Origin of the sequence: Caballeronia sp. GAWG1-1, from assembly GCF_023631465.1 — a bacterium.
Lineage (GTDB): Bacteria > Pseudomonadota > Gammaproteobacteria > Burkholderiales > Burkholderiaceae > Caballeronia.
In genome coordinates this window covers 1-57671 of sequence record NZ_JALQDB010000016.1, presented here as the reverse complement: position 1 = coordinate 57671, position 57671 = coordinate 1, and the positions used below count along the sequence as shown (strand labels likewise).

Sequence of the window (57671 nt, the reverse complement as noted above, 5' to 3'; positions counted from 1 at the left end):
TGCGCTCGCCCGCGATCAACGCGCGCTTTTGCCGCGCGGTGAGCTGCTTCACCCAATATTCGGCGCGCAACGCCTCCGATCTTCCCTGCAGTTCGAACGACGCCACGACGCGCAGCGGCTTGCGCGCGCGGGTATAGCGCGCGCCCTTGCCAGCGGCATGCGCGACGAAGCGCGCTTCTACATCCGTGGCGATGCCCGTGTACAGGCTGCCATCGGCGCATTCGATGAGATAGAGGAACCAGGGCATGGCCGGGATTATCGCCGAATCGGCGCAACCTTCGAGAGCGGCCACGCCCGACTAAACGACGAATTAAAACTTGCGCGAGAATAGCCCTTCATGCCCGCAAGGGCAAAACTCATCATTCGAGGTCTTCCGTTGAATCGCGAAGTCGAAATCCAGGTAGTCGACACGCTAGAGGACATTTCGCCCGAGGAGTGGAACCGCCTCGCGGGCGCGAATCCCTTCGTCAGTCACGGCTTCCTGTCGGCGTTGCAGGACACGCATTGCGCGGTCAAGCGCACCGGCTGGCGGGCGCATCACCTCATTCTGAAACGCAACGGCGTCTTCGCCGGCGCCATGCCGCTTTATCTCAAGTCGCACTCGCGCGGCGAATATGTCTTCGACCACGCCTGGGCCGATGCCTTCGAACGCCACGGCGTGCGCTATTACCCCAAGGCGCTCTCGGCCGTGCCGTTCTCGCCGGTGACGGGTCCGCGTCTCATCGCGGCCGAACACGCAGATCGCGTGCTGCTCGCGCGCGGTGCGATCGAGCTCACGCGGCAACTCGACATCTCGTCGCTGCACGTGCTGTTTCCGCATGCACAGGACATCGAGGCGCTGAAGGACGCGGGCTACATGTTGAGAGAAGGCGTGCAGTTTCATTGGGAGAATCTGCCGGGCGCGGGCTACGAGCACTTCGACGCGTTTCTCGCCACCATGAGCCACGACAAGCGCAAGAAGGTGAAGCAGGATCGCCGCCGCGTGACCGAAGCGGGCGTGACTTACAAGTGGCTACGCGGCCGTCAGATCGACAAAAGCGCGCTCGACTTCTTCTATGGCTGCTACGAGAACACGTACAAGGAGCACTGGAACGCGCCGTATCTGACGCGCGAGTTCTTCGGTCAAATTCACGCCGATGCGCCCGACAACATGCTGCTCGTCATCGCCGAAGCGGACGGCGAGCGGCTCGCCTGCGCGCTCAACATGATCGGCGGCGACACCATGTATGGCCGCTACTGGGGCACGCGCGAGTTCGTTTCGGGGCTGCATTTCGAAACCTGCTACATGCAGGGCATCGCGTATTGCATCGAGCACGGGCTGGCGCGCTTCGAAGGCGGCGCGCAGGGCGTGCACAAGATGTCGCGCGGCATGTTACCCACGCCGACATGGTCCGCGCACTGGATCGCCGACCAGCGCTTTGCTCATGCGATCAGCGAGTTTCTCGATGAAGAAATCGCCGCGATGACGCAGCATATCGAGGAACTCGAAGCGCATACGCCATTCAGGAAGATGGCGACGGATTGAAGCGTGCGGCATGATGACGAGTATCCAAAGGATACGCAAACAATGAAAACCGAATTCCTGAACCTCTACAGCCATGGTTTCGCGCGGGTTGCCGTCGCGGTGCCGGAATGCAAGGTGGCCGATCCATCGTTCAATGTCGGAGAGACCATCGCGCTCGCCCGGCAGGCCGCGCAAAACGGCGCCGTGCTGGTCGCGTTTCCCGAGCTGGGGTTGTCCGCTTATTCGTGCGAGGACCTGTTCCATCAGGACGCGTTGCTCGTCGCGTGCGAGCGCGCGCTGGCCGCGCTGGTGGAAGAATCCCGCTCGCTCGATATCGTCATGGTGGTTGGCTTGCCGTTGCGCGTCGATCACGCGTTGTACAACTGCGCGGCCGTGGTGTCGTCCGGGCGCGTGCAGGGCGTGGTTCCCAAGAGCTTCCTGCCGAATTACGCGGAGTTTTACGAGGCGCGCCAGTTCAGTGCCGCCGACTGCGCGTTGGTCGACGAGATCCATCTGCTCGGCGCGGAGGTTCCCTTCGGTTCATCGCTGCTGTTCGATATTCCGTCGATTCCGTATTTCCGCTTCCACGTGGAAATCTGCGAGGACGTCTGGGTGCCCATTCCGCCATCGTCGTTCGCCGCGCTCGCGGGTGCGACGGTGCTCATCAATCTGTCGGCATCGAATATCGTCGTCGGGAAATCGTCGTACCGGCATCAACTGGTCGGGCAGCAATCGGCGCGATGCATCGCGGCGTATCTCTATTCGTCGGCGGGCAAGGGCGAATCCACCACGGATCTCGCGTGGGACGGGCAGGCGCTCATCTACGAGAACGGCGAGCAGCTCGCCGAGTCGGAGCGCTTCAGCGACGCATCGCACGTCATTTTCGGCGATGTCGATGTCGAGCGGTTGTCGCGCGAACGCATGCATCAGACGACCTTCGCTCAGTCGGCGCGCAGACATCAGGAAGAGGCGCGCAAGTTCCGTATCGTGCGATGTGAAGTGGCCGTGCCCGCGGCGTCCGTGTTGCCTCTGCAACGTGCGGTGCCGCGCTTCCCTTACGTGCCGATCGACGCGAGCAGACGCGACGAGCGCTGCATGGAGGTCTACAACATTCAGGTTCAGGCGCTGGTGCAACGGCTCGCTTCGAGCAATATTTCGAAGGTCGTGATCGGCGTCTCCGGCGGGCTCGATTCGACTCATGCCTTGCTCGTCTGCGCCAAGGCCTTGGACCGGCTCGGCCTGCCGCGCACCAACATTCTCGGCGTGACCATGCCCGGTTTCGCGACCAGCGAGCGCACGCTTACCCAGGCGCGCCGGCTGATGGACGTGGTTGGTTGTTCGGCATCCGAAGTGGATATCCGGCCGAGCTGCATCCAGATGCTGAAGGACCTCGGTCATCCGTATTCGACGGGCGAGGAACAGTACGACATCACCTTCGAGAACGTGCAGGCGGGCGAGCGCACGAACCATCTGTTCAGGCTCGCGAACTACAGCAATGGCATTGTGATCGGCACGGGCGACCTGAGCGAACTGGCGCTCGGCTGGTGCACCTACGGCGTCGGCGATCACATGTCGCACTACAGCGTGAACGCCAGCGTGCCGAAGACGCTCATCACGCATCTCGTGCGATGGGTGGCCGAGACGGCGCAGATCGGCAACGACGGCGCCGATGTGCTCAACGATATTCTCGCTACCGAGATCAGCCCCGAACTCATTCCGGGCAAGGTGAAAGGCGCGCTCGAACAGAAAACCGAGAGCGTGATCGGGCCGTACGAGCTTCAGGACTTCAACCTTTACTACATCCTGCGCTTCGGTTTCCGGCCGTCGAAGGTGGCATTTCTTTCATCGACGGCGTGGGGCGACAAGGACGCGGGCGCGTGGCCTGCCGATGTCGACCTCGTTCATCACGAATACGACCTCACGCAGATCAAGAAGAACCTGCGCATCTTCCTGTATCGCTTCTTCAAGCTGAGTCAGTTCAAACGGTCGTGTATTCCGAATGCGCCGAAGGTGGGAACGGGCGGTTCGCTCTCGCCGCGTGGAGACTGGCGCGCGCCGAGCGATTCGGAAGCTACGGTCTGGCTCGATGACCTGGAAAATATTCCGGACGCGTCGTGACGTTCGTTGCACGCAGAAAGGGCGTCGTATGCGCGATGAATGCACACGACGCCTTCGAAACCTTCAATCCCGTGGCAACTCGATCACCGCGCCCGACTTCGCCGCGGCCACGATAGCTTCCGTCACGCGCAGGTTCCTGAGCCCGTCGCGGGCCGATACCAGCGGCGCCGCCTCGCCGCGCGTAACCGCGCCGAAGTGCTCCATCTGATGCTTGATGGGGTCGTCCCGCACCATGCCGACGACACCCGCTTCGAACGGCTTCCACCACGAACGGTCTTCATCGCGCGGATAGGTTTTCAGACGCATGGTCGGAATGGCGAGGCTGCCGTTGGTTCCCGCGACGAGATAGCAATCCTCGTCGGCGTAACTCGCGTAAGCCTTGTTCTCTTCGGAGGTCTGCTCCCAACTGCGCGCGCTCGCCGCCGAATCCGAAAGCAGGAACGTGCCGAGCGCGCCGCTTTCGAAGCGCAGATTGATCGCGACCGTATCCTCGACGGCAAAGCCGCGCGCCGCATGCGATAGAAACGCCTGCACCGCGACGATCTCGCCGCAAAGCATGCGCAGGTTGTGAACCTCGTGGATCATGTTGAGCAGGATCGGGCCGCCGCCAGGCTCGCGACGCCAGGGCGCATCCGTGAAGTAATGATCGGGCTTCAGAAACATCGCGCTGCCGGTCACGGCGACAAGGCGCCCCAGCACGCCGGATACGATCACCTCACGGGCCTTCGCCATGATCGGACTATGCGCGCGATGATGGCCGATGAGAATAGGCACGCCCGCTTCATCCGCTGAGCGCACGAGCGCTTCGGCTTCGGCGACGGTCGGCGCAATCGGCTTTTCGAGCAGCGTCGGTACGCGCGCGTCGAGGCATTGCAGTGCTTGCGGCACATGCAGCTGATTCGGCGTTGCGAGCACCACGCCGTCCGGTTTGTCCTGTGCGAAGAGCTCGTCGAGCGTCGCGTAGATCGGCACGTCCGCCCGTTCCGCGATGGCGCGCGCAGCCGGCGACGGATCGACAATGGCCGACAGCATGCACGTCGCGCTGTTTTCCAGGACGCCGATATGCGCCTGTCCGATATATCCGGCTCCGGCCACGGCGATTCGAGTTCGGGTCATGCTGTGCCTCCTCCTTGGTTTTAGTTCGACGTTGCTCGCGTTCCGAAGCGCCGTCGGGTCGATCCACATCATAAAATCAACCGGCGCGCCTGCAATGCGGACTTGCGATATCGCCGACGTATCGGCCACGACGCAGCCCTTCGCGTCGAATGCACCAAAAACGCCTGAAAAACAGCCGCATAAGCGCTGAATCGATAACCGGCAGCCTGCTAGAATCAAAAGCATCTGTCCTTCGCGGACACGACCCATTCCGAAGATTCTTGAACTCAAGCGAGGCACGCCATGAAACGTATCACCGCCATCATCAAACCGTTCAAGCTCGATGAAGTCCGTGAGGCGCTCGCCGAAGTAGGCCTGACCGGGCTGACGGTTACTGAAGTCAAAGGCTTCGGCCGTCAGAAAGGACATACCGAGCTCTATCGTGGTGCAGAGTATGTCGTCGATTTTCTGCCGAAGGTGAAGATCGAAGTAGTCGTCGCCAACGATCAAACCGATCAGGTCATCGACGCGATCATCGGTGCGGCGCGCACCGGCAAGATCGGCGACGGAAAAATCTTCGTGGCCGAAGTTGAGCGCGTCATTCGCATTCGTACCGGCGAGGAAAACGAAGCGGCGGTCTGAGCGCTTCGAGGTTTTCCCTGTCCCATCGAGCCCGCGTTTCTCACGCGGGCTCGTCTTTTTCCGCATCGCATGCACCAGCACGATGCGCGTCGCTCGTCCGCTTAACTCCTGCTTGATCTCCAATCCGCTTGACTCAGTGCCGAACTCGGCGCGATTTCGCTGCCGTGCGGTAACATCGAATCCCGTTTACCAATTTGTAAGGATTTTTTGGATGCATCACGCGATCGGCTTCATTCAGGATCTCGCGGTAATCATGGCCATCGCGGGCGTCGTGACGGTGTTGTTTCATCGCATGCGTCAGCCGGTCGTGCTCGGTTATATCGTTGCGGGCGTCATCATCGGGCCATACACGCCGCCGTTTCAGCTGATTCACGACGAAGCCACCATCCAGACGCTCGGCGAACTAGGCGTGGTCTTCCTGATGTTCTCGCTCGGCCTCGAATTCAGTCTGCGCAAACTCTTCAAGGTGGGCGCGACGGCGTTCGTCGCGGCGCTGTCCGAGATCGTGCTGATGATCTGGATCGGATACGAGATAGGCCGCTGGTTCGGCTGGAATTCGATGGATTCGCTCTTTCTCGGCGCGGTGCTGGCGATTTCGTCGACGACGATCATCGTAAAGGCGCTGTCCGAACTCAAGATGAAAGGCGAGCCGTTCGCGCAACTTGTGTTCGGCATCTTGATTGTCGAGGACATTCTCGCCATCGCAATGCTCGTGCTGCTTTCCGGCATCGCGCAGACAGGTTCCGTCACGGCGGGCGTCGCGGCCATCACGCTCGGCAAGTTGCTGCTTTTCATGACCGTGTCGCTCGTGGTCGGCATTCTCATCGTGCCGCGCGCGCTGGATTACGTGGCGCGCGCGAAAAGCGACGAGATGCTGCTCGTCACCGTGCTCGGCTTCTGCTTCGGCTTTTGTCTGCTGGTCGTGAAGCTCGATTACAGCATCGCGCTCGGCGCCTTTCTGATCGGCGCGATCATGGCGGAGTCGAAGAATCTCGCGCGCATCGAGCATCTCATCGCGCCGGTACGCGACATGTTTTCGGCCATCTTCTTCGTGACCATCGGCTTGCTGCTGAATCCGTCCGTGCTCGTCGATTACGCGTGGCCGATCGCGGTCATCACCGTGGCGGTCGTGTTCGGCAAGATCGTATCGTGCGGGCTGGGCACTTTTCTCGCCGGTAAGGACGGGCGCACGGCGATGCGCGTCGGCATGAGCGTCGCGCAGATCGGCGAGTTCTCGTTCATCATCGCGTCGCTCGGGTTGTCGCTCAAGGTGACGAGCGCGTTTCTCTATCCGATCGCGGTCGCCGTCTCCGCGCTCACCACGCTCTTCACGCCGTATCTGATTCGCGCCGCCGATCCCATCACCATGCGTCTTGCCCGCGCGATGCCCGCGCCGCTCGCCAACACCTTCGGCCTCTACTCGCAGTGGCTCGCGAGTCTCACGCCCGCGACCGGCGGCCCGACGCTCTTTTCGATGACCCGGCGCATCGTTCTGCAGATCGCGGTGAACCTGGCGCTCGTGGCTGCGATTTTTCTGGGCGCGTCGTATTCGGCGCCGTTCGCTTCCGGCTACCTCGCGCGCTGGCTCGAATCGGACAATGCGCAGCGCGTCGTGTTGTGGAGCGCGGCGTTGTTGATCGCGCTGCCGTTTCTGGTGGCGGTGTATCGCAAGCTGGATTCGCTTGCGCTCCTGCTCGCCGAAGTCAGCGTGCAACCCGCGAAGGCCGGACGCTTCACGAGCGCGATTCGTTCGGCCATCTCGGGGCTGATTCCCATCGTCGCCATGTTCGGCGTCTTTCTGCTCGTGGCCGCGCTTTCGGGCGGCATCTTGCCGCCTTTCGGATTGATGGTGGCCGTGCTCGTCTGCGCGGCGTTGCTCTTGACGGTACTCTGGCGCTGGTGCGTAAAGATTCACGCGACCATGCAGATCGCGTTGCGCGAAACCTTCGAGGAGCCGCGCGATCACTGAAGGAATCATCCATTCATTACGATTGCCGCGATAATGTGAGCAAATGTGTGCTGGTTTGCCCCGTCTGTTCGAGAGGCGGATAATCGAAACGTGTTGATTCTTTCCCTGGCGTTCGCGCGCCGGACAACGGAATGAGCGAAAACAAAACCTCGAACGACTCAGGCTCCATCGCAAACGGCGCGGCGCCCGACGCCCGCCGAAGTGGGGCGGATGCATCGGCGGCGGGCGTGGCGCGAGATGGCGCACCTCACGCACCGCAAGCACCTCAGGCACCTCAAACTTCAACCACGCCGGGTTTGGACCCGAGCGCGACCGAGCGGGCATCGACGGATGCGCCTTCGAGCGCTTCGACCGTTGAGCCCGTCGATAAGGCAGCGGCGCGACGGGCCGAGGCACTCGAAGCAAACGCCAAGGTCGCGCCGGAACCGGTCGTGCGCGCGAAGCCTCTCGATGCAAAAGCGAACTTGGCCGAGAGTCTCGAAGCCGCGACCGAGGCGCAAGCGGGCAGCGATATCGAAAGCATCATCGCGGGCACGGAAGCCGAACCCGAACCCGAACCGGTGAAGGCCAGCGTTCTGCCGCCCGAGTTCACCGCCGCGCCGGATTTCGGCACGCTCAATCCGCCGCCCTTGCCGCCGCCCGCTCAGCAGACAGCGAGCGCGACGCAAGCGCCGCCTGCGTATCTCAAGCAATCGGATTCGGCGTGGTCCGTGTTCGGGCGCGTGATCGCCGCGCGTGCGCGACAAATTTTCGACCGGGCAGGGCAGCGCATCACGCAACGCACGTTGAGGATCGGCGTGTCGGCGCGCATTTTTCATCCGGAGCCGGGCGCAAAGGGTTTGCGTGGCAAGACGCTGCAATATCTGGAGGAATCCATCGCGCATTGGGTCATGTCGCGCGATGTGCTCGTGTTCATGATTCCGACGGTCGGCACGCAAGGCATGCTGCATCCAAGCAATATCCGCCTGCGCGACTATGCGAAGAATCTCGACGGGCTGCTGCTTCAGGGTGGCGCGGACGTGTCGCCGCAATCTTACGAGGAGGTCGTGACGCGCCCCGAGTGGCCGGGCGATCGCGTGCGCGACATGTATGAGCTGGAACTGCTGCACGAATTCATCGAGTCAGGCAAGCCGGTGCTCGGCGTGTGTCGCGGCTGTCAGCTCATCAACGTGGCATTCGGCGGCACGCTCTACGGCGATATCGCCACCGAAGTGCCGACTGCGGGCATCCACGTGAACGAGCACTACGATCAGCATCGGCACTCGCTGCGCTTTCCCGATGGCTCGACGCTCGCCAACATGTTTCCGAATCAGCGCGATGCAATCGTCAACTCGATTCACCATCAAGCGGTGAAGTCGCTTGGGCGGGATCTCAACGTCGAGGCGGTCTCGGCGCAGGATGGAATCATCGAAGCGGTGCGGTATCGCAAGGCGCCGTTCGTGGTGGGCGTGCAGTGGCACCCGGAGTTTCATCGCGCGGGCGGATCGGAATTGCTCGATTGCACGCCGCTGCTCGATACGTTTTTGCGCGTGGCGCGGGAGACGCGGTTCTAGAGTGTTGGTTTTGACGTGCGTTGGTATCGGGGCCCGCTTCGTAATGAGCGGGCCTTTTTGTTTTGCATGATTGGGGTTGAAGCGCGGATTTGGGTGATAGTCGTCGACGACCGACCTTGGTTCTAAGCGAAACCGAGAATGCATGTCGGAATGATGTACCGCGGCCGTGAAATACGCTCACGCGCGCAAATTCACCGAATCAGAAAGTCACCGCGCCGAACCCACCGGAGCCAGCCCGGCTTCGCTCGCACGCTGCAACTGATCGACCTGCATCTGCAACGCGCGCAGCTTGCGTTCCGATTCGAGCTTGTCGCTCTGCAGCGCCGCCGATTCCGCCTGCAATTGCTGCTGACGTTCCGACACCTGCGTGTCCTGCTGCTGCGCGAGCGCGAGATCGGCGGATAACCGGTTCGCGCGATTCGCCGACACGGCGATCACGCGGTCGAGCAGCGCTTTTTGCGCCTGCAACTGCACACGGCGAATCTCGCCATCGGCAAGATCATGTGTCTTGCGCGCGAACTGCGCGTAGACCGATTCGGCGCGATTTTCCTCCTGCGTCTTCACGACGCGCCACGAATGCGAGTCCTGCGACAACGCCACGTAATAAAGCATCTCTTGCGGCAGAAAATAGAGCCTCGCGCCGTAGCTGCCATTGCGCGTGACGCGCAGCTCGGTCAGTCGGCCCGCCTGCACCATGTCCTGCAGTTCGGCGAGGTTGCTCGCGGAGGGCGACGCGCCATCGCTCTGAAGATCGGAGAGGTCTTCAGGCGATAGCGCCGGTGCGCTGTTTGTTCGATCGGCTTTTGGAGCCGGAGCCGGGCTCGTGGCAGCCGATGCATCGGCGAAAGAAGCTAGCAATCCGGAGAGGAACAAAGCGAGGACAAGTACTGCGTGACGAATGAAACGTAAGTGCATCATGTTGGCTTCATGCCGATAAAGTTAAGCGATTCATCACCGGGCCTGATTGGCCGATGCATTGTCGGGACGTGAAGCGACATTGCTGTCGAGCGTGGGCGAATGCTGGAGCATGGAGTAGAGGGCGGCGACGTTCAGCGGCTCAGTGGTGCGCGGCGCCGCAGTGAGTTGCGTGGGCTTCGTGCTCGCGCCGCGATGTGTCGATGCCGCGTATCGAATAACCGGTTTCGTGGCTGCCCGCTTCGCGCGATGTGCGCCCGCGTTCACGTATCGAGGAGTTCGTGTGTGGGACGCTTCGGCATGTACGGAAACTGGCGCTGGTTTTGTCTTACGCGCATGCGCGGGCCGACTTGCCATGAGAACGCGCGGCGCGACAGGCTGCGTTGGGTCGACCGGGCGCGGGTCCGCCGGTTGACTTACCGTGGGCACGCGCGTCGCATCCGCCGGTCTGTCGCGCGACACCGCTTGTCCAATCTGCATCTGTTCTGCGTCATCAACCGCGGGCTTCGACCCGCTTCGTTCCAGCCACTGTTCATGCGCGAACAGCACCCAGACGAACAACGCCGAAACCGCGATGGCAATAGCGGATCTTTCAAAGCTGCCGATGCGGTAAGGCCGCTTGCGTAACGGCGACGGAGTGCGCAGATCGATTCGCATGGGCTTTCTTTCCGCAGCCGCATCGACCGGTGCGGCAGGCTCTTTCATACGCGACGTAGAAGAACGCGTGGCGTTCTTGGCGAGCTTTCCCCAGATACTCGTCGCTTGATACGGAGAACGCGCATGCAACGAGTCCGACGAGTCGGACATGCGCGAGTACTTGGTATTGAACCGTGCGCCGTAGAGCGGAATCTCGGAGCGCGACGTACTCGGCCGAGCGCGCGCGGGCGACCACTCGCGGCCGAATTTCAGCGATGGATCAGCGAGCGGGCGCACCGTTGGCAGGCGTAGATTGCCTTCCACGACGATCAGAGGCTCGTTCATGAGTGTTCCAGGTGGATGCGCCGATGCGCGCACGATTGGGACGTGCGGGCATCGGCCCGAGGTCAGCTAGATTGACTCGCGATCATACGAAACAGCACTGAACTAAACGACCAGACTTATCCTAATGATTCGATCTTAAAAGGAATGCTTATTGACAGAAGGCCGCTTTTATGTCGGAAGCATTGCTTGTGAGCCGCATTTAATTCAGAGAGAGCGTGTAGCGCAACGAGAACAAATCGAGGCCCGCCATGTTGTCGGCTTGACGCGAAGTGAGCCTCCATCCGCGCGACTCGTAAAAGCCGATAGCCGCCGCGTTGTCTTCCAGCACGTAAAGATGCAATTCGCGCGCGCCACGTGTGCGCGCCCAGCGTGCGGCTTCGGCGAGCATCGCGGTCCCGGCGCCAAGGCCTTTGTGCCCCGGCAGCGCATGCAGATTGTCGACGAGCACGCTGCCCGTGTCGTCCGGTTCGACGAGACATACGAAACCCACCGGCTCACCCGCATGTTCGGCGATCAGCACGCGACCCGCGCCGGCCTCGATTTCCCGCATACGGGTTTGCCAGTGCGCGGCGCGCTCGGCGTGAATATCCCGATCGAGATAGACATCCGGCACGATGCCGCGATAGGTGGCCACCCAACTGCGCGTGTGCATCGACACGATCAGAGCGGTGTCGGCCGGCGTTGCGGTCCTGAAAACGATCGCTAAATTTGTAGGCTTGGAGATAGGCATATGTAAGCTATTGTTAATCTTCTTTTGAGTGATGTTGACCGAAGTTGCGTGCAGAGAAACGTCCGCAGGCGTTAAGATTGAGGCACTCGTGAATTTACAAAAGAATTACGGGTAAACCCTAATCAAGCGAAAACCCTTCGCCACCGGCCAGAAGCGGTTCGCGAACCGCGATGCGTCGTTCAGCCTGATTCGAGAAAGTCCATGTCCACGACTCACGTTGCACCCGCCAATGAATCGAAGTTCAAGACGGTTTTCCGCGTCGTCAGCGGCAACTTCCTTGAAATGTACGACTTCATGGTTTATGGCTATTACGCCTCCGCCATCGCCAAAACCTACTTCCCGAGCGGCAACGAGTTCGCCTCGTTGATGCTCGCGCTGTCCGTATTCGGCGCAGGCTTCCTCATGCGTCCGGTCGGGGCGATCGTACTCGGCGCGTACATCGACCATCACGGGCGGCGCAAGGGCCTCATCCTCACGCTGATGCTGATGGCTATCGGCACCGCCTGCGTCGCGCTAGTGCCGGGCTACGCCACCATCGGCGCGATTGCACCGATCATCGTGCTTCTCGGGCGGCTTCTGCAGGGCTTCTCGGCGGGCGTCGAGCTCGGCGGCGTGTCGGTGTATCTGTCCGAGATCGCGACCAAGGGCAACAAGGGCTTCTATTGTTCATGGCAGTCGGGCAGCCAGCAAGTGGCTGTCGTGTTCGCCGCGCTCATCGGCGTGGTCATGAACCAGTTGCTGCCCGCCGACCAAATGACCGCGTGGGGCTGGCGCGTGCCGTTTTTGATCGGCTGCCTGATCGTGCCGTTCCTCTTCATCATCCGCCGTTCGCTGCGTGAGACGGACGAGTTCCTGGCGCGCAAGCATCGTCCCGGCATGGCCGAGATCGCGCGCTCGATCGCAACAAGCTGGCCGATCGTGCTCGCGGGCATGGGCATGGTCATCATGACGACCGTGTCGTTTTACATGATCACCGCCTACACGCCGACCTTCGGCAAGGAAGTGCTGAAGCTGTCTTCCATCGATGCACTCGTCGTCACCGTATGCGTCGGGCTCTCCAACCTCGTCTGGCTGCCTGTCATGGGCGCGTTGTCGGACCGCATCGGGCGTCGTCCGGTGTTGCTGTTCTTCACCATTCTGACCATTCTCACGTCGTATCCGGCCGTGCAATGGCTCGTCGCCGATCCATCGTTCGGGCGGCTCCTGATCGTCGAACTGTGGTTGTCGTTCCTCTACGGTAGCTACAACGGCGCGATGGTCGTGGCGCTCACGGAAGTCATGCCGGTCGACGTGCGCACCACCGGCTTCTCGATGGCCTACAGTCTCGCGACGACCATCGGCGGCTTTACGCCTGCCATCTCGACCTATCTGATTCACTCGACCGGCAACAAGGCCGCGCCGGGCTTGTGGATGGGTCTCGCGGCCATCTGCGGTCTGATCGCCACGCTCGTGCTGTATCGCTCGCCGGAAGCACGCAATCAGTACAAGACAGCCTGACGTCCGTAGCTGGCTGAAATAAAAATCCCTCGTCGCGGCGAGGGATTTTTTTTGCATCGACGAAACCTGCGGGCATCACTCGCGCAGTGCCGCCACGACCTTTTCGACCACGCCGTGCCAGTCGCCGGGCACGTGCTGCCGCACGAGCCGCGCGCGCGGATACCACACGCATGTCGCGCCGCTGATACCCCAGCGCCAGTCGGCCGCGAACGGCAGCATGACGATGACCGGTTTGCCGAGTGCGCCGGCCAGATGCGCGATCGAGGTATCGATCGACACCACGGCGTCGAGTCGGTCGACGATGGCGGCGGTATCCGCGAAATTCTCCAGCTTGCCCTCGAAGCGATGCGCCGACTTTGCGTTCGGATGCTTTTGCAATGTGTCGCGCTCGTGCTCGGTGAGAAACGGCTGCAGCACGACCCAGTCGATGCCTTCGAGCGCCAACAGCGGCGCGAGCGCTTCGACCGGCATGGAGCGCGTTTCGCCCGGCTGCAGCCTTCCCGACCACGCGATGCCGATCTTGCGCTTCGCCTGTCCGCCGATCGACCCGCGCCACTTCCGGCGATAGTCGGCCGGAATCACGAGATAGGGCGTGCGCGCCGGGATCGCCTCGGGCGTCGTCATGCCGAGCGCGAGCGGCAGGCTGAGGAGCGGACAGAACGCATCGGCGACGATGCGCACGCCTTCCGTCCTGCCGACGAGCTCTATGCGCGCCGCGTGTGCCGCCGGCGCGATCAGCGGCACCAGCGACGCTTGTACTTCGAGCACGAGCTTGCCGACGCGCTTGGCCGCAAACGCCACGAGGCGCACGAATTGCAGGGTGTCGCCGAAGCCTTGTTCGGAGCGCACGAGCAGGGTCTGCTGCGGCAGCGGCTCGCCGTTCCAGCGCGGCAGCGGCGGGGCGTCGTCGGCGCCCGGCGTCTTGAGCCGCCATTCGTAAGCGGGCAGGCCGCGCTCGTAATCGCCGAGCGCGAGTAGCGCGAGACCACGGTTCAGATGCGCGGCGGGCATGTGCGGGTCGAGCCGCAACGCCTGATCGAATGCGCGGATCGCCGCGGCGGGCGATGCGAGCGCGAGCTGCGAATTACCGAGACACAGCCACGCCACGCCGTACTTCGGGTCCAGCCCGACCGCGCGCTCGTAACTCACGACCGCTTCGTGGTGGCGATTGAGCTTGGCAAGCACGTGGCCAAGTCCGAAGTGCGCCGGGGCAAAGCGCGGCTGCAAGCTGAGCGTCTTGTGCAGCGCGGGCAGCGCTTCTTCGGGGTGCCCGGTCTTGTCGAGCAGATTGCCCAGGTTGAAATGCGCGGCGACGTAATTCGGCTCCGCGTCGATGGCCGCGCGAAAATGCGCGACCGCGCCGACCGAGTCGCCGAGTGCGTTGAGCGCCATGCCGAGATTGTTGTGCGCGCCCGCGTGGCGCGGCCGTAAATCGAGCGCGCGGCGAAACGCGCGCGCGGCATCCGCATGACGATCAAGCGACGCCAGCGCGTTGCCGAAGTTGTTCCACGCGGCGGCGTCTCGTGGCTGCAGACGCAGCGCTTTCTCGAAGGCATCGGCGGCGTCTTCATGGCGGCCGACCGCCGTGTACGCGTTGCCGAGGTTGTACTGCGCGAGTGGAAAGCCCGGTTCGAGCGTGAGCGCGTTACGAAAACGCTCGATGGCGTCGTCGATACGGCCGAGCGCCTTGAGCGCGTTGCCCAAGTTGAGTTGCAGACCGGCATCGGTCGGACGCAGGTCTACCGCGCGGCGCACGAGAGAAGCCGCTTCCTCGTGCTGGCCTTGTTGATGGCGCAGCACGCCGAGGTAGTGGAGCGCGTCGACGTGAAGGGGTTCGGCGGCGAGCGCGGCCTGATAGTCGCGCTCCGCCTCGGTCAGGCGGCCGTCACGATGGGCCGCGAAGCCGCGGGCAAATACGGTGTCCATGACGGGAAGTTTGTACAAAACACGCGTATTTTCCCACACTGGCCCGAGCGATTTCCGCCTGTACGGTTGACATGTCGCGTCGATGGTCCTTAACATGTGAACACCTATTCATATGTTGACGATCAAGTCGTGGCTTCGACTCCACTGAATCCTGCTGGCGGCATCACTTCGGATGACCGCGTCGTACCGCTTGCCGACCTGTTTCGCTTGCTTGGCGACCCGACGCGCTTGCGCATCGTGCTCGCGTGTGTCGCTGAAAGGCGCGCGGTGGGCGCGATCGCGGAGGGGCTCGGGTTGTCGGGTTCGCTCGTGAGCCATCACTTGCGGCTCCTGCGCGCGGCGCGGATCGTGCGGGCCGAGCGGCAGGGCAAGCAGGTTTTTTACGTGGCGGCGGATCGCCATATCAGCGGGATGCTCGGCGAATTGCTGGAACACATTGCCGAGCCGCAGCCGCAGGACGCGACCGATATCGACTGATCGAACGAATCACGGGCACCACGATGAACAAGCAAACGCAGCACGACCACGAAGACCACGATCACGCGGGACATGACCACGCCGGTCATGAGCATGCCGGCGACGACCACGCCGGTCACGACCACAAAGGTCACGACCACAAAGGTCACGACCACAAAGGTCACGACCACAAAGGTCACGACCACAAAGGTCACGACCACGGCGCGGGCGGACATCATCACCATCACGCGCCGCAGGCCGGACAAGGGCGCACGTTCGCGCTGGCAGTCGGCCTGAACGTGCTGATCGTGATCGTGCAGGCCGTCTACGGCTTTCTCGCGCATTCCACCGCGCTGCTCGCCGACGCCGGTCACAATCTCTCCGACGTGCTCGGTCTCTTGCTTGCGTGGGGCGCGGTATGGCTCGGCACGCGCCGGCCGAGCGCGCGCTATACCTTCGGCCTCGGAAGTTCGTCGATTCTCGCCTCGCTTGCCAATGCCGCGCTTTTGCTTTTCGCGTGCGGCGCGATCGTGCTCGAGGCCGTCCAGCGTCTGTTGAATCCGGCGCCCGTCGCGGGACTCGACGTGTTCATCGTCGCGACGCTCGGCATGGTCGTCAACGGCTTCTCGGCGTGGCTCTTCATGCGCGGCAGCAAGGAGGACCTCAACGTGCGCGGCGCCTTCCTGCACATGGCCGCCGATGCCGCGATCTCCGCCGCCGTCGCCGTGAGCGGCCTCGTCATCCTCTTCACGGGCATGAGCTGGCTCGATCCGGTGATGAGCATCGTCGTGGTCGCGGTGATCGTCTACGGCACGTGGGGCCTCGGGCGCGACGCGATGCGCCTTGCCATGGCCGCCGTGCCGCCGAGCGTGGATCTGGCGCGTATCGAAGGCTATCTGACGCGCTTGCCCGGCGTGCGTAACGTGCACGACCTGCACGTGTGGGCGCTGTCCACCACGGAGAACGCGCTCACCGTGCATCTCGTGATGCCGCAAGGCCATCCCGGCGATGCCTTCGTGCAGGGCGTCGTGACCACCTTGCGAAGCGACTACTCGATGCATCATTCGACCTTGCAAGTGGAACTCGGCATGAGCTGCCACGAGTGCGTACTGCAGCAGGAACGCGCGCACGCGCATTGAAGGCACGACCGCGCGTGTGCGCCGAGGTCGGCGCCCAGATCCGCCGAGGCGCGGCCCCGGCGTACACTCGACAACGTGACGTTTCAGGGAGGACCGCATGTTTGCGCCAAAGCTGAATCCGAACGACAAGCTGGATGTCGCGCCCGTTCTGATCGTCGGTGCCGGTCCCACGGGACTCGCCGCCGCCATGAGCCTTTCGCGTGCGCATATTCCCGTGCGGCTCATCGACCGCGCGCACGAGCGCTCGCCGTATTCACGCGCCATCGGCATTCAGGCGCGCACGCTCGAACTGCTGGAACAGCATCGCGTCGTCGAGCCGTTTCTCGAACTCGGGCACCGCTCGCGGGTGGCGAACCTCTATTCGAACGGTCAGCGCCTCGCGAGGCTCGACTTCGATCCGCTGCAGACGCGCTATCCCTATCTGCTGTTTCTCGATCAATCCGAAACCGAACGCCTGCTTGCCGGGCATCTCGAAAGCCAGGGCGTGACGATCGAGCGCGGCGTCGAACTCGTCGATTTCAATCAGGGCGCGGCGGGCGTGCAAGCCACCTTGCGACACGCCAATGGCCGCGATGAGATTCTGCGCCCGTCCTACATGATCGCCGCCGATGGCGCGCATAGCTTCGTGCGGCATCGGCTGGAAATCGGTTTCGACGGCAAGACGTTCGACCAGACCTTCCTGCTCGCCGACCTGCAAGCCGATTCCGACTGGCCCGACGACGAACTCCATATCTTCGCGTCGGGCGAAGGCCTCGCCGCGCTCTTTCCGATGAGCGATGGCCGCGCGCGTCTCATCGCCGACTTGCCCGCGCCCGTCGACGACAAGGAGAAGGCAGGGCCCACTATCGAGGAATGTCGCGCGATCGTCGAGCGGCGCGTGCATCATCGCGTCACGCTGTCGAATCTCACGTGGTCGGCGTACTTTCATGTCAATAGCCGCATGGTGGATCGTCTGCGCGTGGAGCGCATCTTCCTTGCGGGCGACGCCGCTCACGTTCATAGCCCCGCAGGCGCGCAAGGCATGAACACGGGCATTCAGGAAGCGTTCAATCTCGGCTGGAAACTCGCGCGCATGCTCGCGGGCGGTGCACCCGAACGCCTGCTCGACAGCTATCACGCGGAACGGCATCCGATCGAGCGCGACGTGCTGCGTCAGTCGAACATGCTGTTGCAGATGGCGGGCGCGGAACACGGCCCGATGAAGCTCATGCGCGATCACGTCATGCCGATGCTCGCCGCCATCGGCCCGTTGCGCGATGCCATGCGGCGCACGGTGAGCGAGCTTTCGATCAACTATCGCAAGAGCCCGCTCACGCTGGAGCGTCTGCTCGATGGCGGTCCGCGCGCCGGCGAACGCGCGCCCGATGCACGCGTGCATGTCGTCGATGGCCCGCTCGGCCGCTTGCCCGGCGTCGGCTGTCTCTACGACCTGCACGATCCGGGCTGCTTCTCGCTGTTCCTGCTGCTGAACCCGTCGGGCGAGGACGACATCGCGCTGGCGCCCGCGACCATCACCGTGGCGCACGCGATGCGCGATCCCGACCTCGACGGCCTCGTGCGCTCCATCGAAGCGCTCATGCCGAATGCCGTGCGCGTATGGCGTATCACCGATACGCAAGGCGAAGGTGCGACTTCGCTCACCGACAATTACGGGCGCACGCGTCCCGCGTTCTATCTCGTGCGGCCGGATGGTTATATCGCGGCGCGCGGGCGGGCGCCTTCGGACGTCCACTCGTTGCTGCGCCACTGCGAGACGTGGTTCAGCGCACAGGGCGCGGATAACAACGAGCCGCCCGCGCACGAGTATCGCGAGTAAAACGAAAAACGCCCTGCCGCTCGTGAAAGCGGGCAGGGCGTCGGCACGGCACCATCGCTTAGGTTAAGCCGCCACTTTCGGCTGAAGATCGTCCTTATGCGCCGTCAATGCCTCGCGCAAAATTGGCAGCATCGACGCGCTCGCCTCCGGATTGTCGAGTGCGGCAAGAATCGCGAGCCGCATGCGCGGTTCCCAGAAGCGGCGTATGTGATCCGCCACGCCATCGACGGCCTCGGGGCGATCCGGCATCGAATCGAAAAACTCGCCGATGCGGTTCGCCATGTCGATCAGGTTATCCACGTCCATGCGTCATTTCCCCGTAGTCGCCGCGACATCGCGCATGTTGAGCAGTTCGAGCTGCTGCGTGTTGAAGCGCGAATATTCCTTTTGCCATTGCGACGGTTGTTCCACCGGCATGACCTGCACCGCCGTGACCTTGTATTCAGGACAGTTGGTGGCCCAGTCCGACGAGTCCGTGGTGATCACGTTCGCGCCGGATTCCGGGAAGTGGAAGGTCGTGTAGACGACGCCCGGCTGCATGCGCTCGGTGATCTTCGCGCGCAGCACGGTTTGTCCCGCACGCGATTCGATACCAACCCAGTCGCCCGTGTTGATGCCGCGATCTTCCGCATCGACCGGATGAATTTCCAGACGGTCCTCGTCATGCCACTGCGAGTTCTCGGTGCGACGCGTCTGCGCGCCGACGTTGTACTGCGACAGAATGCGCCCGGTCGTCAGCAGCAACGGATATTTGCGCGTGACCTTCTCCGGCGTCGCCACGAACTTGGTGATGACGAAGCGTCCCTTGCCGCGCACGAATTCGTCGATATGCATGGTCGGCGTACCTCCCGGCGCACGCTCGTTGCACGGCCACTGAATGCTGCCGAGCTCGTCGAGTTTCTCGTAGGACACGCCGTGAAACGTGGGCGTGAGTCGCGCGATCTCGTCCATGATCTCGGACGGATGCGTGTAGTTCATCTCGTAGCCAAGTGCGCGCGCGAGCTTGATGGTCACTTCCCAATCGCCAAGGCCGGGCAACGGCGGCATGACCTTGCGCACGCGCGAGATGCGGCGTTCGGCGTTGGTGAACGTGCCGTCCTTTTCGAGGAAGGTCGAGCCTGGCAGCAGAACGTGCGCGTACTTCGCCGTTTCGTTCAGGAAGATGTCCTGCACGACGATGCATTCCATCGCCGAGAGCGCGTCGGCGACGTGCTGCGTGTTCGGGTCCGACTGGACGATATCCTCGCCCTGACAATAGAGGCCCATGAAGGTGCCGTGCGCGGCGGCATCGAACATGTTCGGAATGCGCAGACCCGGTTCCGGCTGCAGCTTCACGTCCCAGGCTTCCTCGAAGAGGGCGCGCGTCGCGGCATCGCTGATATGCCGATAGCCCGGCAACTCGTGCGGGAACGAGCCCATGTCGCACGAACCCTGCACGTTGTTCTGTCCGCGCAACGGATTCACGCCGACGCCTTCGCGGCCCACGTTGCCCGTGACCATCGCCAAGTTGGCGATGCCCATGACCGTGGTCGAGCCTTGCGCGTGTTCGGTCACGCCGAGACCGTAATAGATCGCGCCGTTGCCGCAGTTCGCATAGGCGCGCGCGGCTTCGCGCACGAGCTTCGCGGGCACGCCCGTGACGGCTTCCATCGCTTCGGGCGAGTTCTCTTCGAGCGAGACGAAATCGCGCCATTGCTGGAACGCGCGCGTTTCGCAGCGTGCGGCGACGAAGGGTTCATCGACCAGTCCTTCGGTCACGATGGTATGCGCGAGCGAGTTGACCATCGCGACGTTGGTGCCCGGCCGCAATTGCAGATGATGCGACGCCTTCACATGCGGCGTATCGACGATATCGATGCAGCGCGGGTCGATCACGATCAGTTGCGCGCCTTCACGCACGCGCCGCTTCAGCCGTGAGCCGAAGACCGGATGGCCGTCCGTGGGATTTGCGCCGATCACGACGATGACATCGGATTTCTCGACCGACGCGAACGTCTGCGTACCCGCCGATTCGCCGAGCGTGGACTTGAGGCCGTAGCCGGTCGGCGAATGGCAGACGCGCGCGCAGGTATCGACGTTGTTGTTGCCGAACGCCGCGCGCACGAGCTTCTGCACGAGATAGGTTTCCTCGTTGGTACAGCGCGACGAGGTGATGCCGCCGATGGAATCGCGCCCGTACTTGTCCTGAATGCGGCGGAATTCGCTTGCCGCGTAGTTGATCGCTTCGTCCCACGACACTTCGCGCCACGGGTCGGTGATCTTCGCGCGGATCATCGGCTTCTTGATGCGATCCTTGTGCGTGGCATAGCCCCACGCGAAGCGGCCCTTCACGCACGCGTGGCCTTCGTTGGCCTGGCCGTTCTTGTTCGGCGTCATGCGCACGACGGTGTTGCCTTTCATCTCGGCCTTGAGCGAGCAGCCGACGCCGCAATACGCACACGTCGTGATGGCCGAATGCTCCGCCTGACCGAGCATGATGACGGTCTTTTCCTGCAAGGTCGCGGTCGGGCACGCGGCGACGCATGCGCCGCACGACACGCACTCCGACTCCATGAACGGCACGTTTTCGCTTGCCGCCACGCGCGATTCGAAACCGCGCCCGGCGATGGTCAGCGCGAACGTCCCTTGCGTTTCCTCGCACGCGCGCACGCAGCGATTGCAGACGATGCACTTCGACGGATCGTAAGTGAAGTACGGATTCGATTCGTCCTTCTTGTCCTTCAGATGGTTCGCGCCTTCGTAGCCGTAACGCACTTCGCGCAAGCCGACCACGCCCGCCATGTCCTGCAGTTCGCAATCGCCGTTGGCGGGACAGGTGAGGCAATCGAGCGGGTGATCGGAAATGTAGAGTTCCATCACGTTGCGGCGCAGCGACTGCAGCCGGTCGGTCTGCGTGCGGACCTTCATGCCCGCTTCCACGGGCGTCGTGCACGAAGCCGGATAGCCTCGCTTGCCCTCGATCTCGACGAGACACAGGCGGCACGAACCCCACGGTTCGAGCGAATCCGTGGCGCAGAGCTTGGGCACGTTGATGCCCGCTTCGATGGACGCGCGCATCACCGACGTTCCCGCCGGCACCGTGACCGCCTGGCCATCGATTTCCAGCGTCACGTCGATATCCGCGTGACGCAGCGGCGTGCCGTAATCGGTTTCGTCGAACGGGTCGCGGCGCTGTACCGAGGCCGCGCTCTTGCATGCGCAATTGCCCGAACCGCAGCCGTTGATGGTGTTGGACATGTTCTTGTCTCCCTTGCTTTAGGCCGCTTTTCGGGCGGGCGTGCGGGGCAGCCCGAAATCTTCGGGAAAGTGATCGAGCGCGGACAGCACCGGGAACGGCGTCATGCCGCCCATTGCGCAGAGCGAGCCGGCGACCATGGTGTCGCACAGTTCGCGCAGCAGCGTGATCTGTTTCACCGACGTATCGCCGTCGCGAATCTTGCCGATGACTTCCTCGCCGCGCGTCGAGCCGATCCGGCACGGCGTGCACTTGCCGCACGATTCGAGCGCGCAGAAGTGCATCGCGTATTGCGCCAGTTCGGCGAGGTTCGAGGTGTCGTCGTGGATCACGAGACCGCCGTGGCCGACCACTGCGCCGACCTTTGCGTATTCCTCGTAGTCGAGCGGAATATCCCACTGGCTTTCCGGCAGATAAGTGCCGAGCGGACCGCCCACCTGCACCGCGCGCGCCGGACGGCCGCTCGCCGTGCCGCCGCCGTATTCATCGATCAGTTCGCGCAGGCTCACACCGAACGCGAGTTCGACGAGTCCGCCTTGCTTGACGTTGCCCGCAAGCTGGAAGGGCAGCGTGCCGCGCGAGCGTCCCATGCCGAAGTCGCGATAAAACGCCGCGCCTTTCGCAAAGATGATTGGTACGGTGGCGAGCGTGATGACGTTGTTGATGACAGTCGGCCTGCCGTACAAACCGACGAGCGCGGGCACCGGCGGCTTCGCGCGCACGATGCCGCGCTTGCCTTCGAGCGATTCGAGCAACGCCGTTTCCTCGCCGCAGACATACGCGCCCGCGCCTTTCGCCACGTACAGGTCGAACGCATGCGAGGCGCCGAGCACGCTCGCGCCTAGCCAGCCGGCATCGCGCGCGCGCTCGATCGCCCGATTCAGGGTGGCGATGGCATGCGGATACTCGCTGCGCACGTAGATGTAGCCCTTGGTCGCGCCCGTCGCCACGCCCGCGATGATCATGCCTTCGATCAGCATGAACGGATCGCTCTCCATGACGAGGCGGTCGGAGAAGGTGCCGGAGTCGCCTTCATCCGCATTGCAGACGATGTACTTCTGGTCCGCATACGCGCCGCGCACGGTCTTCCATTTGATGCCGGCGGGGAATGCCGCGCCGCCGCGTCCGCGCAGGCCGGAATCGACGAGCGCTTCGCACACCGCGTCGCCGTTCATTTCGAGCACTTGGCGAAGGCCCGCGAGTCCGCCGAGCGCGGTGTAATCGTCGACGGAAAGCGGGTCCGTGATACCGATGCGCGCGAACGTCAGCCGCTGCTGCTTCTTGAGGTACGGAATGTCGTCGACCAGGCCGACGTTCTTCGCGTGGACGCCGCCTTCGTGGAAAGAGGCATCGAAGAGGGCGGCGATATCGTCTTCATCGACATTCGAATAACCGATACGCCCTTGCGGCGTTTCCACTTCGACGAGCGGTTCGAGATAGAAGAGGCCGCGCGAACCGTTGCGCACGATCTGCACGTCGATGCCGCGCTTGTCCGCTTCGCTTTCGATGGCCTTCGCGATGCCGTCCGCGCCCAATGCGAGCGCGGCGGAATCGCAGGGAACGTAGATGCGCGTCATGCCGTCACCTCTGTCTTCTGGCTTTGTTCGCTCGCTGCCTTGTATAGACGGTCGAACTTCTGCGGCGTGACGCGCGCGTGAATCTCGCCGTTGATCATCATCGACGGCGACAGCGCGCATTGGCCGAGGCAATACACCGATTCGAGCTCGGTGCCTTCGGCATGACCGCTGTCGAAACGGCATCCGGTATGCCCTTCGATGTGATCCTTCAGCGCTTCGGTGCCCATGCTGCGGCACGCTTCCGCGCGGCACAACTGCACGGTCACGCGCGCGGGCGGCGCGCTTCGAAAGTGATGGTAGTACGTGATCGTGCCGTGAACCTCCGCACGCGACAGCGACAGGACGCGCGCCAGCGGCGCGACGATTTCCTCCGGCACGAAGCCGGTTTCGTCCTGGATGGCATGCAGGATGGTCATCAAGGTGGCGTCGTGCACGGCATGGCGGCGCACGAGGTCTTCAGCGGCAGCGGCGGACAACGGCTGCGTGTGTGTCATGGGGCTCCTCCAACGCTCGGTATATGTTTTATTAGTGCATATTTCGATCATATAATCGTAAGCACCGAGCAGGTAAAAGAACAATAGGCGTCGTGATATATCTTGGCAATAGGAAGGGGCAATGCATATGGTCGATGTCGAATGCCGCGCCGAACTCATCCTTCGCGACGCCGATGGCCGGGAGACCAGCCTGAATGCGGTTGTGCCGCTTTTGAAGCTCGTCTCTCAGACTGGCAGCATCGCGAATGCCGCGAGCGCTAAGGGTTTGTCCTATCGGCATGCGTGGGGTTTGTTGCGCGAAATCGAGGCGCGGCTGGGTGGCGCGCTGATCCGAAAATCGCGCGGACGCGGGTCGGTCTTGTCGGAACTTGGCGAGTCCGTGTTGCGTGCGCAGCGCGTTTGCGGCGACCGGCTCGAAACGCCGTTGCAGTCCGTCGCAAGCGATGTCGCCAATGAACTCAATCGCAAACTCGCCAGTGGTCTCGCGCAAGTGCGCATTCATGCATCGCACGGCTACGCGGTCGCGACGCTCGTGCACGCGCTCGGCGAACAGCGCGTGCCGGTGGACATCAAATACCGCGAAAGTTACGAAGCCGTGAGTGCGCTGGCTCGCGGCGAGTGCGAACTGGCGGGCTTTCATCTGCCGATCGGCCCGTTTCGCGCGACGTGTGCGGAGAGCTATCGTCCTTATCTCGATGCGGGCAAGCATCAACTCATTCGGCTCACGCGGCGCACGCAGGGCCTCTTCGTGCCGAAGGGCAACCCAAAGCGCGTGACGGGACTGCGCGATCTCGCGCGCAGCGACGTGCGCTTCGTGAATCGTCAGCCGGGCTCGGGCACGCGCATGCTGCTCGATTTGTCCTTGCGCGGCGTCGGTGTCGATCCCGATCAGATCAACGGTTACGCGACCACCGAACTCACGCATTCGGCCATCGCCGCGTTCGTCGCGAGCGGCATGGCCGACTTGGGCTTTGGCGTGCAGCCCGCCGCGCAGCACTTCGCGCTCGACTTCATTCCGATCATCGACGAGGACTACTTCTTCGCATGCGAACGCGCGCGGCTCAACGAGGCGCGGCTTGCCACCGTATTGCGCGTGTTACGCAGCGACGCGTTCAACGACAGCGTGGCGCATCTGGAAGGTTACGACCCGGCGCGTTGCGGCTCGCTCGTCGATATCGAAGAAGGTTTGCGCGGTTGAGACACGCGCCGACGCGCGCGGGAGAAACGAACGGTAAGAAGATGGCGGCCCGGAAGAAACTGCTGGCGGCGGTGAATTGGGTTAACCTAACGCTTTGCTGTCGACTCAACCCTGTTCCAGACGCGGCTGTCCCGCGCGAAATTCCGCCATGAAACTTTCGTTGCTCGCTTCCACCACCGCTGCGCTCGTCGCCGGTGCGTTCTATCTGATTCCCGTTGCGTTTGCCCAGAATTCGCCTGGCGTGCCGGGCGGCGTGCTGCAAGACCAGTTCCGCCTCAACGAGCATCCGCAAATGCAGTTTGCGGCTTCCGCGCCAACCGATAAGTATCAAAAGGGCAGCTCGCCCATGCGCCGTCGCGGCGACCTCGGCGACCCGGACGGCTGCAATCTGAAGTGCCCGAAGGACGGCACCAACTGATCGCCGTTTCACTTTTGCGACCGCATTGCCGAATGCCGAACAGCGTGTGCGGTTGCAGCAAAATCTTCCTCTTACTTCGTGCCAAAACCGCTTTGCACTGACGCGACGCGGCAGGACGTGTGCGCGCAGTCACACATGCACTTTCAACGTCTTACGCATCGACTGAAAAACGCTATGTGATGGCGGGCGTTTGGTATGACCTCCGGAGTACCTTATGACGGCGTGCTCCCGTGTGCTGTTTTGCGTGGGCATGGCTCATTAGTCATAAAACACAAAAAACAGGAAGTGCGCTGGCCGCCGGATGATGCGAACCGGCGGGCGGCGACGGGGACCACGATACTTTGGGCAAAGCGTGTGGCCACTGAGCGCACTTCGGATCAGCCGAGGGACTGCAAAATGCGTATTCTCCAGGTCATACTGGCGCCCCGACTATCCGGGGCCGAAGTGCTTGCCAAAGGCGTCGCGATCGGGCATCAGCGATCGGGCCACGACGTCTGCATCGCATCGCTGATGCCGGAACACGACGACTTCAAACACATCAGCGCGGAACTCGGTTCGCACGGCGTGATCTGCCTTTTCCCGACGAAAAACCCTGGCAAGCTCGGACGCTTGCTGTTCTTGCATCGCGCGATCCGTCAGTTCAAGCCCGACATCATCTTCGCGCACGCCACCATTCCCGCGCTCTACGTTCGCGCCTTGCCGACGCGGGTGCCGATCGTCTGGGTCATGCACTCCGGCGCGAACGACTTCGCGAACCGGGCGCTTTTGCGCGCCGAGCGATTGCTGTCGAGCCGGGCGAAGGCGGTGATTGGCGTGTCGCAGAAGAATATCGACAACTACGTGCAGGAAATCGGGCTGCATCCTTCGATGATCGTCGTGCCCAACGGCGTCGATGTCTCCCGTTTCGCCGACGACGCGCAACCGTCCATTCCCGTGGCCGCCAAGCAGATCGTGCAGGTGGGCCGCTACATTCCCGAGAAGAATCAGTTGCAGACGGTCGAAGCGTTCGCGCGCGTCGCGCGCGCCGAGCCGGATGCGCGACTGCTGCTGTGCGGCGTCATCGAAAATCTCGACTATCACAAGGCGGTCGTCGATCTGGTCGCGAAGCTCGGACTTGGCGATCGCGTGAAGATCGAAGGGCCGCAGATGAACGTCGCGCAGATTCTGAAGGCGTCGAGCGTGTTCGCCATGCCTTCGAGCTTCGAGGCGCATAGCATCGGCTTTCTGGAGGCGCTGGCGTCGGGCATTCCGGTGGTCGCGAGCGCGATTGCATCGTTCGCCTTCGCGGGTGGTTTTCCCGGCGTGCAATTACTCGATACCGCCGACAGCGACGCCTACGGCCACGCCTTGCTCGATGCGCTCAATCAGCCGCGCGCGACGCGCCCGCTCAACGGCCTGACCTTGCAGAGCACGGCGGACAAGTATCTGGCGATCGCGCGGGACGTTCTGAACTTGCGCGTGGGCCTAAGTTGAGCGTCGGCTTGTTTGAACAAGTACGCGCCGCATCGGTTGCCCGGTCGGCGCGTTTGATTTGGTGACGGCGAACGCGCTTTCACTGCCCCCAGTAAGCCAGCGTCTTGAGCCACAGCGACTCGGAAAACAGCCCTGGCAATTCGCCCCAAATTTTCACCGGCCCGAGCTTGAACGCCGTATCGAATTCGTAGCCGTAGAGACTCGGCGCGCCGCCCGTGTAATAGAACTCGCCGAGCAACGCGTTCGCGCGCTTGAACAGCACCAGCGTGGCGTGATCGTCGTGTTCGGTGACGCGCGCGATTGCGGGCATTGAATCCGCGTAGGACGTATCGGCGAGCGTCGTCGTCTCGATGGCCGGGCCGAACGCCTTGCCGCCTTTCATCGTGAAGACGCGCGTGCTCGCGCTGTCCCCACGCGGTTCGAGCACGGCCAGATCGTCGATGCCGTCGCCATCGATATCGCCCGCCACGACCTTGGCGAACGGCGCGCGCAACTGCGCATAGACGTTCGTGCGATAGCTCGGCGCGAAGGCGCTTCCGTCACTCGCGAATTGCGAGAGCGCGAGCGCGCCGTCGATATTCTCGATCGCGAGAAGCCCCACGTGCTTCGATTGCGCCACGCGAGCCGGCATGAAACGCGCGCTCTGACTCAACTGGCTCGCCTTTAACCACAGCGCAGGCCCGTTCGCCGTCGCGCCGTCCGACGTCAGCACCCAGAGGTCGAGCCCCGCGTCCTTGCTTTTCTGCGCGATCATCACGTCGGCTCGGCCGTCGCCGTTGAAATCGCCTGCCACGTATTGCTGCGCGATTTCGGGCGTCCATGCCGCGCTCGTCTGAAACCACAGACGCGGCGCCTCGAAATGCGTGCCGGCGCTTTTGAGGAGCCAGAATGCGGTGCCGCCGTTGCGCGGCGTAATCGCCATCAGATCGGCGCGGCCGTCGCCATCGAAATCGCCCAACAGAAAGCGCGCGCTGTCGAAGCAAAGCGAATCGGCATTGCAGGTCGGCGCGGTGGCTTGCGGGTCGAACGGCACGGCGTTCAGAAACCACGGCGACGCCCGGTCGAAGCGCGACATCTCCGCCACCCAGACGTTGAAGCCGGGCCCGTCCTTGCGCCGCTGCACATACACGGTGCTGTCGCGGCCTTCGCCACGAACGTCGCCGAAGAGGGCGCCTTCCTGCCGCGTGTCCGTCCACACCGTTTGCGATGACGGCGACCATCGATACTGCGCCGTCAGCATCGAACAGCGGCTTGCCGTCAGTAAGTCGTTTTTCTCGCCGAGACAGTGATCGAGCGGCGTGTACACGAAGCCGAAGTCCCACGGCGTCCAGTGCTGTACCGCGCTTTCCGGCTTGCAGCTTTCCTCGACAAGCCCGTTTTCCCGTTCCGCGATACACCCGCGCGTCGCCGCGCTCACGAAGAGCGCATCGTTTTTAGCGCCCGGCGCGGCGGGCAACTGTTGCCAGAACCAGTTTTGCGTCGCGGCGCCTGTGCATGCGGCGAGCGTCGGTGCCTTATCCGCACCGGCCGATGTCAGGCAGCGGTTCGAGTATTCGTTGACGAGCTGGAACGGGCGCAACTGGAACTCCGGACCGGCGTCGTTCGCATGGGCCATGCTCCAGTAGCGGCGCGCGACCCAGTTGCCGTCCCACATGTACTCGCCGAAGACGTGACCGGCGTCGTTGCCATCGATCGCGAAATAGCTGCCGACGACATCGCGCTTTCGCAGCGTTTGCGCGGCGTCGAGATTCTTCGGCAAGCCGCCCGTCGGATAGGTGACGTGATAGCCGATCGGCACATCGCGCTTCAGGCTCTGCGCAACCACACGCGTGATGCGCGCCGCGAGAATGTGATCTGGATGCTCCATGAAGGCGACCGTATCCGGATTGAGCGTGTAGATTTCCGTAGCTTGCAATAGGATCGCGCGCAGCGTCGCGGAAAGGGCGGCGCGGTCGTAAGTGGTCGAACCGGTGCCGTCCGCTTGCAGCGGATAGGTATTGAGCGTCTGCCCGCGATCCCACAGCAAACCGAGCGGCACCTTGCCGCCGCGCACCCCGCCGCCAGGCAACCGCAATTCGAGCAGCTTCACGCGCGGCTGTTGCGTCAGCACGAGCTGATGCACGGGCTTCCCCGCGAGCATCACTGTGGATTCTTGCCATTTGTCCGGCACGCCTGCCATGCGCGCATAGGCGAGCTTCGTGCCGGTCTCGCGAAGCACGACGTAATCGAACTTCGCACCGTTTGCGCCGCCGATCAGGTGAACCGTCGTCACGCACCAGCCGGCGTCGAGCTTGTCGCTGATGCCGGGATTCACGAAGAGGAGATCGTCGTCCAGGTGGGCGACTACCGTGATGAGTGTGCCCGCGTGGCAATCGGCGACGGGCGGGGCCGCGCGGGCGCCAGCCGGCAGGAGCGCGCCGCATAGCGCCCACATCAAAGAAAGAATCAGATTGCCGATCCACCGTCTCGCTATGCTTCTGCGCATGCTTTCCCCGTAAGCGCTTATCGACGCGCCGATCGTCGACAGAATAAAGCAGAAGATTGCCGTGCGAACGAGAAATCGGTCAGTGGCCGAGCGAACATGAATGGGGCTGACGCGTCCAATCTTGCGGCACAGAAAGGCATCGCCTTGCGCCGGGCTTACGTGCATCAAGATAACTGCTGTAAAGCAGCGTTTTAGGACCGCTCTGATACGAACAGTACTGGCCGCCGACTATTCTCTCGTCCGTAGCCGAGGTTGTCTCTGCCAGAGCTACGTCTCTCAAGGATGTTTGCCCCGCCCCGCGCGGGGCTTTTTTTTGCCTACGGGTTTCGCGGATTCGCTTATTCGCGCGGGTTGGCGAGCCGTGGCAAGAAAAAACCCGCGGTGCTTTCGCATGCGCGGGTTTCAAATGGGGTGGTGGAGGCGGCGGGAATCGAACCCGCGTCCAGAAGCACTCTACGAACAGTTCTACATACTTAGTTCTATCTTTTGATTTAACCGTAGCAACGCGGACGAACACGCTTCGCTACAGCGATCCACTAAATTTTCGACTTTGGCGTCGTGACGCCGACAAAGCTTAACTGACGTATATGACCTCTCGTGGTATTGCTACCCTAACCCGTCAGTAAGTTAGTGAGAGGACGGCGGCCCTTAGGCTGCCAGTGCGAACGTTTCGTCGTTTGCAGTTACGTTTTTCCCATTGATTAACGAGGTGACGGGTCCTCGGTATGCCCTGACCGCTTCGCAACCCCTGTCGAAACCAGGTCGCCCCCAAGCAGAACGGGGATTATCCCATGAAAAGCCATGTGAGGCGAACCGCGGCCACTTTCAAGCGATGTCGCGCAGCAATTGCTGCAGTTCTTCTGGCGTGTCCACTACGTGAGTCGCGTGCCAGCGGTGCGGCGGAATGTCGTCGCCGCAATAGCCATAGGCCGCCGCCACAGTGATCATGCCGGCTGCAAAGCCTGCCTGAACGTCGCGCAAGTCGTCGCCGACATAGACGATTCGCTCCGGCGCCACATCCAGTAATTCGGCCGCGTGCAGCAGCGGCGCGGGATGCGGCTTCGAATGCGCCGTCGTATCGCCACAGACGAGACAACCGGCCCGCTTATCCAGTCCGAGCAGGGCGACGAGCGGTTCGGCGAAGCGCGTCACCTTATTCGTCACGATGCCCCAGCGCACGCCGCGTGCATCGAGCTGATCGAGCAACTCGGTGATACCGGGAAACAGCGTCGTTTCGATACACAAATCCGCTTCGTAGTTGGCGAGAAACTCATCGCGCATCGCCGCGAAATCGGGATGCTCGGGGCTGATCTCGAACGCGCCGCCCAACAACCCGCGCGCACCCGCCGATGCGTAAGGCCGCAGAGTTTCGAGGGGGCGCATTTCGAGTCCGCGATCGTGCCGCATCTTGTTGACGGCCGCGACGAGATCGGGCGCAGTATCGGCGATGGTGCCGTCGAGATCGAACAGTACGGCCTGGCAAAGCCCGAGCGAATCGCCGTCGGCGGCGCGCTGGGGCAGCGGGGTGGGATCGTCGGGCAGGGGCGTCGTCTGGACAACACCGTTCTGGTCTTCTTGGGTCATGGCGTCAGGCTTCCCGGCGGCAGGCCATCATGTAGTTGATGCTCGTGTCAGTAGACAGCCCGAAGTGGCGCGAGAACGGACGGTAGGTGATGCCCTTGATGTCGACCGGCAAGAGCGACGCCGTGCGCGCGAAGGTGGCGAGTTCGGACGGCTTGATGAAGCGCGCATAGTCATGCGTGCCGCGCGGCAACATGCGCGCGATGTACTCCGCGCCGATCACGGCGAACATATACGCCTTTGCGTTGCGATTCAGCGTAGAGAAGAAGACCCAGCCGCCTGGTTTGACCAGCGCGGCGCACGCGGCAACGGTGCCCGCCGGATTCGGCACGTGCTCGAGCATTTCCATGCAGGTCACGACGTCGTAGGAAGCGGGTTCGCGCGCGGCCAGCGCTTCGGCTGCGATCTCCTCGTACGCCACCTCCACGCCGCTTTCCAGACTATGCAGATCCGCGACGCCAAGCGCACTCGACGACAAGTCGATGCCCTTGACTTTCGCGCCACGCGCCGCCATCGATTCCGACAGAATGCCGCCGCCGCAGCCGATGTCGAGCACTTGCTTGCTCATCAGATGCGCGTGCGCATCGATCCAGTCGAGCCGCACCGGGTTCAATTCGTGAAGCGGTTTGAACTCGGCGTTCGGGTCCCACCAGCGATGCGCAAGCTCGCTAAATTTCTGCAGTTCGTGGGGATCGACGTTGGTCATATTCTCAATTGCCCTTCTAAGTCGTGAATCGTTAAGGATCGAGTATATAGGCGCGGGAAAAGGGCGGCAAAAAGCTGAAGTGACGCGTCGCCGACAACTTCGCTCGTTCCGTGCCATAGCCGTCGAAGCCGCCTGCGCCGGGGCCACGGTTATTGCGTTTATTCGATGCGCGCATCTCGCCGAGATTCACGAAAGCCGCAGGCATAAAAAAACCCCCGCCGAAGCGGGGGTTCGATCCTGCGGCAATCAGCGCAATTACTGCGGCTGACGCGTCGTGCCGACAACTTCGACTTCCACGCGACGATCCGGTGCGAGGCAGGCGATGAGTTGCTTGCGGTTCTTCTGGTTGCAGCCCGTGGTGACCGGGTTGCGCTTGCCCTTGCCTTCCGTATAGATACGGTTGGCTTCGATGCCCTTGCTGACCAGGTAAGCCTTGACAGCTTGCGCACGGCGCAGCGACAGACGGTCGTTGTACTTGTCCGAACCAATGCGGTCGGTGTAGCCGGTAGCGACCACGACTTCCAGGTTCAGCGCGCCGATCTTCGATGCGAGATCGTCAAGCGCGGTCTTGCCAGCCGGCTTCAGAACTGCCTTGTCGAAGTCGAACAGAGCGTCAGCTTGATAGGTGACCTTCTGGCTTTGGATAACCGGGGGCGGCGGAGCGACCGGTGCGGGCGGCGTCGGCGCGACTGCGACCAGAGCGCCATCGCACTTTGCGTTGGCCGTGGCCGGGGTCCAGAATGCGTCGCGCCAGCAGAGTTCGTTCGTGCCGTTCATCCACACATACTCGCCCGTGCCGTTCACCCAGTTGTCGTTCACGGCTTGTCGCGAGGCCGGCACCGATTGCGCCGAGGCCGATGCAGCCATAACTGCGGTAGCTGCAATGAACGCGAGCTTTGAAAGTTTATTCATATTTCTCCTCTCGAAATTGAGATTACCGCAGGTTTACTGCGAGCCTGTAGACAAAGACAAGTCATACATTGCTCGGAGTATAACATTCCCTACGGAACAAAACGCGGCTGTGTAGACTTCGAGCAGTGTCTAACTTTGTGCGTTGGCATTTTGCCATATCGTTCCCTTGCAACGATAAAAATATCCCCGCACCCTCTGCGCCCGCAACCTTATGTGGTGCATGCGCAACAAGAAAGGGACAGGAGCCGGTCTTGGCCGCGGAAGGCGCGAAACGTGCGCACTTTATGTGCCCGCGAGCCAATATCTGCGTATCTTTATCGTCGGGTTTGTACTGCTTTAGCAAAACGACGAGGCGGCATCATAGCCCGCCTAAGTGACGAAATCAGTGAAACGTTCCCTGGTTTTTGTAAGTAATTGGAACAAGTGCATCTATCCCTCATTCCTCAAGATCGGGAACGGCGGTTGAGCGTCCCATACACTATGTATACGCCGAGCCTCCGGACGCGGATGTCGCGCATGTTAGAATCTTTGGATGCGCTGCGTTCGCAGCGCCGCAGCGTATGGCTTACGCGCCTGGCCGGCGCGGGTCGCGCGGCCGGCGGGCGAGGGCGAAACTCGAGGTAATGTTTTCGAATCGTCGGATCGCGCTGCTGTGTCGCTGCTGCACAGTTCAAGACACGGATAATGGATCAATTCGCCAAAGAGACTCTGCCAATCTCCCTAGAGGAGGAAATGCGCCGCTCATATCTCGATTACGCGATGAGCGTGATCGTCGGGCGAGCGCTTCCCGATGTCCGCGATGGACTGAAGCCCGTACACCGTCGCGCGCTTTATTCCATGCACGAGCTGAACAACGACTGGAATCGCGCGTATAAAAAGTCGGCGCGTATCGTCGGCGACGTGATCGGTAAGTACCATCCGCACGGCGACGCATCGGTGTACGAGACGATCGTTCGCATGGCTCAGCCGTTTTCGCTGCGCTACATGCTGGTGGACGGCCAGGGCAACTTCGGTTCGGTCGACGGCGACAACGCCGCCGCCATGCGTTACACCGAAATCCGCATGGCGAAGATCGGTCACGAACTGCTGGCCGACATCGACAAGGAAACCGTCGACTTCGGCCCGAACTACGACGGCAGCGAAAGCGAACCGCTCGTACTTCCGGCGCGCATCCCGAATCTGCTGATCAACGGCTCAGCCGGTATCGCGGTCGGCATGGCAACGAACATTCCGCCGCACAATTTGCGCGAAATCGTCGACGCCTGTCTGCATCTGCTCAACACGCCTGAGGCGACGGTCGACGAACTCATCGAGATCGTGCCGGCGCCGGACTTCCCGACGGCCGGCATCATCTACGGCGTCGCGGGCGTGCGCGACGGTTATCGCACGGGGCGCGGTCGCGTCGTCATGCGTGCGACCACGCACTTCGAAGAGATCGACCGCGGCCAGCGCATGGCCATCATCGTCGACGAGATTCCGTATCAGGTGAACAAGCGCACGCTGCTCGAGCGCATCGCCGAACTCGTCAACGAGAAAAAGATCGAGGGCATCTCCGACATTCGCGACGAGTCCGACAAGAGCGGCATGCGTGTCGTGATCGAACTCAAGCGCGGAGAAGTGCCGGAAGTCATTCTGAATAATCTGTATAAGCAGACGCAGCTTCAGGACACTTTCGGCATGAATCTGGTCGCGCTCGTCGACGGCCAGCCCAAGCTGCTGAACCTGAAGGAAATGCTGGAATGCTTCCTGTCGCATCGGCGGGAAGTGCTCACGCGGCGCACGGTCTACGAACTGCGCAAGGCGCGCGATCGCGGACACGTGCTCGAAGGCCTCGCGGTGGCGCTCGCGAATATCGACGAATTCATCGCGATCATCAAGGCCGCGCCGACTCCGCCTGTGGCGAAGCAAGAGTTGATGAACCGTCCGTGGGATTCTTCGCTCGTGCGCGAAATGCTCACGCGCACCGAGACCGAGGCGACGGGCGGGCGTATTGCGTATCGTCCGGAAGGACTGAATCCGGCCTACGGGCTGCAGGAAGATGGGCTGTACAAGCTGTCGGACGTTCAGGCGCAGGAAATTCTGCAGATGCGCCTGCAACGCCTGACGGGTCTCGAACAAGACAAGATCGTCGCCGAGTATCGCGACGTGATGGCGCAGATCGCCGACTTGCTCGACATCCTCGCGCGGCCGGAGCGTATCCGTCAGATCATCGTCGAAGAACTGGGCCAGGTACGCGCCGAGTTCGGTGACGAGCGTCGTTCGCGTATCGAGTTGAATGCAACCGAGCTGAACACCGAAGACCTGATCACGCCGCAGGAAATGGTCGTGACCATGTCGCATACCGGCTACGTGAAGTCGCAGCCGCTTTCCGAGTATCGCGCGCAAAAGCGTGGCGGGCGTGGCAAGCAGGCCACGCAAATGAAGGAAGACGACTGGATCGACACGCTTTTCATCGCGAACACGCACGATCACATGCTGTGCTTCTCGAACCGCGGTCGCGTGTACTGGATCAAGGTCTACGAAGTGCCGCAAGGCTCGCGCAATTCGCGCGGCCGGCCAATCGTCAACATGTTCCCGCTGCAGGAAGGCGAGAAGATCAACGTCGTGCTGCCTATCAAGGACTTCTCGGCCGACAAGTTCGTCTTCATGGCCACTTCGCTCGGCACCGTCAAGAAGACGCCGCTCGAAGCGTTCAGCCGTCCGCTCAAGAAGGGCATCATCGCGGTCGGTCTGGATGACGGCGACTTTCTCATCGGCGCGGCCATTACCGACGGCGCGCATGACGTCATGCTGTTCTCCGATTCAGGCAAGGCGGTACGTTTCGACGAGAACGACGTGCGCGCCATGGGCCGCGAAGCGCGCGGCGTGCGTGGCATGCAACTGGAAGACGGTCAGCAGGTCATCGCCATGCTCGTGGCCGGCGACGAAATCCAGTCGGTGCTCACCGCGACGGAAAACGGCTACGGCAAGCGCACGCCGATCAACGAATACACACGCCATGGCCGCGGCACGAAGGGCATGATCGCGATCCAGACTTCCGAGCGCAACGGCCGCGTGGTCGCCGCGACGCTCGTCGAGCCGGAAAGCGAGATCATGCTCATTACGACATCGGGCGTGCTCATCCGCACGCGCGTGTCCGAAATCCGCGAAATGGGGCGTGCAACTCAAGGTGTTACACTCATCAGCCTTGACGAGGGCACCAAGTTGTCGGGACTGCAGCATATCGCGGAGGCGGAAGCCGAAGTGGAAGCAGAAGCTGAAGCACTCGACGAAGGCGACACCGGCACGAACGGCTCCGCCGCCGCGCCGGGCGACTCAGAAAATGATGAAAACGGCGAAGACGCCTGATATTTTTTGTGACGCAAGCTTCTCGTATTCGCTTTTGAAAGCCTGAATTGGTTAAGCTGCGCGACTCGGGCCTGTTGTCGGCGCTGTGCTTCGTTATGTCCGAAGCCAGCGTCGAAAATCTGAAGGCTCGTCGCCGGTGCAGAACTGGATATTTTTTACAGGGAGTAATGATGCAAGGACGTTTCAAGCAGTGGATGTTGCTGGCCGCTTTCGTGCCGACTTTCGCGATGGCTCAGTCGCTTCAGAACCAGGCGCCGAACCAGGCGGCAGCTCCGGCACCGGCCGCAGCAGCCCCGGTTGATCCGGCCAAGCAAGCCGCGATCAAGGACCTGCTCGACGCGATCGACGCGCAGAAGCTGGTCGGCGCGATCGGCAACAGCGCGCAAATGCAGTCGAAGCAACTCGTCCCGGCAATCCTGTCGGACGCGCTGTCGGAAAACAAGTCGCTGAACGACAAGCAGAAGCAAGCTGCCGTTCCGACGCTGCAAAAGAACGCAGTGCCGAAGCTGGTTGACTCGGCAGGGCAGGTGTTCGCAACTGACAGCTTCCGTCAAGACGCGATGAAAGCTCAGTACGACGCATACGCGAAGTACTACACGACCGATGAAATCAAGGACCTGACCTCGTTCTACAAGAGCACGACGGGCCGCAAGTTCATTCAGGTTCAAGACCAAGTTGGTCGCGACGTGGTCAATGGTTTGATGCAGAAGTACATGCCGCAAGCCATCAAGGCAACGCGCACGCAAGCCGACCAGGAAGTGGCAAGCGTCAAGCCGGGCAAGTAAGCACGGTGGCATAGTCTGGAAGGCTCGCGCATTGGCGGGTTTTCAGGACAGTGCGATAATGGCTGTTTGCGCGCAAGCGCAAGCAGCCATTTCTTTTTTAGGCGCGGACAACGAGCTTTTCGGCTCATCGTTTCAGGCTCCGCGTCTGTCGAACGAGACAAATCGGGATCTCCAGATGCGCGTGTTCAATTTCTCCGCCGGCCCGGCCGCCTTGCCAGAAGAAGTGTTGAAGCAAGCCGCCGATGAAATGCTCGATTGGCAAGGCAGCGGCATGAGCGTGATGGAGATGAGTCACCGCGGCGCGGAGTTCACGTCGATCCATGAAGCGGCGCTGACCGATCTGCGGGAATTGCTCAAGGTGCCGGCGTCGCATCGCATATTGTTTCTGCAGGGCGGTGGCATTGGCGAAAACGCCATCGTGCCGATGAACATGCTCGGTACGAAGAAGACCGCCGATTTCGTCGTCACCGGTTCATGGTCGACCAAGTCGCTCAAGGAAGCGCAGAAGTACTGCACGCCGCATCTCGCGGCGACTGGCAAGACCGAGCAGGGCTTCACGCGCGTGCCTGTGTTGAGCGAGTGGCAGCTTTCGGACGATCCCGCCTACGTGCATCTGTGCACGAACGAAACCATCGACGGCGTCGAGGCCTTCGAAATTCCCGATCTCGGCGACATTCCGCTCGTGGCGGACGCGTCGTCGCACATTCTTTCGCGTCCCATGGACGTCGCCAAGTACGGCGTGCTCTTCGGCGGCGCGCAGAAGAACATCGGCATGGCGGGCGTGACGGTCGTGATCGTGCGCGAGGATCTGCTCGACCGCGCGCTGTCGATCTGCCCGTCCGCGTTCGAGTGGAAGATCGTCGCGGAGAACAATTCGATGTACAACACGCCGCCCACTTACGCGATCTACGTCGCTGGCCTCGTCTTCAAGTGGCTGAAGAAACAGGGCGGCCTGGAAGCCATGGAAGCGCGCAATCTCGAAAAGGCGACGTTGCTTTACGACACCATCGATTCCAGCGATTTCTACGTCAACAAGGTCGACCGGAACGCGCGCTCGCGCATGAACGTGCCGTTCTTCCTCGCCGACGAATCGCGCAATACCGATTTCCTGACCGGCGCCAAGGCGCGCGGTCTGTTGCAACTGAAGGGCCACAAGTCCGTCGGCGGCATGCGGGCATCGATCTACAACGCGGTGCCGGTCGAGGGCGTGAAAGCGCTCGTCGAGTACATGAAGGAATTCGAGCGGACCAGCGCGTAAGCCTCATCGCTCCTTTAACTGCATCTGCCCCAAGCACCGCATGGACGACGATCTCAATTTAAGACTCAAACCGCTGCGTGAACGCATCGACGCGCTCGACGCGCAACTCATCGCGCTTTTGAATCAGCGCGCTTCCGTCGCGCTCGAAGTCGGCGAAGTGAAGAAGCATTTCAACGCGCCCGTGTTTCGGCCGGAGCGCGAACTGCAAGTCATCGCGCGTCTGCAGGAAATGAGCGACGGCCCGCTCGCCGACGCGCACATCGCCGCGATCTGGCGCGAGATCATGGCCGCGAGCCGCGCGCTCGAACAGACTATCCGTTCAGCGTTCCTGGGCCCGGTCGGCACGTATAGCGAACAGGCGATGTTCGAATACTTCGGTCATTCGATCGAGGGCCTCGCGTGTCCGTCCATCGACGAAGTGTTTCGCTCGGTCGAAGCGGGCGCCGCGCAATATGGCGTCGTGCCGGTCGAGAATTCGGCGGAAGGCGCGGTGTCGCGCACGCTGGACTTGCTGCTGGAAACGTCGCTCTTAATTGGCGGCGAACTCGCGCTGCCGATTCACCACAATCTCTTGACCGCGTCCGGCACGCTCGAAGGCGTGAAGCGCGTCTATGCGCATCCGCAAGCGCTCGCGCAGTGCCAGCACTGGCTGACCGCGAACGCGCCGCAGCTCGAACGGCAGGCGGTTTCGAGCAACGCGGAAGCGGCGCGTATCGCGGTGGGCGACCCGGCCGTCGCGGCCATCGCTGGCGACCGCGCGGCCACGCATTACGGCTTGGGCGTCGTTTATTCGCAGATTCAGGACGACCCGCACAATCGCACGCGCTTCGTGATCATCGGTCGCGAACCGACGGGGCCGAGCGGTCACGATCAAACGTCGCTCATCGTGACGGTGACCAATGAATCGGGCGCAATGTTCAAGCTCCTGGAGCCGCTCGCAAAGCACGGCGTTTCCATGACGCGCTTCGAATCGCGGCCCGCGCGCGCCGGCACGTGGGAGTATTACTTCTATATCGATATCGAAGGGCATCGCGACGATGCGTTCGTCGCCGCCGCGCTCGATGAACTCGGACGCAAGGCCGCGTTTCTGAAGATTCTCGGGTCCTATCCGCGCGCGCGTTGACCCGAGTTTTCGCCGGCCGCCGCTCGATTGGGCAGCGGCCGATTTTTCCAGCGTCGAACGGCGCGCACTTATCGATGTTCCGTGGACGCATTCTCTTTCAATAAACTGGTTATTTTCGGCGTCGGCCTGATCGGCGGATCGCTTGCGCGCGCGTTGCGCGAGCGCGCGGGAATCGAAGGCCGCGTGGTCGGCGTCGGACGCTCGCTGCGCTCGGTCGAACGCGCGCTCGAACTCGGCGTGATCGACGAAGCCGTCGCGCTCGACGACGACGCGGCGCTCGCACGCGCGTTGCACGGCGCGGATCTCGTCTTGATCGCGGCGCCCGTCGCGCAGACCGAACCGCTGCTCGCGCGCATCGCGCCCTTGCTCGAAGCGCGGACCATCGTCACGGACGCAGGCAGCACCAAGAGCGACGTCGTCGCGGCGGCGCGCGCGGCGCTCGGCGTAAAGCTTGCGCAGTTCGTGCCCGGGCATCCGATCGCCGGGCGCGAATCGAGCGGCGTCGATGCCGCCTTGCCCGACCTTTACGTGGATCGCAACGTCGTGCTTTGTCCGCTCGCCGAAAACGCGCCGGCCGATGTCGACCGCATCGCCGCGATGTGGCGCGCGACCGGCGCGGCGGTGCATCGCATGAGCGAGACGCAGCATGATCGCGTGTTCGCGTCGGTGAGCCATCTGCCGCACGTGCTCTCGTTCGCGCTCGTCGAGCAGATTTTGCAAGCGCCCGACGCCGAGCTGAAGTTCTCTTTCGCCGCGGGCGGATTTCGCGATTTCACGCGCATCGCGGCATCGAGTCCGGAAATGTGGCGCGACATCTGCGTGGCGAATCGCGCCGCGCTGCTCGCCGAACTCGACGATTACGCCGCCGTGCTCGCACGGTTTCGCGCGGCCATCGATGCGTCGGACGGCGCGGCGCTCGAAGCGGCGTTCGCGCGTTCGCGTGTCGCCAGAAAAGAATGGCAGGAACGCGGCAGCATCAAGACGTCCGGCGATCCCGCCGCGAAATAAGGAAAGACCATGGAACATCTCGATCTCGGACCCTTCTCCCGCGCGTCCGGCACGGTGCGGCTGCCCGGCTCGAAGAGCATCTCGAACCGCGTGCTTTTGCTCGCCGCGCTCGCGAGCGGCGAAACGCAGATCACGAATCTGCTCGATTCCGACGACACACGCGTGATGCTCGCCGCGCTGCAAACGCTCGGCGTTACGCTTCTAAACGACGGCGCACGCGTCATCGTGAACGGCACGGGCGGCGCGTTTCCGTCGAAGAAGGCGGAGCTGTTTCTCGGCAACGCGGGCACGGCGGTGCGGCCGCTCACGGCGGCGCTCGCGGTCAACGGCGGCGAATATCGCGTGCATGGCGTGCCGCGCATGCACGAACGGCCAATCGGCGATCTGGTCGATGGCTTGCGTCAGATCGGCGCGAAAATCGACTACGAGCTCAACGAGGGCTTCCCGCCGCTCAAGATTCATGCGGCGAAAATCGCCATCGACCAACCCATCCGCGTACGCGGCGATGTATCGAGTCAGTTTCTGACCGCGCTTTTGATGAGCCTTCCGGTGATCGAGGGGCGTGACGCGCCGGTGACCATCGAAGTCGAAGGCGAGCTGATTTCGAAGCCGTACATCGACATCACCATCCGGCTGATGGAGCGTTTCGGCGTGCAGGTCGAGCGCGACGGCTGGGCGCGCTTTACCGTGCCGGCCGGCGCGGGCTACCGGTCGCCAGGCGCGATCATGGTCGAAGGCGATGCATCGTCCGCGTCGTATTTCCTGGCGGCGGGCGCGATCGGCGGCGGTCCGGTGCGCGTGGAAGGCGTGGGCCGGGCGAGCATCCAGGGCGATGTCGGGTTCGCCGACGCGCTCAATCGCATGGGCGCGAACGTGATGATGGGCGAAGACTGGATCGAAGTGCGCGGCGTCGAGTCCGACGACGGCAAACTCGCGCCCATCGACATGGACTTCAACCTGATTCCCGACGCGGCGATGACCATTGCCGTCGCCGCGCTCTTTGCCAACGGCACGACCACGCTGCGCAATATCGCTAGCTGGCGCGTGAAGGAAACGGACCGCATCGCCGCGATGGCAACCGAGTTGCGCAAGGTCGGCGCGACGGTGGAAGAGGGCGCGGATTATCTCGTCGTCACGCCACCCGCCGAACTCACGCCGAACGCCGCGATCGATACTTACGACGATCACCGCATGGCCATGTGTTTTTCGCTCGTGAGTCTGAGCGGCGTGCCGGTGCGCATCAACGATCCGAAGTGCGTGAACAAGACGTTCCCCGATTATTTCGATCGCTTCGCGACGCTCGCCCACGCCTGAAAGAGACGCCCAAGACTCAAACGCCAACGAACGCCGCAATATGAAACGCGACCATTTCGACTTCAACGAAAGCAGTAATAACGGGCCAGAAAGGCCGAGAGCAATGAAACCGACCCGTCCATTCGACCCCACACCAGTAATCACCATCGACGGGCCGACCGCTTCGGGCAAGGGCACGGTTGCGGCGCTCGTCGCGGCCACGCTCGGCTTCCACCTGCTCGACAGCGGCGCGCTTTATCGGCTAACGGCCTTGGCAAGCCTGAGCTACGACATCGACACGGACGACGCAGCCGCGCTCGCAAAGCTCATCGGCGCGCTTCACATCACCTTCCGCGAGGGCTGCGCGCAGCTCGACGGCGTGGATGTATCGAGCGAGATTCGCGCCGAGGAAGTCGGCAACCGCGCGTCGGCGATCGCCGTGCATCCGCAAGTGCGGCAGGCGCTCGTCGCGCGGCAGCGGGCGTTCCGCAAGCGTCCGGGCTTGGTCGCCGATGGCCGCGACATGGGCACCGTCATCTTTCCCGATGCCACGTTGAAAGTGTTTCTGACCGCAAGCGTCGAAGCACGCGCGGCACGCCGGCATAAGCAATTGATGCAAAAAGGTTTTTCTGCTAATATGGATGACTTGCTGCGAGATTTGCGTGAGCGCGACGCCCGGGACTCCAACCGGGCCACCGCACCGCTCAAAGCCGCGGCGGACGCGAAGACGCTGGACACCTCCGGTTTGTCGGTCGATCAGACGGTGGAACAAATCATCGGTTGGTACAGCGCGGTTCGTGTATAGCGGTTCGTTTTTAGCGAGTTGTGAAGAACAGTAGTCAGCTGTAGACGCAAGGTGCTCTTCCATGTGGCGGAGCGTGTTTCAACCCCTTAACCCCGCATCGCCTCGCGCACTTATCCGGCCGTATTCCGGCTCTTCGGAAACTTCAAAGGCCATCGCGCAAAAGCCGTGCAAATATCGATTTTTATGTCCGACCTGCAAACCTCTACCCCGAATACCGAATCTTTCGCGGCTCTGTTCGAAGAGTCGCTGACCAAGCAGGACATGCGCGCCGGCGAAGTGATCTCCGCCGAAGTCGTGCGCGTCGACCACAACTTCGTGGTCGTGAACGCTGGTCTCAAGTCCGAAGCCTACATTCCGCTCGAAGAATTCCTGAACGACGCGGGCGAGGTTGAAGTGCAGGCGGGCGACTTCGTTTCCGTCGCAATCGACGCGCTGGAAAACGGCTATGGCGACACCATCCTGTCGCGCGACAAGGCGAAGCGTCTGGCTTCGTGGCTGTCGCTGGAAAAGGCCCTCGACAACAACGAACTCGTGACCGGCACAATCACGGGCAAGGTCAAGGGCGGCATGACCGTGATGGTCAACGGCATCCGCGCATTCCTGCCGGGTTCGCTGGTCGACACGCGTCCGGTCAAGGACACGACGCCGTACGAAGGCAAGACGCTCGAATTCCGCGTCATCAAGCTCGACCGCAAGCGTAACAACGTCGTGCTGTCGCGCCGCGCTGTCATCGAAGCGACGCAAGGCGAAGAGCGCGCAAAGCTGCTCGAAACGCTGAAGGAAGGCGCGATCGTGGAAGGCGTGGTCAAGAACATCACCGACTACGGCGCGTTCGTTGACCTCGGCGGTATCGACGGCCTGCTGCACATCACCGACATCGCATGGCGTCGTGTGCGTCACCCGAGCGAAGTTCTGTCGGTTGGCCAGGAAGTCACCGCCAAGATCCTCAAGTTCGACCAAGAGAAGAACCGCGTTTCGCTCGGCATCAAGCAACTGGGCGACGATCCGTGGGAAGGCATCTCGCGCCGTTACCCGTCGGGCACGCGCCTGTTCGGCAAGGTCACCAACATCACCGACTACGGCGCATTCGTCGAAGTGGAATCGGGCATCGAAGGCCTGGTTCACGTGTCGGAAATGGACTGGACGAACAAGAACGTTGCACCGTCGAAGGTCGTGCAGCTGGGCGACGAAGTCGAAGTCATGGTTCTGGAAATCGACGAAGACCGCCGCCGTATCTCGCTCGGCATGAAGCAATGCAAGCCGAATCCGTGGGATGACTTCAGCCGCAACTTCAAGAAGGGCGACAAGATCAGCGGCGCCATCAAGTCGATCACCGACTTCGGCGTGTTCATCGGTCTGCCGGGCGGCATCGACGGCCTGGTTCACCTCTCCGACTTGTCGTGGAGCGAAACCGGCGAAGAAGCCGTGCGCAAGTACAAGAAGGGCGACGAAGTCGAAGCCGTGGTTCTGGGCATCGACGTGGACAAGGAACGCATTTCGCTCGGCATCAAGCAGCTCGAAGGCGATCCGTTCAACAACTTTGTCGCGATCAACGACAAGGGCGCTATCGTCGACGGTACGGTGAAGTCGGTGGACGCGAAGGGTGCGGTTATCACCCTGACGGCGGACGTCGAAGGTTACCTGCGTGCTTCGGAAATCGCGCAAGATCGCGTGGAAGATGCTCGCAACGTGCTGAAGGAAGGCGACAAGGTCAACGCGATGATCATCAACATCGATCGCAAGTCGCGTGGCATCAACCTGTCGATCAAGGCGAAGGATTCGGCCGAACAGCAGGAAGCCATTCGTGGTCTGCAGACTTCGGACTCGAACGCCGCCGCCACCGGCACGACCAACCTCGGCGCGCTGCTCAAGGCCAAGCTTGACGGCCAGAACAGCTAAGCCTTAACGGTACTGCTGCAGTATGACCAAATCGGAATTGGTCGCCCAGTTGGCGTCGCGATTTCCGCAACTTGTCCTCAAGGATGCGGATTTCGCGGTGAAGACGATGCTCGATGCGATGTCGGAGGCTTTGGCCAACGGTCATCGTATCGAAATTCGCGGCTTCGGCAGCTTCGGGCTCAATCGCCGTCCGTCGCGCGTCGGGCGCAATCCAAAGTCGGGTGAGAAAGTGCTGGTACCGGAGAAATTCGTGCCGCACTTCAAGCCGGGCAAGGAGTTGCGTGAACGCGTGGATGGTCGTGCGGGTGAGCCGCTGAAGGAGTCGAATGACGACGATGCGGACGATCTCTGATCGGCGCCCATCGTCCCCGTGATCAACTTGATCTCAGGTTCGCGGCGTCCGGCCACGAGGCAATCGACCAGAAAAGCACCCTGCGGGGTGCTTTTTTTATTGCCGGCCGAACTTGCGCGGCCTTAAAGCGGCACGTTACGGGTGCGGCATTTGCTCGACCATCGCCTGCTGATCAATTTCAACGATTGGTGATACCCCTTTCGCGCCCGATGCGTTCCAATTGAGGGTCGGCGCGCCGCAGGTGCTGGCGCGCGAAGGCATCCATTACAATACCGGTCACTTTGACCTGGTTATCATCCGCGCGGGCTTGGCATCATGCCAACCGCTGACACGCGCGACCGCTCCTGGAAAACCGTACATGAAATTCATCGTCTGGCTGATCCGTGTCCTGGTATTCGTGCTTCTGCTCGTGCTGGCGCTTGCGAATCGCGACCCCGTCACGCTGAACGCGCCCGGAGGATTTCAATGGCAAGCGCCGTTGATCCTGATCGGCCTTGCATTCTTCCTCGTGGGCTTGCTGGCGGGACTGGTTTCGGCTGTGCCGAAGATGCTGCGTTTGCGCATGGAAAACGGGCGCCTCAAGCGCGAGTTGCGTGTCGCACGCGAGACGCCGGTGGTGAAGGAAGAGCCGCCCATGCCGCCACTCATCTAAAGAAATCATTCGCAACTGTCCCGGCGAGCGCCGTGAGGGTTGTTAAAAAGCAGACACCTAACCGACTCTTCGACAAAAGCGCATGGATCTAGACTTCTGGTGGCTGCTCGTCATTCCCGTTGCCTTCGCTCTCGGCTGGATGGCGTCCCGCTATGACCTGAAAACGCTGCTATCCGAAAATGCGAACCTGCCGCGCTCGTATTTTCGCGGCCTGAATTTCCTGCTCAACGAGCAACACGACAAGGCGATCGACGCGTTCATCGAGGTGGCCAAGCTCGATCCCGAAACCATCGAACTGCACTTTGCGCTCGGCAACCTTTTTCGGCGGCGCGGCGAAACCGATCGCGCGATCCGCGTGCATCAGAACCTCTTGAGCCGTGCCGATCTTCCCGTGGCCGAGCGCGATCACGCGCTCTATGAACTCGGTCAGGACTTTCTGAAGGCTGGGCTGCTCGATCGCGCCGAGGAAACTTTCCGCTCGCTCGAAGCCGGCGAATACTCGCTCGGCGCGCAACGTGCGCTTCTGACCATCTACGAAATCGAAAAAGATTGGCCGAAGTCGATCGCGACCGCCGAGCGCATCGAAAAGATGGGCGCGCCGTCGCTGCATATGGAGATCGCGCATTTCCATTGCGAGCTTGCGCAGGAGGCTTTGCAGCGCAAGAATCCGGAAGGCGCGCGCGACGAGTTGAAGCTCGCGCTGGCGTCGAATCCGGATAACGTGCGCGCGACCATTCTCTCGGGCGATGTCGAAGCCGCCGCCGGCAATGTCGAAACGGCCATCGAAAGCTGGAAGCGCGTGGAGGCGCAGAACGAAGCGTATCTGCCGCTCGTCGCCGAAAAGCTGATGAAGGCGTACAGCACGCTTGGCCGCAAGGAAGAGGGCGTCGATTTGTTGATCGATTACGCGAGCCGTTATCCATCGAACGATTTGCTCGATGTCGCGTACAAGCATGTTCAGGAGTTGCGCGGACTCGACGCGGCGCACGCGCTTGCGAGGAAGCAAATGGAAAGCGCGCCGAACCTCGCGGGCATGACGCGTCTGCTCGAAGCGCAGGAAGCGACCGCCGAGGAGCCGCGCCGCGGCGAGCTCGAACTCATGCGCACGCTCGTCAAACAGCGCACGAAGAATCTGCCGCGCTACACATGTCAGACCTGCGGCTTCCGCGCGCGTCTATTTTATTGGCAATGCCCCGGCTGCAGCGGCTGGGAAACCTACGCGCCGCGCCGCGTGGAGCCGATCACCAGTTCCGCCTGAGGGCGGACGCGCTCGAGAGCGCGAGGCGTCGTCTCCGCCACCGGCATTTCAGGAATCAGTTAAAAGCGTATGAAAATCACCATCGTCGGCACGGGTTACGTCGGTCTGGTTACCGGCGCGTGTCTCGCCGAAATCGGCAATGACGTGTTTTGCGTGGATGTCGATCCGCGCAAGATCGATATTCTCAACAACGGCGGCGTGCCGATCCACGAGCCGGGCTTGCAGGAAATGCTCCGGCGCACGCGCGCGGCGGGTCGTATTCAGTTTTCCACCGACGTGCAGGCAAGTGTCGAGCATGGCGAGATTCAGTTCATCGCGGTCGGCACGCCGCCCGACGAGGATGGTTCCGCCGACTTGCAGTACGTGCTCGCGGCGGCGCGCAATATCGGCCGCTATTCGAACGGCTTCAAGGTGATCGTCGATAAATCCACGGTGCCAGTCGGCACGGCGCTGCAGGTCAGCAACGTGGTCGAAGCCGAACTAAAGGCGCGCGGACTGGAAGGTTCGGACGAACACGGCTTCTCGGTCGTGTCGAATCCGGAGTTCCTCAAGGAAGGCGCCGCCGTGGACGACTTCATGCGGCCGGATCGCATCGTGATCGGTATCGACGACGACGAGAACGGCAAGCTCGCGCGCGAGAAGATGAAGCGGCTCTACGCGCCGTTCAACCGAAATCACGAGCGCACGCTTTACATGGACGTGCATTCCGCCGAGTTCACCAAGTACGCGGCCAACGCCATGCTGGCCACGCGCATCTCTTTCATGAACGACCTGTCGAATCTCGCGGACATGGTCGGCGCGGATATCGAAGCGGTGCGACGCGGGATCGGTTCGGACCCGCGCATCGGCTATCACTTTTTGTATGCGGGCTGCGGCTACGGCGGCTCGTGTTTCCCGAAGGATGTGCAGGCGCTCGTTCAGACCGCGCGTGAGAACGGCCATCGGCTGCGCATTCTCGAAGCGGTCGAGGAAGTCAACGACGCGCAAAAGGAAGTGCTCGTCAACAAGATCGTCAGGCGCATGGGCGAGGATCTGCGCGGGCGCACGTTCGCCGTGTGGGGGCTCGCGTTCAAGCCCAATACCGACGACATGCGCGAGGCGTCGAGCCGGCGCATCGTCGAGGCGCTGCTCGCGCGCGGCGCGACCGTGCGCGCTTACGATCCCGTCGCATTGCAGGAAGCCGAACGCGTACTCGCGCTCGATCTGGCCGAGCGGCCCGACGACATCAGGCGTCTGCACTTCGTGCGCTCGCAGCAGGAAGCGCTGACGGATGCGGATGCGCTCGTCATCGTGACCGAATGGAAGGAGTTCAAGAGCCCGGACTTCGCGCATCTGAAGAGCGCGTTGAAAATGCCGGTGATCTTCGACGGCCGCAATCTGTATGAACCGGAAGCGATGTCCGAGATGGGCATCGATTACTACGCAATAGGACGTCCTCATGTCGCTCTCGACAGTAACGGCAAGCGCAGCTGATTCCGCCGACATTCCGGTGGTGCCGCGCGCGCGCATTTCGGCGGCGCGCGTGCTCGTAGTGGGCGACGTGATGCTCGACCGCTACTGGTTCGGCGACGTGAATCGCATCTCGCCGGAAGCGCCCGTGCCTGTCGTGCACGTGCAGCGCAAGGAAGACCGCTTGGGCGGCGCAGCCAACGTCGCGCGCAATGCGGCGGCGCTCGGCGCGCAGGCTGGCCTCTTGTGTGTGGTCGGGCATGACGAACCGGGCGAGCGCATCGTCGAATTGCTGGGCGAGAGCCGGGTCGCGGGCCATCTCGAACGCGATCCCGAACTGCTGACGACCATCAAGCTGCGCGTGCTGTCGCGGCAGCAGCAACTGCTGCGTGTCGATTTCGAAAACACGCCGAATCACGAAGTGCTGGCCGCGTGCCTCGCGCGCTTCGCGGAACTGCTGCCGCAGCACGACGTCATCCTCATGTCGGACTATGCGAAGGGCGGGCTCACGCACGTCACGCAGATGATCAGCGAAGCGCGGCAAGCAGGCAAGCCGGTTCTGGTCGACCCAAAAGGCGACGACTGGGACCGCTATCGCGGCGCGACACTCATCACGCCGAATCGCGCGGAGTTGCGCGAGGTGATCGGGCAGTGGAAGTCGGAAGAAGATTTGCACGAGCGCGTGAGCAAGCTGCGCGCGGAACTCGACCTGAGCGCGCTCTTGCTCACGCGTTCGGAAGAGGGCATGACACTCTTCACCGAGAACCAGGTGCTGCACACTTCGGCCGAAGCACGCGAAGTGTATGATGTCTCGGGCGCGGGCGACACCGTCATCGCGACCGTCGCGACCATGCTCGGCGCGGGTGTGCCGCTCGTCGATTCCGTGGCTTATGCGAACCGCGCGGCGGGTATCGTGGTTGGCAAGCTCGGCACCGCGACCGTCGATTACAACGAACTCTTCGCCTGACTCTTCGGGCAACTCGGGCAACTCCATCATGACCTTCATCGTTACCGGAGCGGCTGGCTTCATCGGCAGCAATATCGTCAAGGCGCTCAACGAGCGCGGCGAGCATCGCGTGATCGCGGTGGACAACCTCACGCGTGCCGACAAGTTCAAGAATCTCGTCGATTGCGAGATAGACGATTACCTCGACAAGACCGAATTCGTCGAGCGCTTCAGGCGCGGCGACTTCGGTCAGGTGCGCGCGGTGTTCCATGAAGGCGCCTGTTCGGACACGATGGAAACCGACGGCCGCTACATGATGGAGAACAACTTCCGTTACAGCCGCGACGTGATGGATATCTGTCTCGCACAGGGCGCGCAGTTTCTCTACGCGTCCTCGGCTGCGACGTATGGCGGTTCGAGCCGCTTCGTCGAAGAGCGCGAATACGAAAAGCCGCTCAACGTCTACGGTTATTCGAAGCTGCTGTTTGACCAGATCGTGCGTCAGGTGTTGCCGAAGGCGGGCAGCCAGATCGTCGGCTTTCGCTACTTCAATGTCTACGGTCAGCGCGAAACGCATAAGGGGCGCATGGCGTCCGTGGCGTTCCACAATTTCAATCAGTTCCGCTCGGAAGGCAAGGTCAAGCTCTTTGGCGAATACAACGGTTATGCCGCAGGCGAGCAGACGCGCGATTTCGTCTCCGTCGAAGACGTGGTCAAGGTGAATCTGTACTTTCTCGATCATCCGGAGAAGTCGGGCATCTTCAATCTCGGCACGGGCCGCGCGCAGCCGTTCAACGACATCGCCTCGACGGTCGTCAACTCGTTGCGCGCACTGAATGGCGAGGCCGCGCTCTCGCTGGCGGAGCTCGTGCAGCGCGGCTTGATCGAATACGTGCCGTTCCCGGATGCGCTGCGCGGCAAGTATCAATGCTTCACGCAGGCGGACCAGTCGCATCTGCGCGCGGCCGGTTACGACGCGCCGTTTCTGACGGTGCAAGAGGGTGTCGATCGCTACGTGCGTTGGCTATTCGGCCAGCTATAAAGGCAATCGAAGTCTCTCTACACTGGGTCTCGCGGTCGGCACTGTTCGCCGGCCGGTTCTTCTGGAGACTCAGTCATGTTCAAGCAAGCATTCTCAACGATCGTCGCGCTCGCGCTCACCTTTTCCATCGGTTCCGCGCTCGCGGCGGTCGATGTCAACACCGCCAACGCCGACGCCCTGCGCGGCATCAAGGGCATCGGCCCGGCCAAGGCGAAAGCCATCCTCGATGAACGTCAGGCGCACGGCCCCTTCAAGGACGCGTCCGATCTCGGCTCGCGCGTGAAGGGCATGGGCGGCAAGACCGTATCGCGCCTGGAGGCCGAAGGACTGAGCATTGGCGCGGCGCCGAAAGCGGCAGCGCCCAATTCCGTGAACGCGACGCCGGTCTCGGCATCGACGGCGGCGAAGCCCGTGGTCGCCAAGAAATAGCCGGCGGCTCTTTCCTCGCATCAAAAAAGCTCCTTCAGCCTCGGATGGTTTGGGCTCCCCGCGGTCTGTCTCGTCGCGGGGTTTTTGCATGAACGCCGATGCGCCCGGCATTCCATCCGTGCAAGAGGGGTGAAGAACATGGAAAGGACCGCTGGGCTACAATCGACGGATTCCCATACCAAATCCCCACGAAGATCGCACGCGGTGTGACCTTTTCGGCGGGATATGAATCCGGTCCGCTTATGGCTTACATGACTATCGAAGACACGATCGGCAACACGCCGCTCGTGCAACTCGTCCGCGTCGTGGACGATGAAATCCGCAGCCGCAACAACGTCGTTCTCGGCAAGCTGGAAGGCAATAACCCGGCGGGATCGGTGAAAGACCGTCCGGCACTGTCGATGATCAGGAAAGCTGAGGAACGCGGCCGCATCAAGCCGGGCGACACGCTGATCGAATCGACGAGCGGCAACACCGGTATCGCGCTTGCCATGGCTGCGGCAGTGCGCGGCTACAAGATGGTGCTGATCATGCCGGAGGACTTGTCCATCGAGCGCCGGCAGAGCATGGGCGCGTATGGCGCGCAGATCATCCTCACGCCGGTCACGGGCGGCATGGAATACGCACGCGATTTGGCCGACCAGATGCAGCGCGATGGCCGCGGCATCATCCTCGATCAATTCGCCAATCCGGACAATCCGCTCGCGCACTACGAAACCACCGGGCCGGAACTGTGGAAGCAGACGGAAGGACGCATCACGCACTTCGTCTCGTCGATGGGCACCACGGGCACGATCATGGGCGTGTCGCAGTTTCTGAAAGAGAAGAACGAGCAGATCGAGATCGTCGGAGCGCAGCCGGAGGAAGGCTCGCGCATTCCGGGCATCCGCAAATGGCCGGAAGCGTATCTGCCGAAAATTTTCGATCGTAGCCGCGTGGATCGCGTCGAGAACGTGAGTCAGGCAGCGTCGGAAGCGATGGCGCGCCGGCTGGCATCGGTCGAAGGCATCTTCGCGGGCATTTCGTCGGGCGGCGCGTGCGAAGTCGCGCTGCGCGTGGCGCGTCAGGTCGAGAACGCGACCATCGTGTTCGTGGTGTGCGATCGCGGCGACCGCTATTTGTCTACAGGCGTGTTTCCCGCGTGAGTCCTTCCGCGGCCGCAATGAAAAAACCCCGGCGCGTCGGGGTTTTTGCTTGGTGCCAGAGAAGCTCTTACTGCGCGCCTGTTGCCATGCGCGCCTTCACGGCCTCGCCAAGCTGATACACCGCGAGCGCATAAAAGAAGCTGCGGTTATAGCGCGTCAATGCATAGAAGTTCCTGAGCCCGAGCGTGTATTCGGTGGCGCGGCCCGGCGTGGGCAAATCGACGACCGTAAGCGGCGTGCCGGCTTCGGCATCGACATTAAGGCCCGGCTGGTCGATTATCATGCCCGCTTTCGTCAGTTGCGCGAGCGACCAGCGCGGCTCCGGCTGACCGTTCGCGGCCGCTTCCGCGATACCCTGACTGCCGACATCGCCCGCGATTTTCCACACCACCGGGCGCCCGGGTTCCCAACCGTTCTGCTTCAGATAATTCGCGACACTGCCGATGGCATCCGCCGGACTCGTGCGCAGATCGATACGGCTGTTGCCGTCGTAATCCACTGCGTATTGCACGATGCTGCTTGGCAGAAACTGCGGAATGCCGATCGCGCCCGTGTACGAGCCGAGCACGGTGGTCGGGTCGATTTGCGCGTCGCGCGTCCAGACCAGCAGGTCTTCGAGATTCTTGCGGAAGGTCGCCTGACGGTCCACGCGATTCGGCACATTGGGGTAGTCGAACGTGAGCGTGGTCAGCGCGTCGAGCGCGCGGAAGTTGCCCATGTATTTGCCGTAGATCGTCTCCACGCCGATGATCCCGACGATCACTTCCGGCGGCACTCCGAACTGCTCGGAGGCGCGCTGCAGCGTCGCCTGATTCGCGCGCCAGAATTTCACGCCTGCGTTGATGCGCACCGGCTCGATGAAGCGCGCCTGATACGCGCGCCAGTTCTTGGCGGACGGCGTGGGCGAAGGCAGCACTAGCTTGACTGCCGTCGCCGAATAACTGACGTGATTGAAGAGGTCGTGCAGCGCGGCGGAGTCGAAATCGTAGCGCGCGACCATGTCGTTGATGAACGCATCGACATTCGGGTTATTCGCGTAGCGCTGCGGAACGATCTCTTCCTCGAAATCCTGTCCTTGCGGCGTTGCGGTTTGCGGTTGCTGCGACTGCGCCCACGCGCTGTTGCCGCCAAACGTGGCGATCGCGCAAACGAACGAGGCGAGAAGGGCGCGCTTGAGCGAGACAGGAGAGACGAACGGGGCGAACTGAAAAGTCATAGTCTGCGTGGTTGTGCGATAAGGGGCGTAGCCGGATGTTCGAACGGTCAGACGCCTGCTGAACGGTGCAACGATCCGCAACGTTTCTCAACGGAACGCAGCGGCCGGCGACATGCCGTGCACGCATGCAAGGCTGCCTTCGGCTCGGGGCAGTATAACCGACGCATGGAGCCCGGACTGCCGTGGAGAGCGAGAAGGCGGCCGTTTCGAACGGTGTGGTAACTTAACGTCAAATGCGCGGTGCGGGATACGCGTATGACGAAAAAACACGAGACGAGAGCCGACCCCGACGGCACTGCGAGACATCATGGCCACCGGCTTTTACTCCCACCCCGACTGCCTCAAGCATGACAACGGCGAGTGGCATCCCGAATGCCCGGCGCGTTTGCAGGCGATTGAAGATCAACTGATCGCAAGCCGCATCGACATGCTCGTCGAGCGCGAGGAAGCGCCGCTCGCCGGCGAAACCGACCTAGCGCGCGTGCACACGCAGTCGCATATCGATTACATCAAGAGCCGCACACCCGAGCATGGCAGAAGCGAACTCGACCCGGATACGTCGATGTGTCCGCAGTCGTATCGCGCGGCCTTGCGTGCGGCGGGCGCGGCGATCGCGGCGACCGATGCCGTCATCGAAGGCCGATACGAAAACGCGTTTTGCAGCGTGCGTCCGCCGGGTCATCATGCCGAGCCCGCGCGCGCGATGGGCTTTTGTCTCTTCAATAACGTGGCCATCGCGGCGCGGCACGCGCTCGAAGTGCACGGTCTGCAGCGCGTCGCCGTGATCGATTTCGACGTGCATCACGGCAACGGCACCGAAGCTGCGTTCACGGGCGACTCGCGCGTCATGATGTGCAGCTTCTTCCAGCATCCGTTCTATCCGTTCACGGGCGCGGACAATCACGCGTCGAACATGGTCAACGTGCCGCTGCCCGCGCGCACCAAGGGCATGGCAGTACGCGAAGTGGTCGACCTGATGTGGCTGCCGCGCCTCGAGGAATTCAAGCCGCAGATGCTGTTCGTCTCGGCGGGCTTCGATGCGCACCGCGAAGACGATCTCGGCAACATGGGACTCGTCGAGGACGATTACGCGTGGATCACCGAAAAGATTCGCGCGGTGGCCGAGCGTCATGCACAAGGGCGCATCGTCAGTTGTCTCGAAGGCGGCTACAACCTCTCGGCGCTCGGGCGCAGCGTCGTCGCGCATCTGCGAGCGCTGGCCGAAATCTAGCCTGTCACGGATGCGTGCGCGCATAGTCGGCGCGCACGAGCGTCCAGTCGATGAGCGCGCGAATCACGCGATCGCGGTCCAGGTCGTTGAGCGTCTCGTGATAGCTGCCGTCGACCATTTCGAGCGTGCTGTCGGTCGAGCCCGCGTTGGCTTCGAATTCACGGCTGCCGGCCGGATCGCAGATGACATCCGCCGTGCCATGAAACACCAGAAGCGGCAACTTGATGAGATCGCGCTTTGCCGCGATGCGCTCCATCGCCGCGAGAATCTGCGCGCCCGTGCGAGCCGGAACCGGACCGTGATGCACGAGCGGATCGCGCCGGTTCGCCTCGACGACGCCGGGCGCGCGCGAGAGCAGCGCGGGATCGATCGAGAACGCGGGCCAGCGCGGCATCAGCGTGCCGACGATGCGGTTGAGCGTCGTCTTCCAGCGCGGCGTGCCGCTGCCAATGCGCAATGCCGGGCTCGACAAAATCAATCCAGCCAACTTCTTCTCGCTCCCGCGTTCGGCGGCATGGAGCGCGGCAATCGCGCCGCCCATGCTGTGGCCCATCAGAAAGAGCGGCGTGTCCGCGGGCGGTGTCGTGGCGCAGGCTTCGAGAAGCACTTCGGCATCGAGCAGATAGTCGGTGAAGACGCGCACCCACGCACGCTCGCCCGACGACTTGCCGTGACCCCGCAGATCGATTGCGAACAGTTCGATGCCCGCCGCGTTGAGCACTAGCGCCAGCGCGTCGTAGCGGCCGGCGTGTTCGGCAAGGCCATGCACGAGCGCGATGCGCGCTGTCGGCTCCAGTGGAGGCTTCGGCTGCCAGCGGTGCAGAAAGAGTTCGACGCCCTGGCGTGTGGTGACGGTGCTGGTGGAGTAGACGTTGGTTGGCATGCGGTGAGCTTCGAAGTGATCGGCTGCGGCCAGGCATCAAGCAAATTCGATTCAGTAATTAAATCATCGAAATTCATTATTAAACAGAATGTTGATGCTCCGGTAAAATCCTGCGGCTGAACAGCAACGAAGTTAGGGCTGAACAGCAACGAAGTTAGAACGAGCGGCGGCTGGCTGCGCGGACGCTACAGTGTCCGCGAAAGCCTCCCGCCGTTTGTATTTTCCGGACCACGCATGAATCACGTCCTGGTCGAATGATCGAAATCCGCAATCTCTCACAGCGTTTCGCGAGCCCACGAGGCTGGGTCGAAGCGCTACACAACGTCAATCTGACGATTCCCGCCGGCGAAGTGTTCGGCATCATCGGGCGCAGCGGCGCCGGTAAGAGCACGCTGGTGCGCACCATCAACCTGCTGACGCGACCGAGCGAAGGCAGCGTCGTGGTCGATGGCCGCGATCTCATGACGCTCGGCAAGCACGACTTGCGCGCCGCGCGCCGTGACATCGGCATGATCTTTCAGCATTTCAACCTGCTGTCGTCGCGCACGGTGTTCGACAACGTGGCGCTGCCGCTCGAACTCGCGGGCAACAAGCGCGCGGAGATCGAGGCCGTGGTGTTGCCGCTGCTCGAACTCGTCGGCCTCACCACGCACAAGGACAAATATCCCGCGCAAATCAGCGGCGGGCAGAAGCAGCGCGTGGGCATCGCGCGCGCGCTTGCGAGCAAGCCAAAAGTGCTGCTCTCCGATGAAGCCACCTCCGCGCTCGATCCCGAAACCACGCGTTCCATTCTCGACCTGCTGCGCAAAATCAATCGCGAGCTCGGGCTCACGATCGTGCTCATCACGCATCAGATGGACGTCATCAAGCAAGTGTGCGATCGCGTCGCCGTGCTCGATGCCGGGCGCGTGGTCGAAGAGGGCAAGGTGGTCGATGTCTTCATGCAACCGCATCACGAAGTCACGCGCGCGCTGATCGGCGATGTCATCGCGCACGAGTTGCCGCCCGCGCTCAAGGTGCGCGTGGCCGAGCGTCTCAAGACCGGCAGCGGCCATTTGCTGCGGCTCGCGTTCACGGGCTCGGGCGTCGATCAGCCCATTCTCTCCGAGACCATCCGCCGCTATGAGCTCGACTTCAATATCCTGCATGGCCAGATCGACGAGATTCAGGGCCAGGCGTTCGGCTCGCTCGCGGTGCTCGCGGGCGGTCAGCCGGTGAAGGTCGCCGAGGCGATTACTTATTTGCGCTCGCAAGGCGTCGTGGTGGAGGAGCTTTCCCATGTTGAGTGAAATGTTCGACATGTTCGTGCAGTCGTTCTGGGAGACGCTGATCATGGTCGGCATCTCCGGGCTGATCGGCGCGGCGCTTGGGCTTCCGCTCGGCGTGCTCCTGTATCTGACGGATCGCGACGGCGTGCTGCCCAACCTCGCCGTGAATCGCGTGCTCGGCGGCATCGTCAATGCCGTGCGCTCGACGCCGTTCATCATTCTGCTCGTCGCGGTCATTCCCTTTACGCGGCTCGTCGTGGGCTCGTCCATCGGTACGGCGGCGGCTGTCGTGCCGCTGACCATCGCGGCCGCGCCGTTCATCGCGCGGCTCGTCGAAACCGCGTTGCGCGAGGTGGATCGCGGGCTCATCGAAGCCGCTCAGGCCATGGGCGCGACCACGCGACAGATCGTCTTCAAGGTGCTGCTGCCGGAATCGTTGCCGGGCGTGGTGGCGGGGCTGACCATCACGTTCGTTTCGCTTGTCGGTTATTCGGCGATGGCCGGTGCAATCGGCGGCGGCGGGCTGGGCGACCTCGGCATCCGCTACGGTTATCAGCGCTTCTTGCCCGAAGTGATGCTCACGGTGGTCATCATCCTCATCGTGTTCGTGCAGCTCGTGCAGTCGTTCGGCGACTGGCTCGTGCGCCGTCTCAGTCACAAGTGAAGTTCGCATCAACCTCATAACGAAAGGTCAGTTCATGCAACGTCGATTCATTCTGAAGTTCGCCGCCGCGTTGTCCGCGGTCATGCTGGTCAGCGGCGTCGCGCATGCCGAAGACGCGATCAAGGTCGGTGTGACGGGCGGGCCGCACGCGCAGATCATGGATGTCGTGAAGCAGGTCGCGGCGAAGAACGGCCTGAAGATCACGGTCATCGAGTTCTCGGACTATGTGCAGCCGAACGCCGCATTGTCCGCGGGCGACCTCGACGCGAACAGCTATCAGCACTTGCCGTATCTCGATGCACAGGTGAAGGATCGCGGCTACAAGCTCATCAAGGTCGCCGACACGGTGACGTTCCCCATGGGCATCTACTCGAAGAAGATCAAGTCGCTTGGCGAGTTGCAGAACGGCGCGCGCGTTGCGGTTCCGAACGATCCTACCAACGGCGGCCGCGCATTGCTGCTGCTGCAAAAGCAAGGCTTACTCAAGCTACGCGCCGATGCCGGATTGAAGGCGACGCCCATCGATATCGTCGAAAATCCGAAGAAGCTGAAGATCGTCGAACTCGATGCCGCGCAGATTCCGCGCTCGCTCGCCGACGTGGACGCCGCCGCGATCAACACGAACTTCGCGATGGAAGCGGGTCTCAAGCCGAACGCGGATGCCATCGCGATCGAAGATCCGCATGGTCCGTACGCCAACATCATCGCCATTCGCGCGGTGGACAAGGACAAGCCTTGGGTTGCGAAGCTGGTGGCCGCGTATCACTCGCCGGAAGTGAAGCAGTTCATCGCCGGCAAATACTCGGGCGCGGTGATTGCCGCTTGGTAACCCAGCGAAAAGCGGGCTGCGGGTTTTTTGGGATAGTGAATAGAACGGTCGTTCGATATTATTCGGCGTATGCCGATCGCGCGTCGCCTCGCCCACCCGTTTCGGCGGGGGAAGCGCACACGCAGCGCTCGTATAATGTGAGGCTGGGTTGACTCAATCGATCGCCGAATCCGCAAGGAATCGGAAGAACAAGCTTCCTCCGCCAGCGCGGAGAGACCCTTTTGGAGCGTGTGGATGAAAATTCTGGTGCCAGTCAAGCGCGTGGTCGACTACAACGTGAAGGTCCGGGTGAAGTCGGACAACACGGGTGTCGATATCGCCAACGTGAAGATGTCCATGAACCCGTTCGACGAGATCGCCGTGGAAGA

48 protein-coding genes, 1 other RNA gene and 1 pseudogene (1 of these 50 running past the window's edge) are annotated in these 57671 nt (G+C 62.3%); 33 read left to right on the top strand and 17 right to left on the bottom strand.

Features of this window, described 5'->3' with window-relative positions; all coding sequences use genetic code 11:
- Window positions 1-247: the 5' portion of a GIY-YIG nuclease family protein gene (locus tag NCT03_RS10595; RefSeq protein WP_250492633.1), read on the bottom strand. It extends 83 nt beyond the left edge of the window; the window shows 247 of its 330 coding nt (coding positions 1-247); it begins with the start codon at window positions 245-247; its stop codon lies off the left edge, out of view.
- 129 nt (window positions 248-376) lie between these two features.
- Here NCT03_RS10595 and NCT03_RS10590 point away from each other — a divergent pair, with 129 nt between their 5' ends.
- A complete protein-coding gene (locus NCT03_RS10590; RefSeq protein WP_250465347.1) occupies window positions 377-1525 on the top strand; it encodes a GNAT family N-acetyltransferase in 1149 nt (382 codons plus the stop codon).
- A gap of 42 nt (window positions 1526-1567) precedes the next feature.
- Window positions 1568-3622, top strand: coding sequence for an NAD(+) synthase (locus NCT03_RS10585; RefSeq protein ID WP_250465345.1), 2055 nt, complete (start codon window positions 1568-1570; stop codon window positions 3620-3622).
- 63 nt (window positions 3623-3685) lie between these two features.
- Here NCT03_RS10585 and NCT03_RS10580 read toward each other — a convergent pair whose 3' ends face one another.
- On the bottom strand, window positions 3686-4738 hold the full coding sequence (locus NCT03_RS10580) for a Gfo/Idh/MocA family protein (protein ID WP_250465343.1): 1053 nt from the start codon (window positions 4736-4738) through the stop codon (window positions 3686-3688).
- Window positions 4739-5020: 282 nt separating this feature from the next.
- On the opposite strand from NCT03_RS10580, the gene glnK reads away from it, so the two are divergent.
- The 3 genes from glnK to NCT03_RS10565 all read left to right on the top strand — a co-directional run bounded on the left by glnK (window position 5021) and on the right by NCT03_RS10565 (window position 8881).
- Window positions 5021-5359: a P-II family nitrogen regulator gene (gene glnK / locus NCT03_RS10575; protein WP_086969848.1), complete on the top strand. Its 339-nt coding sequence runs from the start codon at window positions 5021-5023 to the stop codon at window positions 5357-5359.
- Window positions 5360-5570: 211 nt separating this feature from the next.
- Window positions 5571-7328, top strand: a complete 1758-nt coding sequence (locus tag NCT03_RS10570; protein ID WP_250465342.1) for a cation:proton antiporter — start codon at window positions 5571-5573, stop codon at window positions 7326-7328.
- Between the two features lie 131 nt (window positions 7329-7459).
- Window positions 7460-8881 (top strand): gamma-glutamyl-gamma-aminobutyrate hydrolase family protein, encoded by a 1422-nt coding sequence (locus NCT03_RS10565; protein ID WP_250465340.1) that lies wholly within the window; start codon window positions 7460-7462, stop codon window positions 8879-8881.
- Window positions 8882-9088: 207 nt separating this feature from the next.
- Here the strand turns inward: NCT03_RS10565 and NCT03_RS10560 are convergent, their stop codons facing one another.
- The 3 genes from NCT03_RS10560 to NCT03_RS10550 form a co-directional block, all read right to left on the bottom strand.
- The gene (locus tag NCT03_RS10560; protein ID WP_250465339.1) at window positions 9089-9799 is read right to left on the bottom strand and encodes a DUF2968 domain-containing protein; all 711 of its coding nucleotides are present in this window, start codon (window positions 9797-9799) and stop codon (window positions 9089-9091) included.
- 33 nt (window positions 9800-9832) lie between these two features.
- Complete coding sequence (locus NCT03_RS10555) at window positions 9833-10777, bottom strand: hypothetical protein (protein WP_250492632.1); 945 nt, start codon at window positions 10775-10777, stop codon at window positions 9833-9835.
- A 199-nt stretch (window positions 10778-10976) separates the two neighbouring features.
- On the bottom strand, window positions 10977-11507 hold the full coding sequence (locus NCT03_RS10550) for a GNAT family N-acetyltransferase (protein ID WP_284503165.1): 531 nt from the start codon (window positions 11505-11507) through the stop codon (window positions 10977-10979).
- A 201-nt stretch (window positions 11508-11708) separates the two neighbouring features.
- Here NCT03_RS10550 and NCT03_RS10545 point away from each other — a divergent pair, with 201 nt between their 5' ends.
- Window positions 11709-13004, top strand: a complete 1296-nt coding sequence (locus NCT03_RS10545) for an MFS transporter (RefSeq protein WP_244825947.1) — start codon at window positions 11709-11711, stop codon at window positions 13002-13004.
- 75 nt (window positions 13005-13079) lie between these two features.
- Here the strand turns inward: NCT03_RS10545 and NCT03_RS10540 are convergent, their stop codons facing one another.
- Entirely contained in the window at window positions 13080-14930 is a 1851-nt protein-coding gene (locus tag NCT03_RS10540) for a tetratricopeptide repeat protein (protein WP_244825946.1), read from the bottom strand.
- A 129-nt stretch (window positions 14931-15059) separates the two neighbouring features.
- Here NCT03_RS10540 and NCT03_RS10535 point away from each other — a divergent pair, with 129 nt between their 5' ends.
- The 3 genes from NCT03_RS10535 to NCT03_RS10525 all read left to right on the top strand — a co-directional run bounded on the left by NCT03_RS10535 (window position 15060) and on the right by NCT03_RS10525 (window position 18341).
- Window positions 15060-15407 carry an ArsR/SmtB family transcription factor gene (locus NCT03_RS10535; RefSeq protein ID WP_244825944.1) on the top strand — a complete coding sequence of 116 codons (348 nt, stop codon included), beginning with the start codon at window positions 15060-15062 and terminating at the stop codon, window positions 15405-15407.
- A 23-nt stretch (window positions 15408-15430) separates the two neighbouring features.
- The gene (locus NCT03_RS10530; RefSeq protein ID WP_250465335.1) at window positions 15431-16525 is read left to right on the top strand and encodes a cation diffusion facilitator family transporter; all 1095 of its coding nucleotides are present in this window, start codon (window positions 15431-15433) and stop codon (window positions 16523-16525) included.
- A gap of 97 nt (window positions 16526-16622) precedes the next feature.
- Window positions 16623-18341 (top strand): FAD-dependent monooxygenase, encoded by a 1719-nt coding sequence (locus NCT03_RS10525; protein ID WP_244825942.1) that lies wholly within the window; start codon window positions 16623-16625, stop codon window positions 18339-18341.
- Between the two features lie 63 nt (window positions 18342-18404).
- On the opposite strand, the gene NCT03_RS10520 is transcribed toward NCT03_RS10525, so the two are convergent.
- The 4 genes from NCT03_RS10520 to NCT03_RS10505 are packed head-to-tail and all read right to left on the bottom strand — an operon-like array spanning window position 18405 to window position 23647.
- Window positions 18405-18647 carry a formate dehydrogenase subunit delta gene (locus NCT03_RS10520; RefSeq protein ID WP_244825940.1) on the bottom strand — a complete coding sequence of 81 codons (243 nt, stop codon included), beginning with the start codon at window positions 18645-18647 and terminating at the stop codon, window positions 18405-18407.
- A 3-nt stretch (window positions 18648-18650) separates the two neighbouring features.
- A complete protein-coding gene (gene fdhF / locus NCT03_RS10515) occupies window positions 18651-21578 on the bottom strand; it encodes a formate dehydrogenase subunit alpha (protein ID WP_250492631.1) in 2928 nt (975 codons plus the stop codon).
- An 18-nt stretch (window positions 21579-21596) separates the two neighbouring features.
- A complete protein-coding gene (locus NCT03_RS10510; RefSeq protein WP_250465331.1) occupies window positions 21597-23153 on the bottom strand; it encodes a formate dehydrogenase beta subunit in 1557 nt (518 codons plus the stop codon).
- Complete coding sequence (locus NCT03_RS10505; RefSeq protein ID WP_250465330.1) at window positions 23150-23647, bottom strand: NAD(P)H-dependent oxidoreductase subunit E; 498 nt, start codon at window positions 23645-23647, stop codon at window positions 23150-23152. Before NCT03_RS10505 ends, NCT03_RS10510 begins: the two co-directional genes overlap by 4 nt.
- A gap of 127 nt (window positions 23648-23774) precedes the next feature.
- On the opposite strand from NCT03_RS10505, the gene NCT03_RS10500 reads away from it, so the two are divergent.
- From NCT03_RS10500 to NCT03_RS10490, 3 genes are all read left to right on the top strand, one after another.
- The gene (locus NCT03_RS10500) at window positions 23775-24845 is read left to right on the top strand and encodes a substrate-binding domain-containing protein (protein ID WP_250492676.1); all 1071 of its coding nucleotides are present in this window, start codon (window positions 23775-23777) and stop codon (window positions 24843-24845) included.
- Between the two features lie 148 nt (window positions 24846-24993).
- Window positions 24994-25263, top strand: a complete 270-nt coding sequence (locus tag NCT03_RS10495) for a hypothetical protein (RefSeq protein WP_250465329.1) — start codon at window positions 24994-24996, stop codon at window positions 25261-25263.
- Between the two features lie 396 nt (window positions 25264-25659).
- Entirely contained in the window at window positions 25660-26736 is a 1077-nt protein-coding gene (locus tag NCT03_RS10490; protein WP_244825931.1) for a glycosyltransferase family 4 protein, read from the top strand.
- Window positions 26737-26815: 79 nt separating this feature from the next.
- Here the strand turns inward: NCT03_RS10490 and NCT03_RS10485 are convergent, their stop codons facing one another.
- The 5 genes from NCT03_RS10485 to ompA form a co-directional block, all read right to left on the bottom strand.
- A complete protein-coding gene (locus NCT03_RS10485; RefSeq protein ID WP_250465327.1) occupies window positions 26816-29221 on the bottom strand; it encodes an FG-GAP repeat domain-containing protein in 2406 nt (801 codons plus the stop codon).
- 412 nt (window positions 29222-29633) lie between these two features.
- Window positions 29634-29991, bottom strand: a transfer-messenger RNA (tmRNA) gene (gene ssrA / locus NCT03_RS10480).
- Window positions 29992-30046: 55 nt separating this feature from the next.
- Window positions 30047-30805, bottom strand: coding sequence for a phosphoglycolate phosphatase (gph, locus tag NCT03_RS10475; protein ID WP_250465325.1), 759 nt, complete (start codon window positions 30803-30805; stop codon window positions 30047-30049).
- A gap of 4 nt (window positions 30806-30809) precedes the next feature.
- Window positions 30810-31508: a bifunctional 2-polyprenyl-6-hydroxyphenol methylase/3-demethylubiquinol 3-O-methyltransferase UbiG gene (ubiG, locus tag NCT03_RS10470; protein WP_244825928.1), complete on the bottom strand. Its 699-nt coding sequence runs from the start codon at window positions 31506-31508 to the stop codon at window positions 30810-30812.
- A gap of 255 nt (window positions 31509-31763) precedes the next feature.
- Window positions 31764-32420 (bottom strand): outer membrane protein OmpA, encoded by a 657-nt coding sequence (gene ompA, locus NCT03_RS10465; RefSeq protein ID WP_244825927.1) that lies wholly within the window; start codon window positions 32418-32420, stop codon window positions 31764-31766.
- A gap of 684 nt (window positions 32421-33104) precedes the next feature.
- Between ompA and gyrA the strand changes: the two genes are divergently transcribed.
- The 16 genes from gyrA to cysM all read left to right on the top strand — a co-directional run bounded on the left by gyrA (window position 33105) and on the right by cysM (window position 51212).
- Complete coding sequence (gyrA, locus tag NCT03_RS10460) at window positions 33105-35768, top strand: DNA gyrase subunit A (protein ID WP_244825926.1); 2664 nt, start codon at window positions 33105-33107, stop codon at window positions 35766-35768.
- 170 nt (window positions 35769-35938) lie between these two features.
- Window positions 35939-36553 (top strand): DUF2059 domain-containing protein, encoded by a 615-nt coding sequence (locus tag NCT03_RS10455; RefSeq protein ID WP_244828095.1) that lies wholly within the window; start codon window positions 35939-35941, stop codon window positions 36551-36553.
- A 175-nt stretch (window positions 36554-36728) separates the two neighbouring features.
- Window positions 36729-37811, top strand: coding sequence for a 3-phosphoserine/phosphohydroxythreonine transaminase (gene serC / locus NCT03_RS10450; protein WP_250465323.1), 1083 nt, complete (start codon window positions 36729-36731; stop codon window positions 37809-37811).
- Window positions 37812-37851: 40 nt separating this feature from the next.
- On the top strand, window positions 37852-38934 hold the full coding sequence (gene pheA, locus NCT03_RS10445; RefSeq protein ID WP_250465322.1) for a prephenate dehydratase: 1083 nt from the start codon (window positions 37852-37854) through the stop codon (window positions 38932-38934).
- An 81-nt stretch (window positions 38935-39015) separates the two neighbouring features.
- A complete protein-coding gene (locus tag NCT03_RS10440) occupies window positions 39016-39942 on the top strand; it encodes a prephenate dehydrogenase (RefSeq protein ID WP_250465321.1) in 927 nt (308 codons plus the stop codon).
- Between the two features lie 9 nt (window positions 39943-39951).
- On the top strand, window positions 39952-41256 hold the full coding sequence (aroA, locus tag NCT03_RS10435; RefSeq protein ID WP_250492630.1) for a 3-phosphoshikimate 1-carboxyvinyltransferase: 1305 nt from the start codon (window positions 39952-39954) through the stop codon (window positions 41254-41256).
- A gap of 103 nt (window positions 41257-41359) precedes the next feature.
- Entirely contained in the window at window positions 41360-42040 is a 681-nt protein-coding gene (gene cmk / locus NCT03_RS10430) for a (d)CMP kinase (protein ID WP_244825918.1), read from the top strand.
- Between the two features lie 165 nt (window positions 42041-42205).
- The gene (gene rpsA, locus NCT03_RS10425) at window positions 42206-43939 is read left to right on the top strand and encodes a 30S ribosomal protein S1 (RefSeq protein WP_244825917.1); all 1734 of its coding nucleotides are present in this window, start codon (window positions 42206-42208) and stop codon (window positions 43937-43939) included.
- Window positions 43940-43961: 22 nt separating this feature from the next.
- The gene (locus NCT03_RS10420) at window positions 43962-44291 is read left to right on the top strand and encodes an integration host factor subunit beta (RefSeq protein ID WP_244825916.1); all 330 of its coding nucleotides are present in this window, start codon (window positions 43962-43964) and stop codon (window positions 44289-44291) included.
- A gap of 358 nt (window positions 44292-44649) precedes the next feature.
- Window positions 44650-44943 (top strand): LapA family protein, encoded by a 294-nt coding sequence (locus NCT03_RS10415; RefSeq protein WP_244825914.1) that lies wholly within the window; start codon window positions 44650-44652, stop codon window positions 44941-44943.
- An 82-nt stretch (window positions 44944-45025) separates the two neighbouring features.
- On the top strand, window positions 45026-46201 hold the full coding sequence (gene lapB, locus NCT03_RS10410) for a lipopolysaccharide assembly protein LapB (RefSeq protein ID WP_244825912.1): 1176 nt from the start codon (window positions 45026-45028) through the stop codon (window positions 46199-46201).
- A gap of 69 nt (window positions 46202-46270) precedes the next feature.
- Entirely contained in the window at window positions 46271-47674 is a 1404-nt protein-coding gene (locus NCT03_RS10405; protein ID WP_250465319.1) for a UDP-glucose dehydrogenase family protein, read from the top strand.
- Entirely contained in the window at window positions 47640-48617 is a 978-nt protein-coding gene (rfaE1, locus tag NCT03_RS10400; protein WP_244825909.1) for a D-glycero-beta-D-manno-heptose-7-phosphate kinase, read from the top strand. Before NCT03_RS10405 ends, rfaE1 begins: the two co-directional genes overlap by 35 nt.
- A gap of 28 nt (window positions 48618-48645) precedes the next feature.
- Window positions 48646-49638 (top strand): ADP-glyceromanno-heptose 6-epimerase, encoded by a 993-nt coding sequence (gene rfaD, locus NCT03_RS10395; protein WP_250465318.1) that lies wholly within the window; start codon window positions 48646-48648, stop codon window positions 49636-49638.
- 75 nt (window positions 49639-49713) lie between these two features.
- Window positions 49714-50067, top strand: coding sequence for a ComEA family DNA-binding protein (locus NCT03_RS10390; protein ID WP_250465317.1), 354 nt, complete (start codon window positions 49714-49716; stop codon window positions 50065-50067).
- Window positions 50068-50309: 242 nt separating this feature from the next.
- Window positions 50310-51212, top strand: coding sequence for a cysteine synthase CysM (gene cysM / locus NCT03_RS10385; RefSeq protein ID WP_250465316.1), 903 nt, complete (start codon window positions 50310-50312; stop codon window positions 51210-51212).
- Window positions 51213-51279: 67 nt separating this feature from the next.
- Here the strand turns inward: cysM and mltB are convergent, their stop codons facing one another.
- Window positions 51280-52428, bottom strand: a complete 1149-nt coding sequence (mltB, locus tag NCT03_RS10380; protein ID WP_244825905.1) for a lytic murein transglycosylase B — start codon at window positions 52426-52428, stop codon at window positions 51280-51282.
- Window positions 52429-52735: 307 nt separating this feature from the next.
- Between mltB and NCT03_RS10375 the strand changes: the two genes are divergently transcribed.
- The gene (locus tag NCT03_RS10375; RefSeq protein ID WP_250465315.1) at window positions 52736-53659 is read left to right on the top strand and encodes a histone deacetylase family protein; all 924 of its coding nucleotides are present in this window, start codon (window positions 52736-52738) and stop codon (window positions 53657-53659) included.
- A 4-nt stretch (window positions 53660-53663) separates the two neighbouring features.
- Here the strand turns inward: NCT03_RS10375 and NCT03_RS10370 are convergent, their stop codons facing one another.
- Window positions 53664-54542, bottom strand: a complete 879-nt coding sequence (locus NCT03_RS10370) for an alpha/beta hydrolase (RefSeq protein WP_250465314.1) — start codon at window positions 54540-54542, stop codon at window positions 53664-53666.
- A gap of 254 nt (window positions 54543-54796) precedes the next feature.
- On the opposite strand from NCT03_RS10370, the gene NCT03_RS10365 reads away from it, so the two are divergent.
- The 4 genes and pseudogenes from NCT03_RS10365 to NCT03_RS10350 form a co-directional block, all read left to right on the top strand.
- Window positions 54797-55831 (top strand): methionine ABC transporter ATP-binding protein, encoded by a 1035-nt coding sequence (locus tag NCT03_RS10365; protein ID WP_250465313.1) that lies wholly within the window; start codon window positions 54797-54799, stop codon window positions 55829-55831.
- On the top strand, window positions 55821-56474 hold the full coding sequence (locus NCT03_RS10360) for a methionine ABC transporter permease (protein ID WP_244825900.1): 654 nt from the start codon (window positions 55821-55823) through the stop codon (window positions 56472-56474). Before NCT03_RS10365 ends, NCT03_RS10360 begins: the two co-directional genes overlap by 11 nt.
- Window positions 56475-56508: 34 nt before the next feature.
- The gene (locus NCT03_RS10355) at window positions 56509-57303 is read left to right on the top strand and encodes a MetQ/NlpA family ABC transporter substrate-binding protein (protein ID WP_250465312.1); all 795 of its coding nucleotides are present in this window, start codon (window positions 56509-56511) and stop codon (window positions 57301-57303) included.
- Between the two features lie 234 nt (window positions 57304-57537).
- A pseudogene (locus NCT03_RS10350) lies at window positions 57538-57671 on the top strand (electron transfer flavoprotein subunit beta/FixA family protein); the annotation flags it as partial.

What these genes read in the sequence shown, in the direction of transcription:
- NCT03_RS10585 (WP_250465345.1), top strand. Translation starts at nt 1,568, where the DNA reads ATGAAAACCGAATTCCTGAACCTCTACAGCCATGGTTTCGCGCGGGTT.
- NCT03_RS10580 (WP_250465343.1), bottom strand. Translation starts at nt 4,738, where the DNA reads ATGACCCGAACTCGAATCGCCGTGGCCGGAGCCGGATATATCGGACAG.
- glnK (WP_086969848.1), top strand. Translation starts at nt 5,021, where the DNA reads ATGAAACGTATCACCGCCATCATCAAACCGTTCAAGCTCGATGAAGTC.
- NCT03_RS10570 (WP_250465342.1), top strand. Translation starts at nt 5,571, where the DNA reads ATGCATCACGCGATCGGCTTCATTCAGGATCTCGCGGTAATCATGGCC.
- NCT03_RS10565 (WP_250465340.1), top strand. Translation starts at nt 7,460, where the DNA reads ATGAGCGAAAACAAAACCTCGAACGACTCAGGCTCCATCGCAAACGGC.
- NCT03_RS10560 (WP_250465339.1), bottom strand. Translation starts at nt 9,799, where the DNA reads ATGATGCACTTACGTTTCATTCGTCACGCAGTACTTGTCCTCGCTTTG.
- NCT03_RS10555 (WP_250492632.1), bottom strand. Translation starts at nt 10,777, where the DNA reads ATGAACGAGCCTCTGATCGTCGTGGAAGGCAATCTACGCCTGCCAACG.
- NCT03_RS10550 (WP_284503165.1), bottom strand. Translation starts at nt 11,507, where the DNA reads ATGCCTATCTCCAAGCCTACAAATTTAGCGATCGTTTTCAGGACCGCA.
- NCT03_RS10545 (WP_244825947.1), top strand. Translation starts at nt 11,709, where the DNA reads ATGTCCACGACTCACGTTGCACCCGCCAATGAATCGAAGTTCAAGACG.
- NCT03_RS10540 (WP_244825946.1), bottom strand. Translation starts at nt 14,930, where the DNA reads ATGGACACCGTATTTGCCCGCGGCTTCGCGGCCCATCGTGACGGCCGC.
- NCT03_RS10530 (WP_250465335.1), top strand. Translation starts at nt 15,431, where the DNA reads ATGAACAAGCAAACGCAGCACGACCACGAAGACCACGATCACGCGGGA.
- NCT03_RS10525 (WP_244825942.1), top strand. Translation starts at nt 16,623, where the DNA reads ATGTTTGCGCCAAAGCTGAATCCGAACGACAAGCTGGATGTCGCGCCC.
- NCT03_RS10520 (WP_244825940.1), bottom strand. Translation starts at nt 18,647, where the DNA reads ATGGACGTGGATAACCTGATCGACATGGCGAACCGCATCGGCGAGTTT.
- fdhF (WP_250492631.1), bottom strand. Translation starts at nt 21,578, where the DNA reads ATGTCCAACACCATCAACGGCTGCGGTTCGGGCAATTGCGCATGCAAG.
- NCT03_RS10510 (WP_250465331.1), bottom strand. Translation starts at nt 23,153, where the DNA reads ATGACGCGCATCTACGTTCCCTGCGATTCCGCCGCGCTCGCATTGGGC.
- NCT03_RS10505 (WP_250465330.1), bottom strand. Translation starts at nt 23,647, where the DNA reads ATGACACACACGCAGCCGTTGTCCGCCGCTGCCGCTGAAGACCTCGTG.
- NCT03_RS10500 (WP_250492676.1), top strand. Translation starts at nt 23,775, where the DNA reads ATGGTCGATGTCGAATGCCGCGCCGAACTCATCCTTCGCGACGCCGAT.
- NCT03_RS10495 (WP_250465329.1), top strand. Translation starts at nt 24,994, where the DNA reads ATGAAACTTTCGTTGCTCGCTTCCACCACCGCTGCGCTCGTCGCCGGT.
- NCT03_RS10490 (WP_244825931.1), top strand. Translation starts at nt 25,660, where the DNA reads ATGCGTATTCTCCAGGTCATACTGGCGCCCCGACTATCCGGGGCCGAA.
- NCT03_RS10485 (WP_250465327.1), bottom strand. Translation starts at nt 29,221, where the DNA reads ATGCGCAGAAGCATAGCGAGACGGTGGATCGGCAATCTGATTCTTTCT.
- gph (WP_250465325.1), bottom strand. Translation starts at nt 30,805, where the DNA reads ATGACCCAAGAAGACCAGAACGGTGTTGTCCAGACGACGCCCCTGCCC.
- ubiG (WP_244825928.1), bottom strand. Translation starts at nt 31,508, where the DNA reads ATGACCAACGTCGATCCCCACGAACTGCAGAAATTTAGCGAGCTTGCG.
- ompA (WP_244825927.1), bottom strand. Translation starts at nt 32,420, where the DNA reads ATGAATAAACTTTCAAAGCTCGCGTTCATTGCAGCTACCGCAGTTATG.
- gyrA (WP_244825926.1), top strand. Translation starts at nt 33,105, where the DNA reads ATGGATCAATTCGCCAAAGAGACTCTGCCAATCTCCCTAGAGGAGGAA.
- NCT03_RS10455 (WP_244828095.1), top strand. Translation starts at nt 35,939, where the DNA reads ATGCAAGGACGTTTCAAGCAGTGGATGTTGCTGGCCGCTTTCGTGCCG.
- serC (WP_250465323.1), top strand. Translation starts at nt 36,729, where the DNA reads ATGCGCGTGTTCAATTTCTCCGCCGGCCCGGCCGCCTTGCCAGAAGAA.
- pheA (WP_250465322.1), top strand. Translation starts at nt 37,852, where the DNA reads ATGGACGACGATCTCAATTTAAGACTCAAACCGCTGCGTGAACGCATC.
- aroA (WP_250492630.1), top strand. Translation starts at nt 39,952, where the DNA reads ATGGAACATCTCGATCTCGGACCCTTCTCCCGCGCGTCCGGCACGGTG.
- cmk (WP_244825918.1), top strand. Translation starts at nt 41,360, where the DNA reads ATGAAACCGACCCGTCCATTCGACCCCACACCAGTAATCACCATCGAC.
- NCT03_RS10420 (WP_244825916.1), top strand. Translation starts at nt 43,962, where the DNA reads ATGACCAAATCGGAATTGGTCGCCCAGTTGGCGTCGCGATTTCCGCAA.
- NCT03_RS10415 (WP_244825914.1), top strand. Translation starts at nt 44,650, where the DNA reads ATGAAATTCATCGTCTGGCTGATCCGTGTCCTGGTATTCGTGCTTCTG.
- lapB (WP_244825912.1), top strand. Translation starts at nt 45,026, where the DNA reads ATGGATCTAGACTTCTGGTGGCTGCTCGTCATTCCCGTTGCCTTCGCT.
- NCT03_RS10405 (WP_250465319.1), top strand. Translation starts at nt 46,271, where the DNA reads ATGAAAATCACCATCGTCGGCACGGGTTACGTCGGTCTGGTTACCGGC.
- rfaE1 (WP_244825909.1), top strand. Translation starts at nt 47,640, where the DNA reads ATGTCGCTCTCGACAGTAACGGCAAGCGCAGCTGATTCCGCCGACATT.
- rfaD (WP_250465318.1), top strand. Translation starts at nt 48,646, where the DNA reads ATGACCTTCATCGTTACCGGAGCGGCTGGCTTCATCGGCAGCAATATC.
- NCT03_RS10390 (WP_250465317.1), top strand. Translation starts at nt 49,714, where the DNA reads ATGTTCAAGCAAGCATTCTCAACGATCGTCGCGCTCGCGCTCACCTTT.
- cysM (WP_250465316.1), top strand. Translation starts at nt 50,310, where the DNA reads ATGGCTTACATGACTATCGAAGACACGATCGGCAACACGCCGCTCGTG.
- mltB (WP_244825905.1), bottom strand. Translation starts at nt 52,428, where the DNA reads ATGACTTTTCAGTTCGCCCCGTTCGTCTCTCCTGTCTCGCTCAAGCGC.
- NCT03_RS10375 (WP_250465315.1), top strand. Translation starts at nt 52,736, where the DNA reads ATGGCCACCGGCTTTTACTCCCACCCCGACTGCCTCAAGCATGACAAC.
- NCT03_RS10370 (WP_250465314.1), bottom strand. Translation starts at nt 54,542, where the DNA reads ATGCCAACCAACGTCTACTCCACCAGCACCGTCACCACACGCCAGGGC.
- NCT03_RS10365 (WP_250465313.1), top strand. Translation starts at nt 54,797, where the DNA reads ATGATCGAAATCCGCAATCTCTCACAGCGTTTCGCGAGCCCACGAGGC.
- NCT03_RS10360 (WP_244825900.1), top strand. Translation starts at nt 55,821, where the DNA reads ATGTTGAGTGAAATGTTCGACATGTTCGTGCAGTCGTTCTGGGAGACG.
- NCT03_RS10355 (WP_250465312.1), top strand. Translation starts at nt 56,509, where the DNA reads ATGCAACGTCGATTCATTCTGAAGTTCGCCGCCGCGTTGTCCGCGGTC.